This window comes from Bradyrhizobium sp. AZCC 1588, assembly GCF_036924735.1.
Lineage (GTDB): Bacteria > Pseudomonadota > Alphaproteobacteria > Rhizobiales > Xanthobacteraceae > Bradyrhizobium.
In genome coordinates this window covers 6,598,322-6,652,257 of sequence record NZ_JAZHSC010000001.1, presented here as the reverse complement: position 1 = coordinate 6,652,257, position 53,936 = coordinate 6,598,322, and the positions used below count along the sequence as shown (strand labels likewise).

The 53,936-nt window shown below is 61.9% G+C and carries 65 protein-coding genes (2 of these 65 running past the window's edge); 28 read left to right on the top strand and 37 right to left on the bottom strand.

The features are described from left to right. Nucleotides 1–521 carry the 3' portion of a PEP-CTERM sorting domain-containing protein gene (locus V1277_RS31030; RefSeq protein WP_334419525.1) on the top strand. It extends 217 nt beyond the left edge of the window, so only the last 521 of its 738 coding nucleotides appear in the window; the start codon falls outside the window, past its left edge; the stop codon is at nt 519–521. After that, complete coding sequence (locus V1277_RS31025; RefSeq protein WP_334419524.1) at nt 518–793, top strand: hypothetical protein; 276 nt, start codon at nt 518–520, stop codon at nt 791–793. The genes V1277_RS31030 and V1277_RS31025 overlap by 4 nt, the downstream gene beginning before the upstream one ends. Nucleotides 794–841: 48 nt before the next feature. Here the strand turns inward: V1277_RS31025 and V1277_RS31020 are convergent, their stop codons facing one another. The 17 genes from V1277_RS31020 to V1277_RS30945 form a co-directional block, all read right to left on the bottom strand. Next, complete coding sequence (locus V1277_RS31020; protein WP_334419523.1) at nt 842–1,006, bottom strand: hypothetical protein; 165 nt, start codon at nt 1,004–1,006, stop codon at nt 842–844. A 209-nt stretch (nt 1,007–1,215) separates the two neighbouring features. Beyond that, nucleotides 1,216–1,389: a hypothetical protein gene (locus V1277_RS31015; RefSeq protein WP_334419522.1), complete on the bottom strand. Its 174-nt coding sequence runs from the start codon at nt 1,387–1,389 to the stop codon at nt 1,216–1,218. Then, nucleotides 1,386–1,601 (bottom strand): hypothetical protein, encoded by a 216-nt coding sequence (locus V1277_RS31010; RefSeq protein WP_334419521.1) that lies wholly within the window; start codon nt 1,599–1,601, stop codon nt 1,386–1,388. The genes V1277_RS31015 and V1277_RS31010 overlap by 4 nt, the downstream gene beginning before the upstream one ends. Beyond that, complete coding sequence (locus tag V1277_RS31005) at nt 1,573–2,139, bottom strand: hypothetical protein (protein WP_334419520.1); 567 nt, start codon at nt 2,137–2,139, stop codon at nt 1,573–1,575. The genes V1277_RS31010 and V1277_RS31005 overlap by 29 nt, the downstream gene beginning before the upstream one ends. An 11-nt stretch (nt 2,140–2,150) precedes the next feature. After that, a complete protein-coding gene (locus V1277_RS31000; RefSeq protein ID WP_334419519.1) occupies nt 2,151–2,399 on the bottom strand; it encodes a hypothetical protein in 249 nt (82 codons plus the stop codon). Between the two features lies 1 nt (nt 2,400). Continuing rightward, on the bottom strand, nt 2,401–3,588 hold the full coding sequence (locus V1277_RS30995; protein ID WP_334419518.1) for a hypothetical protein: 1,188 nt from the start codon (nt 3,586–3,588) through the stop codon (nt 2,401–2,403). A gap of 3 nt (nt 3,589–3,591) precedes the next feature. After that, nucleotides 3,592–4,596: a phage tail protein gene (locus V1277_RS30990; protein ID WP_334419517.1), complete on the bottom strand. Its 1,005-nt coding sequence runs from the start codon at nt 4,594–4,596 to the stop codon at nt 3,592–3,594. Beyond that, nucleotides 4,596–4,988, bottom strand: coding sequence for a hypothetical protein (locus tag V1277_RS30985; protein ID WP_334419516.1), 393 nt, complete (start codon nt 4,986–4,988; stop codon nt 4,596–4,598). The genes V1277_RS30990 and V1277_RS30985 overlap by 1 nt, the downstream gene beginning before the upstream one ends. Continuing rightward, the gene (locus V1277_RS30980; RefSeq protein ID WP_334419515.1) at nt 4,988–5,203 is read right to left on the bottom strand and encodes a hypothetical protein; all 216 of its coding nucleotides are present in this window, start codon (nt 5,201–5,203) and stop codon (nt 4,988–4,990) included. Before V1277_RS30980 ends, V1277_RS30985 begins: the two co-directional genes overlap by 1 nt. A gap of 316 nt (nt 5,204–5,519) precedes the next feature. After that, a complete protein-coding gene (locus V1277_RS30975) occupies nt 5,520–6,422 on the bottom strand; it encodes a hypothetical protein (RefSeq protein ID WP_334419514.1) in 903 nt (300 codons plus the stop codon). A 47-nt stretch (nt 6,423–6,469) separates the two neighbouring features. Beyond that, nucleotides 6,470–6,787 (bottom strand): hypothetical protein, encoded by a 318-nt coding sequence (locus V1277_RS30970; RefSeq protein ID WP_334419513.1) that lies wholly within the window; start codon nt 6,785–6,787, stop codon nt 6,470–6,472. 46 nt (nt 6,788–6,833) lie between these two features. Beyond that, nucleotides 6,834–7,352 (bottom strand): hypothetical protein, encoded by a 519-nt coding sequence (locus V1277_RS30965; protein WP_334419512.1) that lies wholly within the window; start codon nt 7,350–7,352, stop codon nt 6,834–6,836. Nucleotides 7,353–7,359: 7 nt separating this feature from the next. After that, nucleotides 7,360–7,806, bottom strand: coding sequence for a hypothetical protein (locus V1277_RS30960; protein ID WP_334419510.1), 447 nt, complete (start codon nt 7,804–7,806; stop codon nt 7,360–7,362). Next, entirely contained in the window at nt 7,803–8,129 is a 327-nt protein-coding gene (locus V1277_RS30955; RefSeq protein ID WP_334419509.1) for a hypothetical protein, read from the bottom strand. The genes V1277_RS30960 and V1277_RS30955 overlap by 4 nt, the downstream gene beginning before the upstream one ends. Before the next feature lie 71 nt (nt 8,130–8,200). Then, on the bottom strand, nt 8,201–8,395 hold the full coding sequence (locus tag V1277_RS35115) for a helix-turn-helix domain-containing protein (RefSeq protein ID WP_442894540.1): 195 nt from the start codon (nt 8,393–8,395) through the stop codon (nt 8,201–8,203). Between the two features lie 77 nt (nt 8,396–8,472). Continuing rightward, nucleotides 8,473–9,027, bottom strand: a complete 555-nt coding sequence (locus tag V1277_RS30950) for a hypothetical protein (RefSeq protein ID WP_334419507.1) — start codon at nt 9,025–9,027, stop codon at nt 8,473–8,475. Continuing rightward, nucleotides 9,024–10,295 (bottom strand): tyrosine-type recombinase/integrase, encoded by a 1,272-nt coding sequence (locus tag V1277_RS30945; RefSeq protein WP_334419506.1) that lies wholly within the window; start codon nt 10,293–10,295, stop codon nt 9,024–9,026. The genes V1277_RS30950 and V1277_RS30945 overlap by 4 nt, the downstream gene beginning before the upstream one ends. A 401-nt stretch (nt 10,296–10,696) precedes the next feature. On the opposite strand from V1277_RS30945, the gene V1277_RS30940 reads away from it, so the two are divergent. The 4 genes from V1277_RS30940 (at nt 10,697) to V1277_RS30925 (ending at nt 14,554) form a co-directional block, all read left to right on the top strand. After that, nucleotides 10,697–11,545 (top strand): hypothetical protein, encoded by an 849-nt coding sequence (locus V1277_RS30940; protein WP_334419505.1) that lies wholly within the window; start codon nt 10,697–10,699, stop codon nt 11,543–11,545. 1,013 nt (nt 11,546–12,558) lie between these two features. Continuing rightward, a complete protein-coding gene (locus V1277_RS30935; RefSeq protein WP_334419504.1) occupies nt 12,559–13,446 on the top strand; it encodes a class I SAM-dependent methyltransferase in 888 nt (295 codons plus the stop codon). Next, nucleotides 13,422–14,147: a glycosyltransferase family 2 protein gene (locus V1277_RS30930; protein WP_334419503.1), complete on the top strand. Its 726-nt coding sequence runs from the start codon at nt 13,422–13,424 to the stop codon at nt 14,145–14,147. Before V1277_RS30935 ends, V1277_RS30930 begins: the two co-directional genes overlap by 25 nt. Then, nucleotides 14,144–14,554, top strand: a complete 411-nt coding sequence (locus V1277_RS30925; protein ID WP_334419502.1) for a DUF2304 domain-containing protein — start codon at nt 14,144–14,146, stop codon at nt 14,552–14,554. The genes V1277_RS30930 and V1277_RS30925 overlap by 4 nt, the downstream gene beginning before the upstream one ends. Before the next feature lie 27 nt (nt 14,555–14,581). Here the strand turns inward: V1277_RS30925 and V1277_RS30920 are convergent, their stop codons facing one another. Together V1277_RS30920 and V1277_RS30915 are read right to left on the bottom strand one after the other, a co-directional pair. Next, on the bottom strand, nt 14,582–16,279 hold the full coding sequence (locus V1277_RS30920) for a hypothetical protein (protein WP_334419501.1): 1,698 nt from the start codon (nt 16,277–16,279) through the stop codon (nt 14,582–14,584). After that, the gene (locus V1277_RS30915; RefSeq protein ID WP_334420553.1) at nt 16,261–16,563 is read right to left on the bottom strand and encodes a hypothetical protein; all 303 of its coding nucleotides are present in this window, start codon (nt 16,561–16,563) and stop codon (nt 16,261–16,263) included. Before V1277_RS30915 ends, V1277_RS30920 begins: the two co-directional genes overlap by 19 nt. 148 nt (nt 16,564–16,711) lie before the next feature. Here V1277_RS30915 and galE point away from each other — a divergent pair, with 148 nt between their 5' ends. From galE to V1277_RS30885, 6 genes are all read left to right on the top strand, one after another. Next, nucleotides 16,712–17,839, top strand: a complete 1,128-nt coding sequence (galE, locus tag V1277_RS30910; RefSeq protein ID WP_334419500.1) for a UDP-glucose 4-epimerase GalE — start codon at nt 16,712–16,714, stop codon at nt 17,837–17,839. 124 nt (nt 17,840–17,963) lie between these two features. Further along, nucleotides 17,964–18,155, top strand: a complete 192-nt coding sequence (locus V1277_RS30905; RefSeq protein ID WP_156908450.1) for a hypothetical protein — start codon at nt 17,964–17,966, stop codon at nt 18,153–18,155. 169 nt (nt 18,156–18,324) lie between these two features. After that, nucleotides 18,325–18,561, top strand: a complete 237-nt coding sequence (locus V1277_RS30900; RefSeq protein ID WP_083754501.1) for a DUF3551 domain-containing protein — start codon at nt 18,325–18,327, stop codon at nt 18,559–18,561. Nucleotides 18,562–18,789: 228 nt separating this feature from the next. After that, nucleotides 18,790–18,954, top strand: a complete 165-nt coding sequence (locus tag V1277_RS30895) for a hypothetical protein (protein ID WP_334419498.1) — start codon at nt 18,790–18,792, stop codon at nt 18,952–18,954. A 108-nt stretch (nt 18,955–19,062) separates the two neighbouring features. Then, entirely contained in the window at nt 19,063–19,305 is a 243-nt protein-coding gene (locus V1277_RS30890) for a PilZ domain-containing protein (protein WP_334375282.1), read from the top strand. 558 nt (nt 19,306–19,863) lie between these two features. After that, the gene (locus V1277_RS30885) at nt 19,864–20,205 is read left to right on the top strand and encodes a hypothetical protein (RefSeq protein WP_334419497.1); all 342 of its coding nucleotides are present in this window, start codon (nt 19,864–19,866) and stop codon (nt 20,203–20,205) included. 1,241 nt (nt 20,206–21,446) lie between these two features. On the opposite strand, the gene V1277_RS30880 is transcribed toward V1277_RS30885, so the two are convergent. The 3 genes from V1277_RS30880 to V1277_RS30870 form a co-directional block, all read right to left on the bottom strand. Next, entirely contained in the window at nt 21,447–21,839 is a 393-nt protein-coding gene (locus V1277_RS30880) for a response regulator (RefSeq protein WP_334419496.1), read from the bottom strand. A gap of 101 nt (nt 21,840–21,940) precedes the next feature. Next, nucleotides 21,941–23,041: a sensor histidine kinase gene (locus tag V1277_RS30875; RefSeq protein ID WP_334419495.1), complete on the bottom strand. Its 1,101-nt coding sequence runs from the start codon at nt 23,039–23,041 to the stop codon at nt 21,941–21,943. 203 nt (nt 23,042–23,244) lie between these two features. Next, nucleotides 23,245–23,637, bottom strand: a complete 393-nt coding sequence (locus tag V1277_RS30870) for a hypothetical protein (protein WP_334419494.1) — start codon at nt 23,635–23,637, stop codon at nt 23,245–23,247. A 162-nt stretch (nt 23,638–23,799) separates the two neighbouring features. Here V1277_RS30870 and V1277_RS30865 point away from each other — a divergent pair, with 162 nt between their 5' ends. From V1277_RS30865 to V1277_RS30850, 4 genes are all read left to right on the top strand, one after another. Continuing rightward, nucleotides 23,800–24,045 carry a hypothetical protein gene (locus tag V1277_RS30865; protein ID WP_334419493.1) on the top strand — a complete coding sequence of 82 codons (246 nt, stop codon included), beginning with the start codon at nt 23,800–23,802 and terminating at the stop codon, nt 24,043–24,045. A 248-nt stretch (nt 24,046–24,293) separates the two neighbouring features. Then, nucleotides 24,294–24,893 carry a formyltransferase family protein gene (locus tag V1277_RS30860; RefSeq protein ID WP_334419492.1) on the top strand — a complete coding sequence of 200 codons (600 nt, stop codon included), beginning with the start codon at nt 24,294–24,296 and terminating at the stop codon, nt 24,891–24,893. A 202-nt stretch (nt 24,894–25,095) separates the two neighbouring features. Further along, the gene (locus V1277_RS30855; protein ID WP_334375275.1) at nt 25,096–25,449 is read left to right on the top strand and encodes a hypothetical protein; all 354 of its coding nucleotides are present in this window, start codon (nt 25,096–25,098) and stop codon (nt 25,447–25,449) included. Between the two features lie 67 nt (nt 25,450–25,516). Next, complete coding sequence (locus V1277_RS30850) at nt 25,517–25,951, top strand: hypothetical protein (RefSeq protein ID WP_334419491.1); 435 nt, start codon at nt 25,517–25,519, stop codon at nt 25,949–25,951. Nucleotides 25,952–26,087: 136 nt separating this feature from the next. Here V1277_RS30850 and V1277_RS30845 read toward each other — a convergent pair whose 3' ends face one another. Continuing rightward, the gene (locus V1277_RS30845) at nt 26,088–26,291 is read right to left on the bottom strand and encodes a hypothetical protein (RefSeq protein ID WP_065747310.1); all 204 of its coding nucleotides are present in this window, start codon (nt 26,289–26,291) and stop codon (nt 26,088–26,090) included. Nucleotides 26,292–26,369: 78 nt separating this feature from the next. Beyond that, nucleotides 26,370–26,768: a RidA family protein gene (locus V1277_RS30840; protein WP_334419490.1), complete on the bottom strand. Its 399-nt coding sequence runs from the start codon at nt 26,766–26,768 to the stop codon at nt 26,370–26,372. Between the two features lie 253 nt (nt 26,769–27,021). On the opposite strand from V1277_RS30840, the gene V1277_RS30835 reads away from it, so the two are divergent. After that, nucleotides 27,022–27,897, top strand: a complete 876-nt coding sequence (locus V1277_RS30835; RefSeq protein WP_334419489.1) for a DMT family transporter — start codon at nt 27,022–27,024, stop codon at nt 27,895–27,897. Nucleotides 27,898–28,070: 173 nt separating this feature from the next. Continuing rightward, nucleotides 28,071–29,498, top strand: coding sequence for a caspase family protein (locus V1277_RS30830; protein WP_334419488.1), 1,428 nt, complete (start codon nt 28,071–28,073; stop codon nt 29,496–29,498). A gap of 92 nt (nt 29,499–29,590) precedes the next feature. On the opposite strand, the gene V1277_RS30825 is transcribed toward V1277_RS30830, so the two are convergent. Both V1277_RS30825 and cysK read right to left on the bottom strand, forming a co-directional pair. Beyond that, entirely contained in the window at nt 29,591–29,830 is a 240-nt protein-coding gene (locus tag V1277_RS30825) for a BrnA antitoxin family protein (protein ID WP_334375272.1), read from the bottom strand. Between the two features lie 2 nt (nt 29,831–29,832). Then, nucleotides 29,833–30,810, bottom strand: a complete 978-nt coding sequence (gene cysK / locus V1277_RS30820; RefSeq protein WP_334419487.1) for a cysteine synthase A — start codon at nt 30,808–30,810, stop codon at nt 29,833–29,835. Between the two features lie 232 nt (nt 30,811–31,042). Here cysK and V1277_RS30815 point away from each other — a divergent pair, with 232 nt between their 5' ends. Then, entirely contained in the window at nt 31,043–31,258 is a 216-nt protein-coding gene (locus V1277_RS30815; RefSeq protein ID WP_334375270.1) for a hypothetical protein, read from the top strand. A 70-nt stretch (nt 31,259–31,328) separates the two neighbouring features. Here V1277_RS30815 and tgt read toward each other — a convergent pair whose 3' ends face one another. Further along, nucleotides 31,329–32,462, bottom strand: coding sequence for a tRNA guanosine(34) transglycosylase Tgt (gene tgt / locus V1277_RS30810; RefSeq protein WP_334419486.1), 1,134 nt, complete (start codon nt 32,460–32,462; stop codon nt 31,329–31,331). A gap of 274 nt (nt 32,463–32,736) precedes the next feature. Here tgt and V1277_RS30805 point away from each other — a divergent pair, with 274 nt between their 5' ends. From V1277_RS30805 to V1277_RS30785, 5 genes are all read left to right on the top strand, one after another. Then, nucleotides 32,737–33,207: a DUF805 domain-containing protein gene (locus tag V1277_RS30805; protein WP_334419485.1), complete on the top strand. Its 471-nt coding sequence runs from the start codon at nt 32,737–32,739 to the stop codon at nt 33,205–33,207. Nucleotides 33,208–33,646: 439 nt separating this feature from the next. Continuing rightward, complete coding sequence (locus V1277_RS30800; RefSeq protein WP_334419484.1) at nt 33,647–34,738, top strand: patatin-like phospholipase family protein; 1,092 nt, start codon at nt 33,647–33,649, stop codon at nt 34,736–34,738. A 355-nt stretch (nt 34,739–35,093) separates the two neighbouring features. After that, nucleotides 35,094–35,858, top strand: coding sequence for a TetR/AcrR family transcriptional regulator (locus V1277_RS30795; RefSeq protein ID WP_334420499.1), 765 nt, complete (start codon nt 35,094–35,096; stop codon nt 35,856–35,858). Between the two features lie 274 nt (nt 35,859–36,132). Next, nucleotides 36,133–36,738, top strand: coding sequence for a PepSY domain-containing protein (locus V1277_RS30790; protein WP_334419483.1), 606 nt, complete (start codon nt 36,133–36,135; stop codon nt 36,736–36,738). A gap of 252 nt (nt 36,739–36,990) precedes the next feature. Then, entirely contained in the window at nt 36,991–38,016 is a 1,026-nt protein-coding gene (locus V1277_RS30785) for an aspartate-semialdehyde dehydrogenase (protein WP_334419482.1), read from the top strand. A 76-nt stretch (nt 38,017–38,092) separates the two neighbouring features. Here V1277_RS30785 and V1277_RS30780 read toward each other — a convergent pair whose 3' ends face one another. From V1277_RS30780 to coaD, 8 genes are all read right to left on the bottom strand, one after another. After that, complete coding sequence (locus V1277_RS30780; protein ID WP_334419481.1) at nt 38,093–38,488, bottom strand: type II toxin-antitoxin system VapC family toxin; 396 nt, start codon at nt 38,486–38,488, stop codon at nt 38,093–38,095. Next, the gene (locus V1277_RS30775; RefSeq protein ID WP_334419480.1) at nt 38,488–38,793 is read right to left on the bottom strand and encodes a type II toxin-antitoxin system VapB family antitoxin; all 306 of its coding nucleotides are present in this window, start codon (nt 38,791–38,793) and stop codon (nt 38,488–38,490) included. The genes V1277_RS30780 and V1277_RS30775 overlap by 1 nt, the downstream gene beginning before the upstream one ends. Before the next feature lie 77 nt (nt 38,794–38,870). Further along, a complete protein-coding gene (locus tag V1277_RS30770; RefSeq protein ID WP_334419478.1) occupies nt 38,871–40,181 on the bottom strand; it encodes a PQQ-dependent sugar dehydrogenase in 1,311 nt (436 codons plus the stop codon). Between the two features lie 180 nt (nt 40,182–40,361). Further along, nucleotides 40,362–41,438 carry a tRNA preQ1(34) S-adenosylmethionine ribosyltransferase-isomerase QueA gene (gene queA, locus V1277_RS30765; protein WP_334419477.1) on the bottom strand — a complete coding sequence of 359 codons (1,077 nt, stop codon included), beginning with the start codon at nt 41,436–41,438 and terminating at the stop codon, nt 40,362–40,364. Nucleotides 41,439–41,551: 113 nt separating this feature from the next. Then, nucleotides 41,552–42,016 carry a peptidylprolyl isomerase gene (locus tag V1277_RS30760; protein WP_334375257.1) on the bottom strand — a complete coding sequence of 155 codons (465 nt, stop codon included), beginning with the start codon at nt 42,014–42,016 and terminating at the stop codon, nt 41,552–41,554. Continuing rightward, nucleotides 41,992–42,432 carry a hypothetical protein gene (locus V1277_RS30755; protein WP_334419476.1) on the bottom strand — a complete coding sequence of 147 codons (441 nt, stop codon included), beginning with the start codon at nt 42,430–42,432 and terminating at the stop codon, nt 41,992–41,994. Before V1277_RS30755 ends, V1277_RS30760 begins: the two co-directional genes overlap by 25 nt. A 4-nt stretch (nt 42,433–42,436) precedes the next feature. Next, complete coding sequence (locus tag V1277_RS30750; RefSeq protein ID WP_334419475.1) at nt 42,437–42,979, bottom strand: peptidylprolyl isomerase; 543 nt, start codon at nt 42,977–42,979, stop codon at nt 42,437–42,439. A 44-nt stretch (nt 42,980–43,023) separates the two neighbouring features. Beyond that, the gene (coaD, locus tag V1277_RS30745; RefSeq protein WP_334375253.1) at nt 43,024–43,524 is read right to left on the bottom strand and encodes a pantetheine-phosphate adenylyltransferase; all 501 of its coding nucleotides are present in this window, start codon (nt 43,522–43,524) and stop codon (nt 43,024–43,026) included. Nucleotides 43,525–43,794: 270 nt separating this feature from the next. Here coaD and V1277_RS30740 point away from each other — a divergent pair, with 270 nt between their 5' ends. The 4 genes from V1277_RS30740 to V1277_RS30725 all read left to right on the top strand — a co-directional run bounded on the left by V1277_RS30740 (nt 43,795) and on the right by V1277_RS30725 (nt 52,648). Beyond that, the gene (locus tag V1277_RS30740; RefSeq protein WP_334419474.1) at nt 43,795–44,052 is read left to right on the top strand and encodes a hypothetical protein; all 258 of its coding nucleotides are present in this window, start codon (nt 43,795–43,797) and stop codon (nt 44,050–44,052) included. A 242-nt stretch (nt 44,053–44,294) separates the two neighbouring features. Further along, the gene (locus V1277_RS30735; RefSeq protein WP_334419473.1) at nt 44,295–47,525 is read left to right on the top strand and encodes an alpha/beta fold hydrolase; all 3,231 of its coding nucleotides are present in this window, start codon (nt 44,295–44,297) and stop codon (nt 47,523–47,525) included. A gap of 265 nt (nt 47,526–47,790) precedes the next feature. Beyond that, entirely contained in the window at nt 47,791–49,128 is a 1,338-nt protein-coding gene (pcaB, locus tag V1277_RS30730) for a 3-carboxy-cis,cis-muconate cycloisomerase (RefSeq protein ID WP_334420498.1), read from the top strand. A gap of 175 nt (nt 49,129–49,303) precedes the next feature. Beyond that, on the top strand, nt 49,304–52,648 hold the full coding sequence (locus V1277_RS30725) for an adenylate/guanylate cyclase domain-containing protein (protein ID WP_334419472.1): 3,345 nt from the start codon (nt 49,304–49,306) through the stop codon (nt 52,646–52,648). A gap of 120 nt (nt 52,649–52,768) precedes the next feature. On the opposite strand, the gene V1277_RS30720 is transcribed toward V1277_RS30725, so the two are convergent. Together V1277_RS30720 and gyrA are read right to left on the bottom strand one after the other, a co-directional pair. Then, nucleotides 52,769–53,278, bottom strand: coding sequence for a hypothetical protein (locus tag V1277_RS30720; protein ID WP_051379188.1), 510 nt, complete (start codon nt 53,276–53,278; stop codon nt 52,769–52,771). 264 nt (nt 53,279–53,542) lie between these two features. Continuing rightward, nucleotides 53,543–53,936: the 3' end of a DNA gyrase subunit A gene (gyrA, locus tag V1277_RS30715; RefSeq protein WP_334419471.1), read on the bottom strand. It continues 2,333 nt past the right edge of the window; the window shows 394 of its 2,727 coding nt (coding positions 2,334–2,727); its start codon lies off the right edge, out of view; the stop codon is at nt 53,543–53,545.

Sequence of the window (53,936 nt, the reverse complement as noted above, 5' to 3'; positions counted from 1 at the left end):
TTAGCTATCGAAGCTTCTTTACGTTTGATCTGGATGATCCTGCGCTGCAAGGAAAGATAATAACAGGTGCAGAAATTAGACTTCAGGCCTTTATTGGTACCGGTTTCAACGATGGCGGCCTTATTTCCTTCTTCGATGTCAGCACGCATGCGTTGGTTCTAAATAACACCGTTGGAATAGCGCCCATAGCGATTTGGAACGATCTAGGAAGTGGAAGTCTCTACGGAACCGGACTGGCTATATCGCCGACAGAAATATTCCCTTCTGATCAACTCACGTTCCAACTAAATGATTCGGCTATTGCAGACTTAAACAACGCAGTAGGCGGCGGCTTATTCTCGATTGCCGCAACCAAGGATCTGCGTGAAATTTTCAGCGGCTCGGTAGCGAATGGAAGTCAGCGGCTAGTACTACAAATCTCACCTGCCATCCCCGAACCCTCAACCTGGGCGATGCTGCTGATCGGGTTTGCGGGATTGACATTCGCTGCTCGAAGCCGCGCGTGGAGAAAAACACAATGAAACATGACGCCGAAATCATCGCGCTATCTGCCGAGACACTCGCGATGCAAGCTGTCCTAGCTCACGTTCTTGACCGTGTTGCCCGTGTCGATCCGCGGCTGGCTCACGCCATCAAGACCGGTTTCGACAATGCCGCGAACGAAGTTGAGCACATGGCTATCAAGTTCGGAAAAGCCGCCGATCCCGGTCATACGGTAAAAGCTATCGCTATTGTCGAGGGCCTCAGGGCCGCAACGCTCGGCAACCAAGAGAAGCCTCGCAGCGGCGTTTAACTCACTTGGGTTTAGTTTTTCTTTTCGCATTAGTCCTCTCTGTTCGGCTCAGGCATAGCCGACGCGCTTATAATCAATCCGCCGGTTGAAGTTAGATTCGCCCGTCTCCTTTCGCCACGCCTCCAGCCTCAGGCGGCCGGCAATCCGGTGCGGGTCATCGCCCTGCCCTAGCTGCTGCCGCTGCCCGGTAGGCTTGCCGCTCTCGTCGTGCATCGTCAGAACGCCGTCCGTTACCGAATAGAATCCCGGCTCTGCCGCGCCTGGATAGTCGGGTGGGCGCGCCGGAGCGGTCTGCACCCATACTGTGCGAATGACGGGCTTTGGTTGCAGCTTCGCTGGTTGGCGTGCGGGCGCGGGAGCGACGGACACACCCCCTACCGCTTCGCGCGCTCGTCGCTCCAGTGCATCAAGCCAGCCCACCATCAGTGCAACGCTTGGCTTTCATGGCAAAGGTTGGTCTCGAAGTCATCGAGAGCTTCAATGGCTCGTGCCCTCGTCATGCCCATCAGCTCCACGACGCGCGCAATAATTCGCTGACGCTCGGCAACCCTCGCCATCAATTCAGGATCGGTGATGCCGTCCAGAAGCCCGATCATGCCGCCCGCTCCTCTTCCTGCTGCTTCAATTTGAGATACGCCGCGCACTGGCACCCGCCGGAACCGGATGTTGCCATCTGGCGAAGCATCACGGCTGGCACGCCGGGACAGTCTTTCGCTTCCTTGGCAATGCGCGTATCGATAAAGGCGTCGATGTCGGCGCGAAGTTTTTCGATTCGCTCTTCAAGCGGCGGCGTGCGAGTGATCGCCATGTGTCACCTCTGCTGGTTTCTGAATTGCGGCTAGTTCCTGCCGCGCGGTCGCAGCTTCGTTTAGTGCTCGCCTCACGGTCTTTTCGCGTTGCTTGTCATGAGCAGAGAGATAGCGCCGCAAGATGCAGGGCAACTGCGTGAACCGCCATTTGTGCTCTTTCGGCCACGAGCGCGGCGTTTCAACCTCGCCGCCGATCCGGTCCATCGCTTCCGCAACGATCCAGGTGGCTACTGGATTGGCCAGCCCGGCTGCTTCATGCATATCCGCGATGTGATCTACGACCTCCGAAATCGCATCGATCCCAAGGCCGGCATTCTCAAGAGCGAACTGAGCAACAGCGGCAGGCTGTGCGGGGCACGATCGAACGCCCCTCGCCTCACACCAATTGACGAAGGCGGACAGTGCGGCGACCATTGCCGGCGTCTGCTTCAATGGAGCTTCGCCGAATTGCCGCTTGAGCGCCGCCAGCATCGCGGCCTCGTTACGCTGCCAGTGGCTGTCGCGCTCGGCCAGCTTGGCGTTGTTGAGCGCCTGCAATACCGGATTCGTCATCGGCGAGCCTTGATGAGGGCTTGATGCACAGCCTCCAGCTTCGCCCGCAGAGCAAGATTTCCGCCGGTTTCGCGCTGTGTCTCACCTTCGAAGCTCTCGCTCGCGGCGTCCATATCGTTGAGAATTTGCGCCCGCGTGCGTTGATCGTAGGCCGGAAAAAACTCGGCTAGGTACTGCGGCGTCGTTTCAACGCCGTAGGCATTGCGAACTTGATTGATTGTCTGCTTTAGAGTGTCGTTCGCCATTTTACGCCCTCCTCAATGAGCCGATTAGTGATGCAATGTCTTTGGCGTCGCCGTTGCCGCTATCGATCCTGGACCGCGCCCGTGACGTCCTCGCTTCCAGGGCGCTCGCATGCCTTTCGCCGGACGACACGGCGATACCAGGCCGCTGAACGGCGGGAGCTGGCTTAGCAGCCGCAGTAATCTTGGCCTTCTGGATGTCTCGATATTTTGCCGCCTCCCAGATGGTCCGGCGCGCCTCTGCGGTCGAGAGCACTGGATTGGCCTTGAACACGTCAACCATCTGGCGCCGAGTGAAACCGTGCTCGGACAGGTAGGAGATGGTTGCATCAGTGGCCTCGTCAGCCGCCGCCTTGTCGCCACCAAACAATTCGGTAAGGCGAGCGTCCTCGGCCTGCACACTGGCCTCGAACTGCTGATGTGCTATTTGTGCTTGCTGCTGCCGCGCCTGCTGTTGAGCCTGCGTGATCTGGTGCGCCCGGCCGAGAATATTCATCGCCTTGTCGAAGGCAGGAGGATCGGCCTGGGACAAGAGCGCGAGCCCCTGCTCGAACTGCTGCGGTGGCAGCCCTGCCAGATGCGGCACCACTTCTGCTAGCGTCGCCAACGTCGACACTCGCGCGGTTTCCAGGCCGGCCGAATATTGCTCACGGGCTTTAGTTGCTTCGCTGAATTGTGCCTCGACGGCTTCCCGAACCTGCGGGTGCTGCAGCGCCTTCGCCAGATCCGGCGCCAGTCCGTCAACGGGTTCGGCATCCGTTTGGGGTGCCGTCTCGATCGCCGGCTCTGGTTTGCTTCCCGTTGCGGCCAGCTCTTCAGCATCAACGCCGTTGAGATGAGCGCGGAGAGCATCCGCATACGCAGCGACTTCTGCATTTCCGACGGTCTCAATGAGGCTTTCGTGCGCTCGCCGCTCTTCGCCCAGGTACTCGGCGAACTGTTGCTGAGTGAGCGCCTCTTTGGGCTCGCCGTCATCCTCCTTTGTCAGCCCGAGAACGGGCTCTGGCTCAGGATCATGACCGCGGAGCTCTGCAAATGACTCGCCAAGCTCTTTCGCGTCTTCCGGTCCCTTCTCTGCCGACTCTTCAAGCTTCGGCACATAGCCGGCCTTGTGCATCTCGTAGGCTTCGCCCGTGAGGTTGGCGCCGCTTTCCGTGAATTGGCCGGTAGATTCGTCGCGCGTTTCGCTCATGGATCAGATAATCCTCATGATGTAATTGCAGACGATGGTCGGCTGGACGATGCCAAAGGCCGTGCTTGTGCCGCCCTGCGCCGTGCCGGTGAACGTCGCCGTTCCGCCTGAGAATGGCAGGCCGTTTGTCCGAGTGATCCCGGACGTGCCGGTCGACAATGTGTTAATGTCAGGGCTGCCAACGCCCGTGAAGTCCCGCGTAATTTGATTTATTGATGTAATCGCCACCGACCCGCTCGGGGTGTAAGCAGGAAGATTCGCGGTTGCGAGCGTCTGTGTTTCGCCGCCGCCAGTCGCCCCCAACGTGTCGCCATTCAAACCATCGTCAGCGTTGGTTAGACGGTTTGCAGATGAACCGCCCATGTCATCCTTGCCAGCAGAGACGCGCCCCCGCTTGTCGGGCAGTTTAAAGGTAGTGCTGCCGTCGCCGCCGCCATAGGTCGTTCCCATCGCGGCAAACAGGGTCGCATAAGTCGTGCGGCTGATCTCTTGCCCGAACGGGAAGGCGAACGAACTATTGGGCGCGGTCGGCAGCCAATAATCCATCCCGGCGCCCAACGGCACGTTATACGGATTGCCGTAGAAGCCCCGGAGATACCAAACCGCGTCGCTGTTGTCGTAAAGACAGGTATACGGCGTGCCCTCAATCAGTGTTCCGGCAAGCAGTTCAACGCCGGGAGCCGAGCGCAATGGCTTCGCCCCGAGACCGTCCACATTGAGCGTGACCGTTGCGCCGTTCGTCGTGTGGGGAGTGAAGGCAATCATCTGGCCGCTCATGTGAGCCAAACTGTCAAAGGTGCTATAGCTGGCAACCGTGTAGGCCGTTGAAGTCCCCCCGGTAACGATCGCCCCTGAAATGTCGTCGTCGTGCTTCTTCAGCACCGCCATCATCGAGCGGGCACTGTCGTTCACGCTGCTAGGTGCTTGTCCTTCAGCCCACCCGATCGCGCTGTCAGCCGTGGCGTTGCTGGCAGCCGTCTGGCTCCAAATATAGGTCCCGCTGGGCATCAGATTGCCTCGGCCTTCTCGACAACGGGATAGGTCCGCACGACGCGCGAAGCCTCAACACGCATCCAGGGCGGCGTCCGGTAGTGGATCTCGGGGTCAAATAGTTGGCTGTCGGCATAGACAACGGGCAGCCAGCGCCCGCCCTGCTCGTCAGCCGGCTTGTCATTTGCCTGGTGCAGCGCCTTCACCTCGTCGCCGATCACCAACGCCCATTGCTGGATGCCTGCGCCGCCGTCCGGGGGAATGCCAGTAGGATCTCGCCCAGATGCCCGCAGAGCGGCGTAGAGCGCTTGCCGCGCCCACGTCGAGGATTTGCAGCCGGACTCCTCAGCGGCCTCGGCAACGAGTCCTAGCGCCCGTTCAGGCATCATGATCTGGAACGGCTTGCTCATCACCGCTTCCAGACCGGCTTGCCTTCAGTGGTGTAGGCGTGAGCCTTCTGCCGCTGCGGAGCGCGCTCCAGCCCGGCTGCGGAGTCCGTAAAGGTGATGTAGCCGTTATCGGCTAGCCATCGGAACACCACGCGTTGCTCTGCATGGGAAAGCCGCTGGATTGGCGTATGGGTCGAGGCCCGGTTCATTAGCTCGGCTAGCTGGTCGTCGTTCATTGGTCGTGGTCCTGTTCAAATCAGTCCACGCCAATATAGCGACCCCGTAATACTTAATCACGGGAAAACCACTAGAAATCCCTTGTTTTACCGTAGCTTACCTTACAATGCAGTACAACTGTACACTACGTGTCCACAAGCGAGCTAAAATCCTGCGTTGATCGGTCGCAGTCGCGGTTCTCGATCGGCACCGCAAGATCGTCATTCCTCGCGCGCGCGTAAGCGTCGCTTGTGCCTCGCTGCCTCGCGCCAATAAATGTGCTTTCGGGGAACATTTCTTTCCGCGGTTCGTGCTCGGTACTACGGGAGAACCGAGCTAGGCCGCATTGGCACTGGCGTCTATGTCCACCTCACGGAAGTGGAGCAATAGAGCTTCCTTCATCACTCGGAAGATGGTCTCAGGCGGGCTTGAGTCGTCGCTGGGGATGGTTTGCTTAATCAGGCGCAGTACGTCGCCCATGATCTGCCAATCGCTCTCTGTGAGCCCCCCGGGCAATGGCTCGGGCTGGTACGTGAGCTGTGCCGGCGGCTTGGGCTGCTCATCGAGGTTCAGGTCGATGCCGACGCTGGTTTCCCTCCTGCCGGTCAGGGGGTCTGCGTGGCGCTTCCGGGCCTCGTTTGCCGCTTGCTCGATCGCGGCATCATATTCCGGCGTGTCTTTCGGTATTAGCGTTCCGTCTGGCCTGAGCATTGGATAGACGACAACGCGAACGCTGTCGGCCCATCTGAAGATTGTGGTGCCGTTAACCGCCCCATCTTCCGGCCTTACGCCAATCAACTCAATCTTGTTGATCGGATCTAGCTTGGCTTGCTGATCGCCCGCGCTCGCCAGTAACTCTACTTTGTCGCCATACGTCCGCGGCGCATACTTGCCAACCAGCCACTTCAGGTTATCGGTTAGATGCTTCGCCCAGGCCACGACGTCCCGGTCAACGAATATCTTGCCCTCTGCCTCGATCGACCGTTCCGGGTTCAACGAGATTTGGATAACCCGTTCCGCCCAGTAGTCCGCCCAGGCAAGGCGGGAACGCAAGTAATCGTCCCTCAGGTCATCCCGGCCGCGCATCCATCCGTAGAATGCTGTTCGCGTCGGCATGTTGTCGCCCTTGCAAACCTCGGTGAGCAATTCGCCATTGCAAATGCGCTCCAAAATCTGCTCGGCAATCTCGGGGCTGTAGCCCGAACGCTTTTCCTTTTCGCCAATCAGTTCAACTTCCATTTTATGCCTGCAAATTAAGGGGTTTTGATGACGTTACACCGATCTGTTTACTCGGCGCCGACGCAATCGGGAGATATCAGTTTGCGATATTCGTCGATCGCCAAAAACGCCTTGTGCGCCTTCTGCGGGTCGATGCCATCGCGAACAACGAGCGTTTGAAACTCGATAAACAGGCGAAGCTCGCTTTTCAGTCCGGTCATCTTTCGAACGGCAACCGATGACGCGCCGCCGGTCCTGGAGAAAGGCGGCTTGATCCAATCTCGGCAGCTTTGCAGCGTGCGAACCTCAACCCTGCCCCGCAGCTCGAGCGGGATGCCGTCGACATTGGTTGGCGTCCATACGATCAGTGCATTGCAAGCTTTCATAGCTCTACACCCTGGTTAACTATATGTGTGCCGCTACAGATACCGATCATGCAGCCAAACCCCCGTTGACGGTGCCGCTACAGATACCGTGAGAGGTATCAGAGTCTGGCACGGTGCCGCTGGAGATACCGGTCGGTGCCGCTACAGATACCGAGCGGTGCCGCTGTGGGTACCGTGTTTTGTTTTTGTCGGGCGTCCACGTCATGAAATCCTTGGTCGCCAACTTGTTCGTCACGTCGCAATGAAACTCGGTCAGCCGCCATTCAGTGCTGTTGCGAACCTTCAGACTGAAGGCGCCCTTTTTCATCGGAACGATAAAGCCGCGGTCCTGCAACTCGTCCAAGGCTCGCTTCGCCGTCGACGTGCCAATGTGAAATTCTGCCGCCGCCTCGCGGACTGAATAGCCAATCCGCCCGTTGTTGCTGCCGATGCCAGCGTACCGCTTTGCTATGTGAGGGTAGATCGCCCTCGCAATGGCCCCCAGGCTCTTCCAAGCCTGAGAGTCCATCATGTAATGGCAAAGGCGGACGTGGCGCGGCCCCTTGTCTTTGTGTTTGCCGGCCACGCGCTGGTTACTCCCTCGCCCGCTTCGCAAGGGCTTCCATGAACGTCACGGCGTTGTCGGCGCTGATCACGACGTAGGGGTCGCTTTCCTCGTCCCAGGCTTTTTCCTGCCTGATAACGAGACCGCCAAACTTATTGTGATAGACCGCCGTCGCCTTTTGTTCGTGCAGGATGACGGAATCGTCGGTGGACCAATCGAAGTCATCGAAATCTTTCGGAGGAAGCCCCACCGATGCCAAGATGGAGTTGGCCGTTGACCGAACCTTCGTCTCCACCTCGTTCATTCCCAGGACGGCGCGGGCGGCCTCTTCCTTTTCGATCTTGTCGAGCCCCTTCAAGCTTTCCTTGAATGCGGCACCTTCGAAATCGATATGCGGCGCCGACATTTTCAGAAGGTCTTCCGTGGACTTGCCCGCCGTCAGTTCAAGCTGTTTCGGAGTGACTGCCTTGTTCATGCAGCCCTCCAAAGCACGACGGAACGCCCGCCCTCGTTCTTGGCGCGGTCGTCGGTGCGCTCCACCTTGCCGGCGGCCTGTAGCTCGCTCACGCGAGGCCGGACGCTGTACGGGCTCAGGCCGATCGCGTAGGCGATCTGGTCGGAACTGCGGCCTTCCGGGTAGGCTTCCTTGAGCACCGCCAAGACTTGAGCTCGGTGGTTGCGTGCCATCGGTGCCACCGCTTCCGCGGCCTCCCGGCTGGTTTCGGGCGCATTGTGGCGATAGCCGGGGCTGTCGGGATAGTTGGTTGTTGCGCCCTCGGGCGCGGTGTTGTAGTGCATTTGTGTTTCCAATCTGCTGCTTGATGAAGTTTCAGAAAGCCCCGAGCGCTCGCAACGCCGGGGCTTTCGCTTTACGCGCACGCCGGCACGGGCTGCGACGTTGATTGCCGCTTCCCTGCTTCCTTGAATTTTTCGATTGCTTCGTCGGTGTAGCGAACGGCTGACCCGAGTTTCACAAACTCGGGTCCGCGTCCCTGGACACGCCAGCCGTTCAGCGTGTGCTCTGACACGCTAAGCTTTCTGGCGGCCTCTTTGACAGTGTTCATTGTGAATGCCTCTCATTGGTTGAAGAGGCTTCATAATGTTCTCGCTTAGTTCGCTTCGCCAGCGCGAACGCTGGACGCTATTTCCCCGGCAATTTTCGTCGCGGTGCTTTCTTTGGACGAAAAATCAAAACATTATTCGTCTTGGGCAGGTGCGCCCTTTTCATCTTCTCAATGATGCGCTCAATCCTCTTTACGTGAGCGGCGGTGGTCTTGTTCTTGTCGAGGTCGCAGCCCTTATCTCTGATCCCGGCGTCAATGATGCTCGCCAGCGATTTGCCTGTGCGGTCGCTCAAATACTCGATAATGACAAGCATGTCGGGACCGGCGATGGCGTCTTTCGTTGGGCGCCCACGGCCACGCGCTGGCTTTGCCCGGGCCTGCAACAAGTCGATCAGCGGCGTCAGCTCGGCTTGGATTGTTGCGGCTGATGCAGATCCCGGCAACTCGCGATCTGGCGCGGCAGCGTGCCATCCGCAGTTGAATTGAATCCTGTCGCTCAGGTTCTCCGCCACCGCACGCGCCGCCTTCTGGATGTTTGGCTTCATCGTTGTGGGGCCGTCGAGAAGGCGGCGCATTAAATTTAGCTGCATCAATAGCCGCGTCTGTTCTGTAGGTTCCAATTGTCCGATCATTTGCCCCTCGCGATCTGCACCACATTGTCGGCCGGCGGGTTGAGGATCAGCGCCACAAGCTGCGCCAGCGCCTCGAACGCCTTGCGCTTTTCGTCCAGGTATTCATACCGATCATAGGTGCCACGTACGCCGGGGATAACGTGTCCCTCTGCACGTTCGGCGTGATCGGCCGGGACGCCCGCGCGCGACATCAGCGTGCGCGCGGTGCGCCTCAGGTCGTGCAGGGTCCACCGCGGCATTGCGGGCTTACCAGCGGCCTTCCTAAGCTTCGCAATATGCCTGTTAAGCTCAGCCTTAGCTTTGCTGAAGCCGCTGAATGCCGTCTTGCCCATCGGCCGGTTTGTGGTCGCGGTCGAGAACAGGAAATAGGCGTTGATGCCTTTTGCGGGTGCCGGCGCCGTCTTGAGGTTTTCCAACGCCATCGCGGACAATGGGACCACGTGGTCAAGTTTGTTTTTGTACCGCTCCGCAGGAATTGTCCAAAGATCCCCATCCAGCTCGGTGACGTTCATTTCGGAGGATTCATTCCGGCGCGTCATGGTCAGCAACAGGTTGCGGACGTAGGCCGGATAGCAGGTCGGCTTCTCCATCAGGTCGAGCGCTGCCCATACATCCCTGATCTCGTCGTCTGTCAGGATCCGCTTGCGCGCCCTCTCCTTCGGCTTGGTCTTTGCCATGCCGCGGACGATCGGCGATTTAAACTCGTCGTCCTGCACCATCTGCCAGTTGAGCGCCTTGCGGACGTGGGCCAGTACCCGGTCGGCCATGACAGGGCCGTTCTCGGCCTTGATCTCGTTGAGCATGGTGGTGATGTCACTGCGCTTGAGGTCGTAAATCGACTTATCCCCAAGGCGCGGCCGGACGTGGTTTTTGAATGCGGCCTTCACCTGATCGCCGCTGCGCAGTCCCTCGACGTGGTCCTTCTCGAAGGCGTCAAGGATGGCGTTGACGGTATTGATTTCGGCCCGCTTCTCGCGCTTCGCTTCCGCTCGGGTTTCCTCCTGCTCGCCCTTGGGGTCTTTGCCGTGCGCAACCTCACCCGCCCGCCTCTTCGCGAGGGTGCGAGCCTGTTCCGCGGTAATGGTGCCGTGGATCCCCAGGCTGATAAGCCGCTGTTGGTTGGTTCCCTTGACGCGGTAGCGATAGGCATAGGAAGCCGCGCCACTGTCCAGCCGCCGGACGATAAAACCCCTGATCGCACTATCGGCGATCCGCTCGCCAGGCTGAAGTCGGTCAACCGCTGTCTTCGTGATCTTCCCAACTGCCATAGGAAAAAATCCTTATGTGTACAAAAATCAAAAGGTCGGAGTGTCCACCTTATGTACACATGCGGCGCGCAAATCAAGACAAATCGCCACCAAACTAGACAAGCGCGGAAATGCCGATAGAATCTGCATTTCTCGGTGGTTTCGAGCAAACTGGAGGATTTTCAATGGCTTCGCTTGTGGACATGCCCATAACTTTTAATCATGGGGTCGAGGGTTCGAGTCCCTCCGCGCTCACCAATGAAATCAATCGCTTAGGCCAATTTACGGCAGCGCGCATCGGCGCAATTTTCGACCGGGGCCACTCTTGGGGCCACAACGCGCTCTAAATTCCACCGCTGGCCACAAGAATATCAATTGGCAAGCTGCACTTAGTTAGAAGCAATTTCGAAATCCAATCAACGATGACTGAAAATGATCGAAAAGATTTAGCGAGACGTCATTTGGACGCGGCCGAAAGCTGGCTACGCAGGCTCATCGAATCAAAGCTACCGAAATGGTTCGGGGCAAATTATCTCGGCCCCGACGAGGCTGGCGGTTGTCGGGCAATATCCAAGGATATCCGACGGCAAATAAACGATCGATTTGAGTCCGATCGATCGCGATTTCCTCGTCTCATTGATGCGGCCAACCTGGGTCATGCAATAACCATTGCACTTCACCCTGAGCTGTACCCGGGAAATTTTCGAGACGCTTTGGGCGGTGCGTTTCCGGATGGCGCCGTAGAAGCCAGAACCTTTCTCAGCCGCCTTGAAGAGATTCGAAACAAGCTCGCGCACGGCGGTACATGTAGCGAACGGGATCTAGAGCGCGCAGTTTGCTATTCAAACGACGTCATCGACTCGATCAAGCAACACTTCAAAGAGCAAAACATGGAACGGGAATTCAATGTTCCAACATTCATTCGCGTTGTCGACAATCGTGGAAACGAATTTCATCTAGCTCACGATCCCAACCAACAAATGCATGTTTTTGACTTACGCCAACAAGGAAACGGCGATCTGTACGTCGGTGACGAACTAGTACTTGAGGCTGAGGTCGATCCCAATTTTGCTAGCTATAAGCTCGATTGGCTCACCTTTAATGGAGATTACGGTCAAGGTCTTCCGATGAAATTGCGCATCGGTATGAAGCACGTTGGGGTTCAATTGATCGTTCGTCTAAATGTCCGATCTTCCGAGCCATGGCACAGGCTTCACGATGGAATCGACGACATCATTGAGCTTCGCTACCGCGTTGTTCCGCCGACCTAAATCAACGGAAACGGCATAACCTTCGTAGTGTGCTGCGGTCCGCTTAATTCCGTCAGCGCCCACACAAGCGCGTCGACTCGATCCGGCGAATAACCAATCCGCGCCCTGTCGAAGTCACTCGTGAATGCGCACATCGGAGGTTATCAGCGGCATCGCCGGGTCTACTAAAGTGAACCGCATGGCCGCAGGACCGCTTACGCCATGCTCTTGTCTTGGCATCATATGCGACACTGGGGCCCGGGAAAAAGTGGCAGGCGTGAAGCTAATATGACAGTGATGGGCTTGCCGGGTAGCCTTTGCTGCCAGCCCCGCGAGGGTACCTAAAGCCGTTGGATTAGCGGCCCCGCTGCAGCGTTGCGTATCCGTGCCGGGGCCGCTGGCCGCAATGAGCCCGCCAGCGTCACCGGCGGCAGCTTGGATCCGAGCAGAGCAAAGGAACGGTATTCACGGCACCAATTTAACCTAACCCGTGCTCAAGACAGCGAGGAGCCGCCATGATGATCCGCTTTGCTTATTTTGGGGCCTTCTTTGTAGCTTTTGCTTTTGCCGAACCAGCTTTTGCCGCGGGCGAATGTGGAGTCGGGTGCAGCAGCACGTCTGAAGGGGCTTGTGTCCGCGATGGATGGCAGCAAGGTTTGCCGGTTCGGAACGTGTGCCCGGCCACATCCCAGCCATCTCCCCCTTGCGGCCCATATCACCGATGGAGTCGGCAATCCATGATGTGCATACCGCGTTGAATCGACCGGCTAGCAGCCCGGCAATACGCAACGCACCGGGGCCGCCGCCCCAGGAGATACCCCCGGCTAGGGGCTTTGGGGGCATGTAACCATCTGAGGCATTGTCGAAATAAGACTCTGACCAGGATCACGGTGGACGCCGAAAGGGGTCAATATTCGAAGCCCGGACACAGCAAAGCAACCTGCGACCCCGTGGCCGTTCGCCAAGCGGAACTGTTCGGCATCGGAGGCGTTTTTTGTCGCACTGAAGAAACGCCGTTGGGGACGCATGTGCTGATGCGAAACGACCGAACTGCGTTTACGCTTAAGTGTCCCGCGTGCGGTCGGGCGACGCCACATCGGTTTCTTTACATCAAGAACGGTTGCGACATCTTTCAATGTCGGGACTGTGGACTGGGACGCACCGAGGCATCGAGCTTCGATCCCCTCGCCTATTATGACGATGGTTACTTTTCCGGCCATCAGTCCGACGGCTACGCCGATTATCGCGGCGCCGAACCCGTGCTACGGCGCGAGTTCGCCCGCACGGTCGAGTTCATCCAGCACCGCAAGCCACAGGGCCGCCTGCTCGAGATCGGTTGCGCCTACGGCTTCTTTCTCGATGAAGCCCGCCGCGCGGGATTTGAGGTGAGCGGCATCGAGCCGGCGGGCCAGGCTGCTGCCCATGCTGGCGATCTCGGCTTGAACGTCATCTGCGGGCCGCTGAGCGAAGCTACTCTCAAGTCGCTTGGCACCCTGGATGTTATCGTCCTCCTCGACGTCATCGAGCATCTGCCCGACCCGCAGGAAGCCCTCGCGCTGCTCGCGGACCATCTCCGGCCGGACGGAATCATCGTGCTGACGACCGGCGACTTCGGCTCCTTGGCGGCGCGGTCGACCGGCGTGCACTGGCGCCTGATGACGCCTCCGCAGCACCTGTGGTTCTTCAATCGCGCCAGCATCGCGTCTCTGGCCCAATCGGTCGGCTGTCGCGTCGAGAGTGCTGATTACCCCTGGAAATTCGTGCCGTTCTCGCTGATCGCCTTCCAGGTCGGTCGCATGCTCGGCCGCAAGATCGCGGCCAGCCCGACCGGCAACCGGTTCGCCATTCCGGTGAACCTGTTTGACGCGATGCGCGTGGTCTTGAGCAAGGCGCCACCATGTCCGGATACGAGCCCCCCATGATAGAGCGCCTCAACGTCAGCCGGATTCGCAATCCCTGGATCGTTGTCGCGGCGTACAATGAAGCGCCGGTGGTCGGCAGCGTCGTGTCCGGCATTCGCCGCGCCGGATACACTGTCGTCGTGGTCGATGACGGCTCCAGTGACCGGACCGGCGACGTTGCGTTACTCGCAGGCGCGGTCGTCGTCCGGCATCCGGTCAACCTCGGACAGGGCGCCGCGCTGCAGACCGGCATCGACTACGCCCTCAAGCGGCGTGCGGATGCGCTCGTCACGTTCGACGCCGACGGCCAGCATTCCCCCGTGGCCATCGCGGCGCTGCTCGCGGCGATCGAGCAGCCCGGCATCGATTTCGCGCTCGGCAGCCGCTTTCTCACCGGCGCGACGGCAAATCTGCCGGTGTCGCGCCGCATCCTGCTCAGCACCGCGCTTTGGTTCACGCGCGTGAGCACCGGACTGCCGCTCACCGATACCCACAATGGCCTACGAGCGATGACCGCGCGCGGCGCCCGCGCGATCGCCTTGCGACAGAACCGAATGGCGCACGCGTCCGAGATCCTGCACCAGATCGCGCAGAGCCGCCTGCGCTTTGTCGAGGTGCCGGTGAACATCGAGTACAGCGCCTATTCGCTGGGCAAGGGTCAACGCTTCACCGATGCGCTGGCCATCCTGATCGATCTGTTTGCGCGGAGGCTCTACCGATGATCGCGCAGCTATTGTTGACGGCCTTTCTGGCGTTGGTTCTGGTCTACGCCTGGTCGGAGCATCGGACGGTGCCGATCATCGGCCCGCTCGCGAGCGGCGCTGCGCTCGCCGGCCTCTACTTCGTTTGGGTGCCGGAGCATGCCACCGCGCTTGCGGCCTTCGTGGGAATTGGCCGCGGCTCCGACCTCATCGTCTACACCTGGGTCGTGATCAGCCTGCTCATCATGCTCAACTTGCATCTCAAGTTGCGGCTCCAGCTCGATATGATCACGCGTCTGGCGCGCGCCGTCGCGATCGATCGCGCCAAGGAGAGCCGGCGTGAGGCAGGCCAGCCGCGAAAACGTCGCCCGGTCATGTTGGGCCGAAAGGCCGAGGCGCCCCCGATCGAATTGCAGGCGAAGAAATAGATTGTTAAGTCGCGCCCGAAATTGGCGTCACTCGCCGAGCCCGCGACGATTGACGTAGATCTGGGCGAACGAGCGGCCAAATCGCGTGACCTCATCAACCAGTACGGCCGACGTGCCCTTGGCACAAGGCCAGCGCTCGGTGGCGATCAGGTAGTCGGCCTTCTGCAGATCGGTTTCGGCAATCCAGTTGCGACGGAACATCACGCCGGCCAGTTGCTCGCGCCAGCCCAGGCAGACCAGCACGCGCGGTGGATCTCCCGCGAACCGGCCTTCGGCGTCAATTCGACCCTCGAGGCGGCGCAGCGCCTCGGGAGCCGCCATGCCCCAATAGTCGAGGTCGAATCGGCCGTAAGCGCCGGCGACGCCGCCTGCCAGACTGTTCATCGCGATATATTCGAGCGGATGCAGGATGACGAGCGTCACCACGATGACGGCCGCGTGCGCGGCCCCGAGGGCCGCGGGCACAATCGGGAAGCGTCGCAACAAGGGCAAGAGGCTCGTCAGCCCGCGCGCGGCCACGATGGCGAGCATTGGAATCACGAACAATATGTGGCGGACACCGTCATAGAGCGTCGAGCCCTGCAGGATGAGCACCCCGATAGGTCCGAACGCCGCCACACTGGCGACAAGCACCGCGCGCGATCCCGCGAGCTCGGCCGCGACAGGTCGCAGTCCCACGACGCCGGACCGACGCAGGGCGCCGAGGGCGGCGCGCGTCCACGACCCTGCGGCACCGATCCAGACCGCCATGCCGAGCAACAGCAACGCCAAAAAGCCCTCGGGCAAACGCGCCACGAGCTGTCCGGGAATGTACCAGGCGGGCAGTTTATCCGTGAACGTGCGCCGGCCCCAGTTCTGGAATTCGAACGAGGTGTCGAGTGGAGCAAAGTGCCGATAGGCCTCGAGGAATCGCATGAGCGGATTTCCAGTCTGCAACCACGGCCAGAGCGCAATCGCCGTCAGCCAGGCGACGAGGATGACGAGCAGCATATGCAAGGCGATCTGGCGCAATTGGCCGTAGCCCGCGCGGCCATGGCGCAGCAGCGCCTCGAGCGCGCACAGGCTCATGCCGCCGACGAGGTAGGCGTGCGTGATCACCCCGCCGGTGCGCGTCGCAATGGCGAGGCCAGTGACAAGGCCCGTCGCAAGGGTCAGACGCCAGCTCGGCACCTCCTGCCGCACCATCAGGACGATCGCGAGCGTCGACCAGCTCATGGCGAACAGGAACGGCACGTCGATCGGGGCGAAGAACAGGTTGCCGTACAGGTAGCCGGTCAGCAGGCACAGGGCGAGCGCCGTCAACCCAGCCCAGTACCCGACCGTGAGCCGTGCTATCGGCACGACGGCGGCGAGCCCAGCGAGGCCGAACAGGAAGGTGATGGCGTGACGGACCGTGATCGGGTTCGCGAGCTCAAGCGACTGCACGGCCGCGATGAGCATCTGAAACCACGGTCCATACATCCACAGATACTCTTCGACCGTCTCGAACTGAGACCGGTCGGTAAAGGCGCTCGCGTACCAGGCAAGCGCCTTTGGGCCGTAATCGTCCGTATTGAATTCGTCAGTCGACACCCCGTAATCCGCGGCGGTCGCAAGCCCGATGACCAAGGCCACGCCCAGCACAAGGAGCACGAGCAACGTCTCCGCATGACGAGCAGCAAATGCGAGGCCGAGTTTCGGCCGCGCAAATTCAGAGCCGTCGCCATTCACCCGTTCAAGCGCCATGCATTGTCCTTAACCGGTTGCATGGCGACGCGCTGGTGCCGTCCGGAATGTGGTGGGAATTCGCGCCGCGGAATCGCCGGCCGCTTGAAGCTATCTCTTGAGAGGACAAGGTCACTTGGCTGATCGATGGGCGCGGTGGCGAGCGTTTGCCAGCCATCGACCTTGCGCATGTTGATCTGGCCGGAGGCGAGAGCATCGCTACGTACCACCAATGCGATCGAGCGGCTCCACCAGGAATTCAAGCCACGAATTAGGACGCAGACGGTTCTGCCATCGGCCGACACCGCCGCAGCATCACGTCAGAAATCTCGCTCAACCACCTAATCGGGAACGAACTCCCAGCGCACCTCAAGTGTTGTCCGATGAGCTTCATAACACGCCTGAAGGGAACTTTGTTCCAAAGTTCAAATCAGGTCCCCTAAGGCAGCAGCAATGGCGATCCTTGTCACCGGAGGTGCCGGATACGTTGGGAGCCACATGGTGTACGAACTCGTTGATCGTGGCGAACAGCCCGTCGTGATCGATGATTTTTCGTCGGGGTGCGAATGGGCAATACCATCCGGAGTTCCGGTTTTCGTTGAGGACATCGGGGATCAGCGGCGAGTTGCGGCGCTGATCGCGAAGTATGGGATTTCGGAGATCATTCATTTTGCGGCTTCTGTCGTTGTCCCGGAGTCAGTTGCCGAACCCCTTCTATATTATCGCAACAACACAGAAAATTCCCGAAGCCTGTTCGAGATCGCAATCAGGAGTGGAGTGCAGCGCTTCATCTTCTCATCGACGGCGGCGGTATACGGAAATCCGCCGGCAAATCCTGTCACGGAAGAGACGCCCGTCGCGCCCCTATCACCTTACGGCTTATCCAAATTCATGGCTGAAACAATGCTGCGCGATGCAGCACGCGCTCACGGCCTGCGCTACGTCATCTTGAGATATTTCAATGTAGCAGGCGCCGATCCTGCTCTGCGCACCGGACAGGCAACGCGAGGGGCAACGCATCTTCTCAAGGTTGCAGCGGAAACCGCCGTGGGTCTGCGAGAGAAGATGCAGGTTTTCGGCACCGATTATCCCACGCCTGATGGGACCTGCATTCGCGACTATATCCACGTGAGCGATCTCGTAAACGCTCATTGTCACGCGCTTTCATACCTCCGCGGTGGTGGAGAGTCCCTGACGCTAAATTGCGGCTGCGGCCACGGCTTTTCGGTCTTGCAGGTGATCGAGGCCATGCAGCACGAATCCGGAAACGACTTTCCCGTCGAACTTGCCGCCCGCCGGCCTGGCGATCCGGCGGAGATCGTGGCCTCGGCGCAGCGGATGCGCGATCTGCTGGGCTGGCGGCCCCAATGGGATGATCTTTCCCTGATCGTCCGCCATGCGCTTGCTTGGGAACGCAAACTATTGGCGCAAGGTAACGCGACGCAGCGCTTGGCAACTACGGCTCTGCCTCACCCCGACAGCGGAAATCCGCCACCTAGGACCGTTTGGGTCAGCAGGCCTCGGTCGAGCCGCGCATTCCGCGCCTCGCAGGACGCCTCGGGGACGAGCAAACAGGCGTGACAGGCGGCGCCCTGCAGCGGATATTCGTCGCTTCCCTCGCTGCTGGGATCATTCGAGCGAAGCGTGAGGCGCTTCGTCGTTCGAAAGTCCTCGACCGCTGCCTTTACAACTAGCGGAGAGCGAAATGGCTGAGAGAATAGACGTTGAGGTTACCGGCAAATCGCAGTTTGAAGTCGCCCACGACATGGCGAGGTTCATTCTAATTAATATGGAAGGACGTCAGGTGAAGCGCATAAAGCGGCAAGAGTTCTTGCATTTGGTGGCTGACTGCATCGAGGCCTTGCGCGGCATCAAGGTCAGGGAGATTGTCAGCTAAAAAGTAAGGCGCTCCTGCAGGCTCCAGCCTCCACTTGTCCGTCCAAGCAATCAAGTTGGTGACAAGGTTTGCGAGCGAGGACGCCGCGGAAAAATGGTTCGAGGAGAACGATCCGGAAGCTGTGGCCTTCGAGTATGAGGTCTTGGAGTGAATGCCGAAGGAGGCTCTGATGCGCATTCTGGCTTTAGCGATTTTGGCTATCGGAATAGTCTCAATAGGGCCGGTGGCGGCCCAGACATACGATCCGGCCTATCCGGTTTGCCTGCGGGTATATGGCCCGGCCACCTATTACGAATGCCGCTACACGTCGCTGCCTCAATGCAACGCATCGGCATCGGGCCGCTCGGCACAGTGCGTCATCAATCCATATTTCGGAGGTTATCAGCGGCATCGCCGGGTCTACTAACGTGAACCGCATTGGCCGCAGGACCGCTTACGCCATGCTCTTGGTGCTGGCCATCGTATGGCAGACGCTGGGGTCACTGTAGCCTCGCGGGTCCTCGTTGCCGGAGCCTTCCAACAATGGAAGGCTCTGCGCACGACGTTGCCGGACGACATGCGCAGAGCCGCGCCACGCCAGGGCACTCCCCAAAGGGCACTCCCCAAAGTGGCTCATTCAGGCTGATTTCGATTCTTGGCAGAATTGGGCGCGATGCAGCGCCCGCAGAAAATTACCTTTGGAGAGATGCGCGAATCCGGCGTCTTCGGTGTCGTCGTGTTCTGCGGCGATTATCACCGTAGCCATTCGACTGTCCTCGACGCCGATCGCTGGCATGACCATGTGAGGCCGCTATTTTGAGAAGCCAGGTGTTTGAGAAGCCAGGTGTGCCTGAAACCGGGTTCCATCTTTGGAGCGCTTTAAGGATTTAGTGCTACTAAGGCAGTATTTTAAAGTGGGCATATTGCGATGGTGGAAACCCGGATTGCTCCTCGTGTTCGCGTCATGAAGCCGGCCAAGATCGATTACGGCGGCGACAAGTATCCTTGCACTGTTCGTGACATATCCAGCACGGGCGCGGCGCTGGACTTTTCCGAGCTGATCCGCATTCCCGATGAGTTCACATTGATCTTGCCGGATGACAAGCTAAAGCTCCCTTGTCGCGTTGTGTGGCGCAAAGAGTACAGACTTGGCGTGGTCTTCGACCTGTAGCTCTATGCAGCCGTTCGGCTCCCGATGTCCGGCTGCTCTACCCTCGCCGCCCCAATGGGCATTGGCTTACCGCCTGAAGTAGTTATGACGCTCTTCGCTTTCGGGCTAACAATTCGAAGCGGACAAGAATAGCTGTACAAGCGGCCAGCGCGGTCAAAGCCATCAAGAGAACCGTCGTAAGCATGGCAAATCTCCAGCCCGATGATTCGCAATTTCTTAAAGTCTGAACTATCCCAGCCGAATCCTTAAGAAAAAGTTAACGCCATGGCTTCTAATGGGCCGTTGCTCAGCTCGGGGATCCGGGCTGAGCCTGCCCGGGGAGCACCTCTGATGCGGCGTAAAAATGTGCATTCGCTTCCTTGTTCTCCTCGATCAATGCGAAGATCGGATCGACTTCAGCCGCGGTCGTAGTCCCTGGGACAACCGCGCCACTCAAACTGCACTCACAAACAGAGAGACCGCCCTTCGGGCGGTCATCTTGTTTCTGGCAAGCTCCTTGCTCTCCGCACAACATCGCCACGTATCGCTGCCAGCGATGTGCCATTGCGGAGCAAACAAATGAACCAGCCCCAATTCGAGACAGCGGATCTACGACATCTTGTTCGCGTTCAGGCCAAGGGACAGGCCATGGCAGAGCGCAAGCGGCTCGCAACGGATGACGCGCTCAGGCGGAGGCGTCAACAAACTGGAGCAATGCTGGTCGATATCAAGAACGCCATCCGCTTGCTTGATCAAAGCATTGACGCTGAACTACAGAAAAGTCCGACGAGAGATCCTCATCACTTTGCATTTCCGATGACGGTGAGAGCTTTGATTGCGCGCCGTGAAAATCTTAAATCGACTATTACGTTGCTTTTGCTTGAGCTCACCAAGAGCGATCCCGAACGCGCAGCAGTATGAGTGCGTCACTCGCAGCCCGATCGAACGAAAAGTCGAGAATGCAGGACCGCCTTCGGGCGGTTTTTTGTTCTTAGTTCCCAGAATTAGCCCGCAGCGGAGGCTTTATCCAGAATGCCACCGTCAAAGTAATAGGGCGCGCGGCAGACACCGCGAAGTTTGCCGGAGCGCATGGCAGAGCTTAACAAGTTTAAGCAGCAAATCCGTGTGGCAGAGGCCGCTCTAAGAGAGAAGACATCGCGGTCAGTAAGGTTGACTGATTAGGTTAAACTGCAAGTCCGATTGCCGCCCGCTGCGGCGACGCCTAATGATCAGCCACCGGACAATTCCCCAAGCGTCCGGGCCCACACCAGCAGGCCGTCAGGCGATCATACTCCGCCTGGCGGCTTCGTCTTGAAGGACGATCGGTGCATCATCTATGGCTGAGAGTGAACTACTTTATCGCTGTCGTGATCGCGATGGCTGGCTGGCTGTTCCTCATCGTCTGGATGGTGAGGCAGTTCATTTGATCGGCCGCAACAAGTATGCCGCAAACAGCAAAGGCGGTCCCCACAAAGCCAGCAAGCCGTAAATTACGAGCTCCACAACGTCCATGCTCATCCCCAATGACATGTCGCTGGCCAAGCTTTGCCTAGATTCGCGCCTGGCGAAAGCGAAACAGTTTGTGCGGCGCACTCTGACGGCGGGCGCTGGTCCGGTTGCCAAGCCTTAAATCAAGTCTTAAATTCAGTGAGAGGATTATGGCTGGTTACAAGACTTTGGAGCGATGCCAAATGCATACGCGATCCAAATGATATGTCAGGCGCCAGCGCGGACGACAGAAGGCGGCCGACCGTCGCGCTCACGCCAAGTACGCCCCATCGACCCGATCCGAAAATCGCCTGGCCTTTCAGGTTGCCGCTGGGATGAAGAAGCGCTGGCCGAACGTCCTCCCCTTTTCCATTTAGCCCCGCTGTTCCTCGCCAAAACGTCAAGATTGCTCGACCGCTGCCTGAAACAAACGGCGGCGTACCTGGTTATTAATAAAAACACAGGGACGCCGAACAATGATCGAGCTGTCAGCAGGGATCCTCGCCCTGATTAGCGTAGGGATCTTCGCCGCCCACGCGCTGGACGCATACCGGACCGACTAGCGCCCGCGGAGAAAGTAAAACGTCGCCTCAGCCGCCGCGGCAGCGGCGGCTTCTCTGCAATTGTTTGGGCCGAAAAGTTCCATAGGTCCGGTTCGACTGCCGACGCCTCCGCTACGGCCGGCGCAACTGCGCGAGAGCCTCGACGACCACCGCCACCAGCGATGCCATGGTGTACGGCTTCGGCAGCCATCCGAGCGGGGCGTAAGGCTTGGCGCGCCCGCGCGTGTACACATCGTCGTGCGCGGTCGCAAAGATGCAGCGAATGGCGAAGTCCTGATAGAGTTGGCGTGCGGCGTCGATACCGTCGCGGCTGCTGGCCAGGCGAATATCCATCACGGCAAGCGTCGGTTGGGCCTCGCTGGCGAGCGCAACGGCTTCCTCGGCGGTCATGGCCGGACCGACAACTTCAAAGCCGGCAGCCGTCAGCGCGACTTCGGATTGCATGGCGATCAGGAAATCATCCTCGACGACAAGAACCCGCAGCGGGCCCTGTTTCCCTTCCATGCGCCAGGTCTCTTCAGCAGGTGGCGACGAATTCCGGTCCGGCTCGGATGGCAACGCAATATGCCCTGCGTTCTGATGGGGCGTCGTCATCGATCACCGGCCTAGCTCTTTGCAGCAGGGAAATCGAGGCACGCCCGCGAAGGGTTTTTCGTGACGTGAAGCGTTCCATGGAGCTGGCGTGCGAGGCCGAGTACGAGCTGGAGTCCGGACGAGGTCTTGCGCACTGCCTCCAGGTCGAACCCTTCGCCGTCATCCTCGACGCAGAGCGCCATCCGTCCGTCCTGGCTGGTCAGGCTGACGCGAACGGCCTGCCTCGCATAGTCCCTGATGCCGTGCTTCACGGCGTTTGTCAGCAGCTCGTTCAATATCAATGCCAGCGGCATCGCCATGTCGTTGGAAAGCGCGCTGCGCGCCGCGCCACACTCAATTCGTGCATCCGGCGGCAGCAACTGCCGGATGGTTTGACAAACCGCCGGCAGAAATTCCTCCGCCGCGAAGCAGGTGGCATCGCTTCGGCCGTACAGCACACGCTGCGCCGCCGCCATGGCCGTGATCCGTGCGCTGGCTTCGTTCAGGACTTTGCGCGCCTCCTCGCTGCGTGCGGTCCTTGCCGTGGAGAAAAGCAGCGACTGCAGCATCTGCATGTTGTTCTTGGTGCGATGATTGAGTTCATCGAGCAAAAGTCGTTGCTGGGTTTCGAGTTGCTGCGCACGGTCTTCGGCGGCGCACCGCTCCTGCTCGGCTTGCTTGCGGGCGCTGATGTCATGCTGAGCCCGCACCGCGTAACGGAAATTTCCCGACGCATCGCAAACGCTTGAGGACGTGACCTCCGCCCAGAAGTATGACCCCTCCCTGCGCGCGAGACGCGTTTCGATGGTGTAGCGGTCGATTTCGCCCGCGATCTGTCGTCTGAACTGCGCGAGATCCTGCGCGACGTCCTGTGGCGAGGTCTCGTCAAAGATGGAGCGGCCGAGCAAGTCGGCCGCTTCTCGTCCCACCAGATCGCAGGCCTTCTGGTTGACGCGCAGCATCCGCCCCGCCTCATCGACCTCGACGATGCCGACGCCGACATGTTCGTAGGAGACAGCCAGCCGGTCTTCGTGCGCCTGCCGCCATTCATCGCGAAGCAGATGAGGCACGTCCAGGAAGGCGGAGCGGCCTGGCTGGGAGAAAGTCTTGGCCGTCCGTCGCTGGAAGTTCATTCCCGCCATCCCTGCCGAAGGGCAATTTTGCGTTGCACGATACTCGGTGTCGGCACATGCAGGGACCAGCACGCACGACCGCCGAGCGCTTGACGTTGGACAAATCCGGCAAGAGAAAATTTGTTCCTAAGCCGTGGCCGGGCGCGGAAATGTCAGTCTTCCGGCGCGCTTCGTTTCCCGCAGGATGGATCGCAATTTGATCGCTAGCACCCGCGGCAGATCCCGGTGAACCTGCTCACCTCCGGCCGCCCCCGCGGCCGAACCGGCGACTTGCGCGGGGCCTTGCGCGCACTAATGATCCGCTGCGAGGCGGTTGGATATGGCGGCGTCACGACACGTGCGCGCGGCGCGTCGACTGAGCCGTAGGAGACGGCCGGCGGCGGGGGGTTGGGGCGGAGCGGTGGCACGTTCGCGGCATTGCCGATGCCGCTGGGATCGGAGAGCGCCCTGGGGTTGGCCGGTCCGAACGGCACGCCCGATATCGGTGAATTGCCGGCGCCCGCCGAGCCGGCTGGCGGCGTCAGTTGTGCGAATGCCTTTACGGGAACGATCAGGCTGAACGCCACGAAGAGAACAAGCGCCGGATTGCAGGACATCGAGGTCTCTCCAGGAGGCTCCCACTCAACGAACATGTAGGGCACGCGTTCCCCAGCTTCCAGGCGAGCCCATTTTCGTGCTGTCCGTCCTGTTACGGAGTAGGCGTCGGCGGGAGAATCAGTCCTAATCAAGGCGCGATTACGTTTTGAGATTCCGGCGGCATGAACCAGCCCGAAGTGCTCGATTCCGATATCCGCGCCCTGCAGCAATGGCTGCGCGCTGCGTGGCAGCAGCTTGGCGATCCCACCCTCACCACCTTCGCCCGGCGCGAGTTGCGCAACCAGATGAAGCAGTGCAGCGCCGACTTGCGGGCGTGCCTGCAAAGGGTGGCTGAACAACAGCCCGACCCGGTCCGGTCACCGGCCTCGCCCTATTCCAGGCCAGAACTGCGAATCCTGTCATGGTGACGGAACAGGAGTAGCTAGCCTGATGACTCTTGGTTAGATCGATTTGGCCGCAGACTTGCTTCCCCTCTCCCGCTTGCGGGAGAGGGGCGCAATCCCTTCGCGGTTTCAATCCGACTTAATCTCAGCCGCTCCGCCTGTGCTCAGCCGGCCCGCCCTGTTGATAACCCGCCAGCCTGTTGGCGAGCATCGAAACAGGCCGGCATCGTGTGCTATCGGCATATCGGCCTGATTAACGACGGACAGAACACATGCGGATTACCCTGGTCGGTTCCCGCCATTTTGGCGTGACGACGTTCAATACCCTACGCCAACATGGCGTCGATATCGTTCGCGTCGTCGTTCACGACGGCGAGGACCGGCTTGCCGCCGCGGCGCGGGCCACCGGGATTGACGTCGTGGTGCAGGCCGATCCGAAGCGCGTGATCGCCTCCGAAATCGCGCCAGGGACCGACCTGATCGTCACCGCACACAGCCATGCCCGCGTTACCAGGGAGGCGCTGGCCACAGCCAAACTCGGCGGCATTGGCTATCACCCCTCGCTGCTGCCCCGGCATCGCGGCATCGCCGCGGTCGAATGGACCGTCAAGGAAGGCGATCCAATCGCTGGCGGTACCATCTACCATCTCGCCGACCGGATGGATGCCGGCGCGATCGCCGCGCAGGAATGGGTGTTCGTCAAAAAAGGGGAAACCGCCCGAGAGCTCTGGGAGCGCGCGCTGGCGCCGCTCGGCCAGAAACTGTTGGCCGATGTCATTTACCACGCCAAAGCCCACGGAAGCCTGCCGGCCACGCCCCAGGATGAGGAATTTGCCACCAAGGCTCCGAGCCTGGCCGACGGCAAGCATTGACCGCTACCATCATACCGCAAAACCCCGCAATTTGCCGCAATCGCGACGAAACTGCGAATTTTTCCGTTCCTCCGCCGGAACCAGATTCACCTTGATGTGTTTGAGATCTCGGGAACTTTCCGCAGTGCTGCGGCGCACCCAAGTTTGGACACATTGTGGCCGGATAAGGCGCGTCATCACACACATCTCGAGGATTTGATCCATGCGCTCCAACCGCATCCGCAACCTGTTGTTTGTTTCGTTTCTTGCTTCCGTCGCGACCTTGGCCGCCGCTCCGGCGTCCGCCCAGAACCCCTATGACGGTCTTTGGCAGGTCACGGTTGTCACAAAAGCGGGCAATTGCGATGCGCAGACTACGTCGACCGTGAATGTCACCGGCGGCAAGATTTCGGGCGGTCCGGTTTCCGGCAGCGTCGGCAGCGGGGGACTTGTGCGAGTCTCGATCAATGGTGCATATGCGAACGGTCAACTCAGTGGCAACTCCGGATCGGGGAAATGGAATGGGGCTTCAGCTGGTGTCGCATGTAGCGGTCGATGGGAAGCGTCCCGTCAGTAAGGCAAGCCAGACTTTTGAACCTTCTGCCAAAGCGCGGCGGCTGACATTCGCAGCCGTCGCTTTTTTTATGACGAGCTTGGCCACCAACACTACGAGCCACGCCCAGTCCAGTACGTTCGCCGGCATGGCCGGCACATGGTCCGGTCCCGGCACGGTGACGCTGGATGACGGTTCGAGCGAGCGGATCCGCTGCCGCTCCACCTACAGGGTGATCGGGGCCAGCATGGAAATGGCCCTCACCTGCGCCAGCGACGCCTACAGGTTCAATCTGCAAGCGGCGGTGGTCTCAGCCGGTGGCGAAGTCAGTGGCACCTGGAGCGAAACCAGCCGGAACATCGGCGGCACCATCCAGGGCCGCGGGGCTGGCGGCAGTTTCCAGGTGATCGCCCAGGCGGCCGGATTCGCCGCCAACATCTCGCTGAAGACCACCGGCAACAAGCAGCAGATCGCCCTGAGGGCCGACAGCGTGTTCCGCGCTGCCAATATTTCGCTGTCGAAGTAGGCCCCGGTCGTCCATCCCCGCCACCTGTCGTCGCCCGCGAAGGCGGGCGATCCAGTACGCCGCGGCTTCTCGATCAGTCACCGACGTCTCTGGAATACTGGGTCGCCCGCCTTCGCGGGCGACGACAGTTCATGGCTTAACTCGTCTTCGGCTTCTCGAGCTTCGCCGCGGTCTCCTTGATCGTCTTGGCGATCAACAACGCCTGCTCCTTGTTGAAGGCAAAATCCTGCACGCCGCGGTGCGTGGTCAACGACAGCACCATGATGTCGGGCTGGTGCTCGGGCCAGCCGGTTGCGAAGGCGGTGACGAAATCTGCAGAGGTCGATCGCGTAGTGGTCATTGGCTCACGGTATCCTTTTGTCTTTTCTGGCGCGCCCGATCAAGCGGACAGCGCCCGTGCGGTGATTGTGATGTCTGGTTACGCCTTGGGCACGAAGGCGGTTACTTCGATTTCGACCTTGGCCCTGACGTCGACCAATCCGTCGATGTAGAGCAGCGTCGACGGCGGGAAATTGCGCCCGAGTGTTTCCTTCCAGGCCGCACCGATGCCGGGGCCTGCGGCTTCGTATTCGCTGCGGCTGGTCAGGTACCAGGTCAGGCGCACGATGTGATCTGGGCCGGCGCCTGCTTCCCCAAGCAGCTTGACGATACGCTTGAGCGCCGTGCCGACCTGCGCGGCCATGTCGGGAGCATAGTCGCCCTTCTCGTCGCCGCCGGTCTGGCCGGCCAGCACGATCCATTTGCCAGGGCCGTCGACCTCAACACCATGCGAGAAGCCGCGGGGTTTCGACCACTCGGCCGGTTGCAAGATGCGCATGCGTAGTTTCCTCCTCAATTCCTGTGGTCATTCCGGGATGCGCGAAGCGCAGACCCGGAATCTCGAGATTCCGGGTTCGATGCTTCGCATCGCCCCGGAATGACGCTCAAAGTTGGCAGGTCTTAGCACTGAACCGGGAGCCGCTCCCACAGCGAAATTGCGAAGCCGTGCATCGCTGCCCCCGCGCATTTGCGCGTTGCAAATTGTGGCGCGCTCGCCGATACCGACCTGCCCTCAACCGATCTCCCCGCGAATGGACCGCACACAATCCAAAACCCTGGCCGCGCTGTGGATGGCCGGCTGGCTGACCCTGATGCTGATCATCGCGATCGCCGGACGCGAGGCGGCGCGCGAGATCAACGTGTTCCAGCTCATGGAGATGCGCTCGATCCTCGGCTTTCTGATGCTGTACCCGCTGATCCGCGCCGGGGGCGGCTTTGGCGCGATGAAGACGAAGCGGCTGCCGCAGCACGTTGCGCGCAACCTCATTCACTACGGCGCGCAGCTCGGCTGGTTCTTTGCGCTCACGCTGATCCCGATCGGTCAGGTGGTGGCGATCGAATTCACCATGCCGATCTGGACCGCGATCCTGGCCGCCACATTTCTCGGCGAGCGCATGACATCCTGGAAGATCGTTGCGATCGTGCTCGGAATCGTCGGCGTCGTGGTCATCGTTCGCCCCGCTGCCAGCGAGATCGATCCGGGGCAGTTGATCGCGCTGGCAGCCGCGGTCGGGTTCGGCGTTTCGGTGGCGATGGTGAAGTCACTCACCCGGACCGAGCAGACGCTCTCGATCATGTTCTGGATGCTGGTGATACAATCTGCGGCTGGTCTTCTCCCCGCGCTCTATGTCTGGACGTGGCCGCCAGCCCATCTCTGGGGCTGGGTGGTGGTGATCGCGTTTTGCGGCACGTTTTCCCACTACTGCATGGCGCGCGCGATGCTGCACGCGGAAGCCACCGTGGTGATCCCGATGGATTTTCTGCGGGTTCCGTTGAGCGCCGCCGCAGGCTGGCTGATCTATTCGGAACGGCTGGATGTATTCACCGTGCTCGGCGCAGCGCTGATCCTCACGGGCAATTTGTTGAACCTGAAACCGAATCCTTCGCCTGCGCGCGTGCAAGGCTGAAATTTATTTCCAGGCTGTGATCTAGATCACGCTACGGCGCGTGTCGCGACGGTAACGGATGGCTCCGGATTTGGCCATTCGGCTGCTTTTTTGTGGTGCGAAGCAGGCGATATTTGTAATGTCCAGCCAGCGTTACAGCCAAAGCCTTTGTCGATTCTGCAGGGGGATTTCATATGCGTTACCCAACCCTCATTTTGTCCATCATTTGTATGGTCTTTGCGGCCGGAACCGCCCAAGCCGAAAAGCGCGTCGCTTTCGTTGTCGGCAACGGCACCTACAAGAACGTCGCACCGCTTCCGAATCCTTCCGTGGACGCAAAGGCGATGGCCGCCGCGCTGCGCAATGTCGGATTCGAGGTGGTCGAAGGCTCCAACCTCACGCGCGACAAGATGACCGAACGTCTGCTCGACTTCGGCAAGAAGGCGCAAGGCGCCGACGTCGCGCTGTTCTTCTATGCCGGTCATGGCATTGCCATCTCCGGCACCAACTATCTGTTGCCGATCGACGCCGACATCAAATCCGAAATGGACGTCAAGCTTGGCGCCGCGATCAACATCGACCTCACCCTCGAGCAGACCATGGGCGATGCCAAGGTCAAGCTGGTGTTCCTCGACGCCTGCCGCGACAACCCGTTCGCAGCCAAGATCAAGTCGAACTCCGCCACCCGCAGCGTCAACGTGCAGACCGGTCTCGCCGAAATGAAGTCCGGCGAAGGCACGCTGATCGCGTTTGCGACCGGCCCGGGCCAGACCGCGCTCGACGGCCAGGAAGGCGGCAACAGCCCGTTCACGCGCGCCCTGCTCGCCAACCTCACCCAGCCCGGCGTCGAGATCCAGCAGGCGATGACCAAGGTCCGCGCCCAGGTCAACGAAGAGACCAACAAGGGTCAGCTCCCCTGGGGGCACACCAACCTGATCGGCGCGGTCTACCTGAACGGCGCGCCCGCGCCCGGCGCCGTGGCGGCTGCCGCGCCGGCGTCGGGCCCAAAGCCGGGCTCCGACGTCGAACTGGAGTTCTGGCGCTCGATCAAGGATTCCAACAAGCCGGAGGAGTTCAACGCCTATCTGACCAGCTATCCTAACGGTCAGTTCCGGTCGCTGGCGCTGTCGCGGATTGCGTCGTTGGAGAGTGGTGCAAAGGATGCAACCCGCAACCTGAGCACGGGTATCGATCCCGCGACCTTCAAGGAAGAAGCAAACCAGACCACTGAGGACCAGATCGGCCTCGATAAAGGCCAGCGCCGCGACGTGCAGCGCCGCCTGACCGGACTCGGTTTCGATACCAAGGTCACCGGGCAGTTCGACGCCCCGACCCGCGGCGTGATCACGCGCTGGCAGGCGGCGCGCGGCTATCCGAAGAGCGGCTACCTCAACAAGTTGCAGCATAAGGCGCTGCTGACGGAGATCGTGGCGGCCGCACCGACCGCGAGTTCCGATGAGGAGCGTCCCGCCCCCAAGCGCCGCGCCCCCAGCACCGTTCAGGCGCAGCCTCAACCGCAGCCGCAGCAGCCCCCGCCGCAGCGCCAGTACAGCAACCCCGGCCCCGATCCGGCCGGTGCCGGACGCTTCATCGGCGGCGTCGTCGGCGGCATGCTGCGCTAACGGCAAGCGACCATCTGCCAGAAAAGGCCCGGGATCATCCCGGGCCTTTTTCATTTTGCAGGTCGCAAATCAATAAACTTAAGAAGAGCGTTCTATTTGCCTGCAGCCTTTCGCAGCGCCTCGTTGATGCGATCCTGCCAACCCGGACCACCCTCCTGAAACCATTCCAGCACATCTTGATCGATCCGCAGCGTGACCTGCTCGCGCACGCCGGGAACGGAGGCTTGTTTGGCGGGTGCTTGCGCCACTTTCGCGGTCGCGCGCTTGAATGCGGCCTCGGCTTCGGTGCGCGCATCGTTCAGGGTTCTCGGCCGCCGCGGCTGGTCCGCCATCGCTAAATTCCTTCAAACAAGGCCGTCGACAAATACCGTTCGGAGAATGACGGCACGACAGCCAGAATGGTCTTGCCGGCGCTCTCGGGACGCTTGCCGATCGCAAGTGCCGCCGCGATCGCAGCGCCCGAGGAGATGCCGCCGGGAATGCCCTCCATGCGCGCCAGCGCACGCGAGATTTCGATCGCGGTCGGGCCGTTGACCCTGACGATCTCATCGATCACGGAGCGATCCAGAATGTCCGGAATGAAGCCGGCGCCGATACCCTGGATCTTGTGTGGCGTATGCTGGCCGCCGCCGAGCACCGGGCTTTCCTCCGGCTCGACGGCAACGATCCGCAAAGACGGCTTGCGCGGTTTCAGCACCTGTCCGACGCCGGTGATGGTGCCGCCGGTGCCGACGCCGGCGACGAAGACATCGATGTTGCCGCCGGTGTCGTTCCAGATTTCTTCCGCCGTGGTGCGGCGGTGAATTTCGGGATTGGCGAGGTTCTTGAACTGCTGCGGCATCACGGCGTTGGGCGTGGTCCGCACCAGTTCCTCAGCGGTTGCGATCGAGCCCCTCATGCCCTGCGCGGCCGGCGTCAGGATGATCTCGGCGCCGAGGAACGCCAGCATCTTGCGCCGCTCGATCGACATCGATTCCGGCATCACAAGCTTGAGCCGGTAGCCGCGTGAAGCCGCGACGAACGCCAGCGCGATGCCGGTATTGCCAGAGGTCGGCTCGATCAGAACGGTATCGGCGTTGATCACGCCGGCTTTTTCCATCGCGATCACCATCGCCGCGCCAATGCGGTCTTTAACGCTCGCGGCGGGATTGAAATATTCCAGCTTGGCCAGGATGGTTGCGCTAACGCCATGCGCCTCCGGGAGTCTGCGCAAACGAACGATCGGCGTGTCGCCGATCGCATCGACGATGGAGTCGAAGACCCGTCCCCGGCCCGGACGTTGCACTGCACTCGCGGCTGACGACGCATCCATCTCGACACTCCCAAAGCGATCATGTGCGGGGAAAAGGCGCTCTCCTACTTAGGAGGCGGCCACATCGATGCGCAAGCCGGAATTGCCGGAACGAAGAATTCGCTGCATTGCAAAACAAGAACTTCGCTAAATATCGCGAAATCAACGCATTTGTGTTGCGACATCGTCAAAGATTTCTGCTTATACTTTGGTTGTGAGCTGGGCCTGAGGTTCAGATCGCATGGAGGTCACGATGCCAGCTATTGCTGAAATCCAGTCGACCCTAGCATCTAGGCCCGATCCGCGCGGCTGCGATTTGCCGACCTGCCCGGTGTGTGCCGACACGATGGTGGCAGCGGAGGCCTCCGCCTACCTGCAGGACAACGTGATCAGCTATCTCTGGACCTGTGACACATGCGGTTACGGCTTCGTGACCAAGCATTCGGTCAAGAGGTTCGCCTGTAATTGACGCCATAGCGTTTTCAAGCGAAGTGGCGTCCGGTTCGCGTGAAGAAAACGCGTCAAATTAAAAATAGATTCTATCTCGGAGCAATGTCACCGCGCGCCCATCCAGCGCGCGTTTGCTTTTGGAAACTCTCGAACGTACCGGCGGTGATCGCGTCGCGCATGCCCTGCATCAGATGCTGGTAATAGGCCACGTTGATTTCCGACAGCAGCATCGCGCCGAGCGTCTCTCCCGACCTCACCAGATGATGCAAATAGGCGCGCGAGATGTTGCGCGCCGAGGGCCACTCGCTCTCCTCGTCGAGCGGGCGTGGATCGTCGGCATGACGGGCGTTACGCAGATTGACCTGGCCGAAGCGGGTGAACGCCATGCCGTGACGCCCGTTCCTTGTCGGCATCACGCAATCGAACATGTCGATGCCGCGCGCCACCGCTTCGACCAAATCCTCGGGCGTGCCGACGCCCATCAGATAGCGCGGGCGATCCGCAGGCAGCGCCGGCGCCGTTTCCTCGATCATCGCCAGCATCACCGCCTGCGGCTCACCCACTGCAAGCCCGCCGATCGCGTAGCCGTGGAAGCCAATCCCGACCAGCTCGCGCGCGCTGATGTGGCGCATCGCGGGGATGTCGCCGCCTTGTACGATGCCGAACAGCATGTAGCCATCAGGCGCGGCCTCGAACGCACGCTTGCTGCGCTCGGCCCAGCGCAGCGACAGCCGCATCGCGCGCTCGATGTCGTCGCGCGAGGCCGGCAGCCGCACGCATTCGTCCATCTGCATCGCGATGTCGGCGCCGAGCAGGCGCTGCACCTCGATCGAACGCTCCGGCGACAGCTCGACCTTGGCGCCGTCGATATGCGAGCGAAACGTCACGGCCTTTTCGCTCACCTTGCGCAGGTCAGATAGCGACATCACCTGGAAGCCGCCGGAGTCGGTCAGCATCGGCCCGTTCCAGCCGGTGAAGGCCTGCAAGCCGCCGAGATCAGCGATCCGCTCGGCGCCCGGCCGCAGCATCAGATGATAGGTGTTGCCGAGCACGATATCGGCGCCCGCATCGCGCACCTCGCGCCAATGCATGCCCTTCATCGCGCCCGCGGTGCCGACCGGCATGAAGGCCGGCGTTTGCACCACGCCATGCGGCGTGGTCAGGCGGCCGGTGCGGGCCTGGCCGTTGGTGGCGAGCAATTCGAAATGATTGGGAAGACTCATGGCGCTGCTTATTGCGTGCCGGGAACGGCCAATCAACCGCCCAGTGGATGAAATCTGACGCTTGGTGCCCAACATGGAAGCACTTGGGCTCCCTTGTTGTTGGATAAAGCTCGGCCCTTTGCCTCAGTTGTTGCGGCGCGATTTCCCGTAAGTAGCGGAGAGACTCGAACTTCACGAAGTTGCCCGCCTGCCTGAAGGAACTCCGTTTCGAACGAAATCTGCCGCAGTACCGACCAATCAAAGCACCCGAGAGGACGCCCCTGGCGAGGATGCGATGAAACTGCAGAAGATCCTTCTCAGCTTCGACGGCCGGATCGGCCGCCGCACCTATTGGCTGGCGATCCTCGCCCTGATCGTCGCGGTGCAGGTCTTGACCTTCGCCCCCTTTCTCCTCGAAAGCGAAGAGGCGGCCGTCCTGATGCTCGCCTTGACCTCGCAATTCATATGGCTCTTAAGCCTGTGGCCGATACTGGCCGTCGGCAGCAAGCGATTGCACGACCGCAACAAGAACGGCTGGTGGCTGCTGGTTTTCTGGCTGCTCCCCTTCGCCCTGTTCTCTGTCGGCCTCAGCATCGCCCTCTTTAACGACCCCAGCACCGGCCGGAGCGGGGATCTCTCGACGGCCTCGATCCTGATTTTTGCGAGCCTTCCGCCCGCGCTATGGGGCATCGTCGAACTCGGCATTCTGCCGGGCACCAAGGGGCCGAACCTGTACGGCGCCGACCCGGCGCAACCGCTGGCTTGAAAACCGCTATCCCGCGCCGGAGCCGTCCTGATCGCTCTTGCACCATAGCCGCTACAACCTATGTCCGAAGTTGGGAATGAAACGGACTCCCAGCCAACGGTTGCGATCTGACGATCCAAGCTAAGGTGACGTTCACGTTTGATCGATTTCGCGTGTGGGCGTGGCACCAAGCGTCAGATTCATCCACCAGTGCGCGGAGCAGGCCCCACGCCGGACACAATTGAGCCGCCCAGAGCGCCCTCAGCTTCTCTTGTTAAACAAAACGATACCGTATAGTTTTATGAACAGGGCACGAAACGCCGCTAGCGATGAGGCCGGCGGCGGATAGTGCGTGTACGGTGACTGACGGCGAATGCCCTCCCCCTCTTTCTTGACTGGATCAATCCTCTCCGGCAGCCGGACCAGGAGGACAGGCTCACGCCTGCTCTGGTCAGCCGTCTTGCTGTGCAGCCTCGCGGCTGCCGCCTGCACGTCCCTGCCGCGGACGCCCTACAGCGCTGCGGATGCCTCTAGCTCCCGTGTGCTCGAACTCGACGGCCTGCGGCGCTACACCGACGATCCCGCCACCAAATTCCGTTTCGAGAAAGAGGCCCCCTCCTCGACCAGGACCTATCTCGCGCTCTCCGGCGGCGGCGCCGATGGCGCCTATGGCGTGGGCGTGTTGAACGGCTGGACCGCAGCTGGCACCCGCCCGGCCTTCTCGGTCGTCTCAGGCGTAAGCACCGGCGGCCTGATTGCGCCTTTCGCGTTTCTCGGGTCCCAATACGACGACACGTTGAGGGAGGTCTACACCAGCGGCATAGCGGAGAGCCTGCTCGCTGATCCCAGCATCGTTCGCGTGCTGTTCGGATCTGGCCTGTTCGGCAATACGCGACTGCGCGAGCTGGTGGCCCGCTATGTCGGGCCGGAGATCCTCGCCGCCGTTGCACGCGAAAATGCCAAGGGCCGAAAACTGCTGGTGGTGACGACCGATCTCGACACCCAACGCACGGTCGTTTGGGACATGGGGAAAATCGCAGCCGTCGGTTCGCCCGAGGCGCTGCGCCTGTTTCGCGACGTGATGGCGGCCTCCGCCAGCATTCCCCTGGTCTTCCCGCCGATCCTGATCGAGGCCGAGGGCCAGGGTCGGCGCTTTGAGGAGATGCATGTCGACGGCGGCGTGACCGCTCCGGTCCTGACGCTGCCGGATGCCCTGCTCTTCCAGGGACGGCTGCCCGGGAACAGCCGGATGAACATCTACATCCTCGTCAACAAGAAGCTCGAGCGAACTTTTGAGCTCGTGTCCAACAGCACGATCGATGTCGCCTCACGCAGCCTGTCGTCGATCACCCAGTCCCAGACGCGCTCGGTCATCTTCTCGACGTACGATTTCGCCAAGCGCAATCGGTGGGGCTTTCATCTGTCCTATATTGAGCGCGCCTATCCCGCCTCGCCCTCAGAGGGGTTCGACACCGCCTATATGCGCGCCCTTTATCGGTATGGCTATGAGAAGGCTGCATCGGGCCGCGCCTGGACCTCGACGCTTCCGTGAGCTGCACAGGAGCGCAACGACGACCTGCCGAGACCGTTGACGATATGGCCAATTCGGCGGGAGGGCATGGGCGAGCAGCCGCGTGACATTTCATCCTCCGTGTCCCGGACGCGCCGCGGCACCATCAGCGCGTTCACGCGCGTCTTCGACGCGCTATGGTGACGCGGCGCAGAGCCGGGACCCATCCCAACATAGTGGGCCCCGGATCAGCAGCGCACCACGCCGCCAAGACGCGGCGCGCTGCGCAGCATCCGGGGAACGGAGAGCGGTTTCGGCCCAGATTCGCGATGACGCCCCTGTTACTGCGCGTTATAGAGCAATGACCACTATCACGACCGCGCAGGAATCGATGGGCATGGGATTGACTGCGACCAAGGCCAGACCGGCAAGACGAGACGTCCCGAAGTCGCGCGGCGGCCGGCCGACGAAGAGCGCAGCCATCGAGCGCGATCAGCGCCTGATCGAAGTTGCCACCCGGCTTTTTTTGGACCGGGGCTACGACGCAACCTCGCTTGATGCGGTTGCGGAAGCGGCTCGGGTCAGCAAGCCCACCGTCTATTCGCGCTACGGCGACAAGCGCGGGCTGTTTGCGGAGGTGCTGAGGCGCGAAATTGACCGTTGGCTTGCGCCGCTTGCCGAAGCGGCGGAGGTGCAGCTCACGCGTTCCTCGGACATTTCGGTCGAGCAGCGCCTGATAGAAGTCGGGCGCGAGATGCTGACGTTCACCTGCGGGCCCGATGCCGTTGCGTTCAGCCGCATGATGACGGCGCAGGCCATCAACTTTCCCGACATTGCCAAACTTGGCAAGGAAGAGGGCTGGTTGAAGGCCGTTTCCACGACCGCGCGCTTCTTTGATCATTTGGTCGCACAGGGCGCTATGGACGTCGAGGATACCGGCATCGCGGCTGAGGTCTTTCTCGACGTCGTCGTCGGTCACACCCACCGCATGGCGACGTTCGGAACGCCGCTGGAGATGAAGTCCGCCGAAAAACGCATGCGCTTGGCGATCAGGCTGTTCCTGGCCGGTGCGCTTGGGCCATCGAGCCGCGTTCAGTCCGTCCCCAAGGGAACCACTAAGGGAACCATTAAGGGAACCATTCGGCGGCGCCCTTCCCGCTGACAATTCCGTGAGAACGGCGTTTCACATGCGTTACTCCAGGGCGGCATCGTTGACCAAAAACAAAACGATACGGTATGGTTTTGTTATAAGCGAGTGCGGGTTTCCGCTTTCACTGGTCCCAGCGGGGGCTCGCGCCGCTTCGATCGCCGCAAGTGGCGGCACCTTTGCGGCGTTCCGCGGCCGGCCCGTATGCCTCCAAAGGGTCGGCCGCGCTTTCTTCGAGGATCCGGCCCATCCGCCGGCAAAGACAGGCTCATCGATGGAGACTGCAACAATGCATGCACCGAGATCCTGGAGACAGTTGCTTGCAGCTATTCTTGTGGCGATCATCCTCCCCGCCCCGGTCTATGCCACCGCGTCGTCGACCGACGAGCCAGCCTCGCTTCGCAATGAGGCCGGCGATGACGCCGCGTCCGACCAGCAGGATGTCAGCCGCCAGCTCACGCTTTTCCGCGGGTCGGCAGTCTCGCTGAGCCAGGCGATGGCCATCGCCGAATCCCTGCATGCCGGCGCGACCACCGCTGATGTCAGCTTCGACGGCGCGCCGGATTCACCAGTCTATCGCGTCAAGACCCTTCACAACGACCGCATCTGGCACCACGCCATCGACGCGACGACTGGCAAGATCGTCGGCGGCGAAGCCGCCCTGCCCCTGAAGGAGTTCGATGCCGAGGACCGCAGCAACCTCGTTGCACTCAAGACGATCCGGCAGCGCCTGGCAGATGCCGTCCGCGTGGCCGAGCACGCGGCGTCGGGCAAGGCCATCAGCGGCGGCCTGATCCGCGAACGCGGCCGGCTGAATTTCGCGATCGTTGTCATGAGTGGCAACGACCTGAAAGCGGTGATCCTCGAGCCTCCTGGCGCCGCAAGGCGGCGATGATGCGGGCTCGTCTGCCCCCGTTGCAGCCCGGATGAGGCTAAAAGCCGTTGACGGCGGAGCCCGTCTGCCGCATAAGTCCGCGCCATGACGACTTCGACCAAAGCGACCACGAAAACCAAAGCACCCTCCGGGGGCTCGGGAGCCGTGCGCGCGTAGTCGAACGATCGCATTATCCGAACCGAAGCCCCGCCTGAAAAGGACCGGGGCTTTTTTATTGCCCGAAGCATTGATGCTCAAACAGAGGATAGACCCGTGAGCCACGAACCCGTTGTAGCCATTGCCGGCGTGACCGGCGCGGTCGGCGCCGAATTCATCGCCACGATGGACAGGCGCAACTTTCCCGTCCGCAAGCTCAAGGCGCTGGCGAGCGCCCGCTCGGCCGGCAAGACCATCGACTTCCGCGGCGAGAGGATCGTGATCGAGGAGCTTACCGAAAAGTCGTTCGAGGGCGTCGACATTGCGCTGTTCTCGGCCGGTGCCGGCACCTCCCGGAAGTTCTCGCCCGCGGCCGTCAAGGCCGGTGCGGTCGTGATCGACAATTCCTCGGCCTTCCGCATGGACCCGAACGTGCCGCTGGTGATCCCGGAGATCAACGCGGGCCGCATCCGCGAGCACAAGGGCATCATCGCTGTTCCAAACTGTTCGGCGATCACGGCACTGGTGCCACTGTGGCCGATCCACAAGGCCAACCGCATCAAGCGCGTCATCCTGTCGACCTATCAGGCGGCGAGCGGCGGTGGTGCCGCCGTGATGCACGAGCTGGTGGAATCGACCCGCGCCTATCTCGACGGCCGGCCGTTCGAACCCAAGGTGATCCAGCACCCCTACGCCTTCAACCTGTTCAGCCACAACACGGCAATCGATCCCGAGACCGGCTACAACGACGAAGAGACCAAGGTGATCAAGGAGACCCGCAAGATCTTCGAGGACGATAGAATCGCGATCGGCGTCACCTGCGTGCGCGTGCCGGTGCTGCGCGCCCATTGCGAAGCCATCACCTTCGAATGCGAAAAGCCGATCGCCGAGGATGAAGTGCGCGCGATCCTGTCGAAGGCGCCGGGCGTTAGAATCGTCGACGACCGGGCAAAGAACTATTTCCCGATGCCGATCGATGCCTCCGGCCAGGATGACGTTCTGGTCGGCCGCATCCGCAAGGATCTCAGCGACGCCTCCGGCCACTCGATCTCGATGTTCGTGTCGGCCGATCAGCTCCTGAAGGGTGCAGCGCTGAACGCGATCCAGATCGCGGAATTGCTGCCGCAGCGTGCGATGGCGTAAGCCGAGACCAGTTCTCCCAGCGATCCCTGATCTAAAAGAAGCTCGGCGTGTTACGCCGAGCCACCATCCGGTCGTATCAGAGCGCGGCTGATACGACGTCGGTCCGAGCGAAGTCTCCGCCCTTGAAGAGGAGGGGCTGGGAGCGCGTTTTCGCCAGCGCATAGGCGGCACAATCAACAATGTTCAACTGAGCCGGGTGGCCCTGCCCCTTGCCGAAAAGTCGAAACGCATCGAAGGCAGCTCTTGCCATTTCATCATCGAATGGCACGACGGCGATCCCCGCCTTCTCCAGCAGTTCGTCAAAAAGATCAACGGCCTCCGACCCCAGCCGCGCAAAGAGAACGACCTTGGTCTCCAGAACGGTCACCGCTGAAATCGACAAAGTATCTGCGCGCAGCATCGCCGCCCGATAACGCGGTCCATCCTGTTCATTCGCAATGGCCGCGATGATCGCGGACGTATCCAGAACCATCAGGAAGGTAACCCGAAGCGATCGTAGCCAATGATCTCGTCCGCCGGACGGGAATCAAGAACGCGCAGGCGGGACGCCTTCTCAAAGAAGGAATCTATTGCGGCTCGTCGGTCGGCCGGAGTTGGCGGCGTAACACGGGATAGCCGCTCCTCAATTGCGCGTTCCAACGCCGTCTCAATATCCTCGCCGGTGACGCGAGCAAGGCGCTGGGCGAGTTCATCAACCTTCGCGGAACGGATGTTCATGGGCAGCCCGATATTCATTGCAGGGGCAGCAAAGATACCACTATTGGAGAGCTCGGTCACTCTTGCTGCGCGAAATTGTAGCGCCGTAGAGCGCCCTGTCTCCTCGGTCACGCGCTGACATAGACTATCGCGGCAGCTCAGCCCCGTTGATCGCCCGTCACGCGCCAGATCACGTTGCCGACATCGTCGGCCACCAGCAACGAGCCGTCGGGACCGAGCGTCACGCCGACCGGTCGTCCGTAAGAGACCTTCTCATCGGCTGCGAGAAAGCCCGTCAGAATATCCCGCGGCGGACCGGAGGGGCGGCCGTTTTCGAACGGCACGAACACGACGGCGTAGCCGCTCAGCGTGCTGCGATTCCAGGAGCCGTGCTGGCCGACCACCATGCCGTCCGGAAAGCCAGGCAGCGTGCCTGATGGCATCCAGCACAGGCCGAGCGAGGCGGTGTGGCCGCCAAGCGCATAGTCGGGTTGAATCGCCTTGGCGACCATGGCCGGATCCTGCGGCACGCGGTCGTCCACCGTCTGACCCCAGTAGCAATAGGGCCAGCCGTAGAAGCCGCCGTCGCGGACTGAAGTCAGATAGTCCGGCGGTGTTTCGTCGCCGAGGCCGTCGCGCTCGTTGACGACGGTCCAGAGCACGCCCGTGTTGGGCTCCCAGGCGAGGCCTACGGGGTTGCGCAGGCCGCTGGCGAAGATACGGCTCGCGCCATTAGCCAGATCGAGCTCATAGATCGCCGCGCGGCCTTGCTCGACCTCCATCCCGCTCTCGGCGATGTTGCTGAGCGAGCCGACGCCGGCGTAGAGCTTTTTGCCATCCGCGCTCGGCAGCAGGCTTCGTGTCCAGTGCCCGCCGGGCTTGAACGTCACGAGCTTCCGTCCCTCGGCGGTGATGCGGTCCGCGCCAGCCGCATAGGGAAAGGCCACCACGCCGTCCGTGTTGCCGACATAGAAGGTGTCGCCAACCAGCGCCATGCCGAACGGCTGGCTCAGCCCCTCCATGAAAATTCCGCGCCCTTCGGCAACGCCGTCACCATCGCGATCGTGCAACAGGGTGATGCGGTCGGCGCTGACACCGAGCGCCGCGGCACGCCGCATCGTGGCCTGCATCGCATAGTGGAACACGCTCCTGGGCGGTCCCGCGATCTGGGTGGCTTCTGCGATGAGCACGTCGCCATTGGGCAGCACGTTGATCCAGCGTGGATGGTCCAGGCCGGTCGCAAACGCGTTGACCTTGAGCCCGGGCGCCGCGATCGGCTTCTGCCCGTCGCTCCAGCCTTGGGCCGTCGGCATCTTGAGCGTCGGGATCGCCCCTTGCGGCTGCGCCGCCGGAATTGCCGGCGCGCTGCCCCAGGCCGCTTTGGGCGCGGATCCCTGCAGACGGCGCCACAGCAGCGCCGCGGCGCCGATCAGCGCGACTATTCGCGCGAAAATGCCGGAAAAGTTCATGCAAGGCCCCTGTTGTTCACCGCGCACCGATGTGCCGAGGCGGTAGTTATACGATCTTGGCGGCAACCGCCGAATCAAAGAGACAGGCGTTGGCGCTTTATTGTCAGAGCGCTTCCTCCCTGAACCTTTGCCCGCCCAATTGGCGGGCCTCTTTTTCAAGCGAAGACGCCCGGCTTCGCCTCAATCCGGCGCGCGAAACAGCAAGCAAGCATCGCCATAGGAATAGAACCGGTAGCCGGCTGCGATCGCATGCGCATAGGCGCGCTTCATTGTGTCCAGACCGGAGAACGCCGACACCAGCATGAACAGCGTCGAGCGCGGCAGGTGGAAATTGGTCATGAGGATATCGACCGCGCGAAAGCGGTAGCCCGGCGTGATGAAGATCGAGGTCTCGCCGTCGAACGGCTGAACGGTGCCGTCTTCGCGCGTGGCGCTCTCCAATAGCCGTAGCGACGTGGTGCCGACAGCAATGATGCGCCCGCCCTGCGCGCGCGCGGCATTCAACGCGGCAGCGGTATCAACCGAGATCGATCCCCACTCGGCGTGCATCCTGTGCTCGGAGGTCTCGTCCACCTTCACGGGCAGGAAGGTCCCTGCCCCGACATGCAGTGTTATCCGATGCAATTCGACGCCGTGGCGGCGCAGCGCCGTCTCGAGCTCAGGCGTGAAATGCAGTCCCGCCGTCGGCGCCGCGACCGCCCCTTCATTTGCGGCGAACATCGTCTGATAGTCGGCGGCATCGCGATCGTCGGGCGTGCGTTTTGAGGCGATATAGGGCGGCAGCGGCGGCGTGCCGAGATCGGCGATGGCCTGATCCAGCGCCGGACCGTGAAACGAAAACGACAGCGTGACCTCGCCCTCTTCGCCCTTGGCCTCGACTTCGGCGTCGAGATGGCCGAGCAGGCAGACCTTGCCCTCGTTGCCGAAGCGAACGATGTCGCCGGGCGCGAGCTTCTTCGCCGGCCTAACCAGCGCGCGCCAGCGCGACCCGTCCAGCCGCTTGATCAACGTCGCCTCGATCTTCGGCTCGGTCTCGCGGCCGATGCGCCGGCCCTTGAGTTGGGCGGAGATCACCTTGGTGTCGTTGACGACGAGTTGGTCGCCGGACTCCAGCCATTGCGTCAACTCGGCGACGGTTCGGTCGCGCAGCACCCCATCGGGCTGCACCACCAGCATCCGCGCAGCATCGCGCGGGCTCGCGGGCCGCAGCGCGACGCTGGCGGCGGGCAGTTCGAAGTCGAAGAGATCGGTGCGCATCTTTTTGCAAATCATTCCGGAGGCCGCGCAAAGCGCGGCAATCCGGAATCCAGAGATTGTGAGCTCGAGATTCCGGGTTCACGCTTCGCGCGCCCCGGAATGACGGCATCAGATCAAGCCGCGTCCAGCGCCATGTGCGCTTTCACGATCTTGTCCGGGTTCTGCACCGGCTCGCCGCGCTTGATCTTGTCGACGTTCTCCATGCCGGACGTCACCTTGCCCCAGACCGTGTACTGGCCGTTGAGGAAGGAGGCGTCATCGAAGCAGATGAAGAACTGGCTGTCGCCGGAATCCGGGTTCGCGGCGCGAGCCATCGAGACGGTGCCGCGCACATGCGGTTCCTTGTTGAACTCGGCCTTCAGCTTGTTGCCGGAACCGCCGGTGCCGGTGCCGTGCGGGCAGCCGGTCTGCGCCATGAAGCCCTCGATGACGCGATGGAACACGATGCCGTCGTAAAATCCCTCACGCACCAGCTTCTTGATCTGAGCGACGTGGCCAGGTGCGAGGTCGGGACGCATTTCGATGGTGACGGGGCCCTGGGTGGTTTCAAGGATCAAAGTATTTTCGGTATCAGCCATGCGTTTTTCTCTTCCGGTTTGGGTGGACGTTTGCGGGTTCTAAATTGGACCGCGAAAGGCCGGCCGGCGACCGCACCGCCCAGTCCCTCGGTAAATGGCAACGGCGTGCAGCGTTGCAATGTCTCCATCACGGCAATTCGGTACGCGACCCTGTCGTTATCGCTGGCGCGTTCCGATTCGTAGGTGATCCTGGGTTGACCCAGAATGGCGCCCTCGCGGTTGAAGCTGACGACGACCGTGATGTCCATCGGATTGGCGCGCGAGTAAGGCGGCGGCCGCCAGCAGGAATACAGTTTGGCGAATACGTCCTTGAGGGTGTCGAGCTGCTGCGGTTGAGCCTCCGCATGCGCACCCGATGCAAGCCACAGCAGGACGGCGGCAAACCAGACGTATGGCTTGCTGCGGCCCGCCGTCATGGCCTCACTTAACGTCGGATGCGACTTGCACCTTCACCATCTTGTCGGGATCGACGACCGGTTCGCCGCGCTTGATCTTGTCGACGACGTCCATGCCCGACACCACTTCGCCGATCACGGTGTATTTGCCGTTCAGCGACGCGCCTTCCGCGAACATGATGAAGAACTGCGAATTCGCCGAATTGGGATCGCTCGTTCGCGCCATGCCGACGATGCCGCGCTTGTATGGCACGTTGGAGAACTCGGCCGGCAGGTTCGGGTGTTTCGAGCCGCCGGTGCCGTTGAAATTCTTGCCGTCGCCGGTCTGCGCCATGAAGCCTTCGATCACGCGGTGAAACGGCACGTTGTTGTAGTAGCCCTCGCGCGCGAGCAGCTTGATGCGCTCGGCATGCTGGGGCGCGATGTCGTTGCGCAGCTTGATCACGATGCGGCCCTTGGTGGTGTCGATCACGATCGCATTCGCCTTGTCGAGATTGGCCGGCAGCGGCTGGGCGATTGCGGGAGCCACAAGGAACAGCGCGGCGAGAACGGCGAGAATTCGGATCATGAAAGCTCCGGTCATGTGGAAACAGGAAAGCGCGTACGAACGCGTCAACCCGCGAACTTGGCCTTCAGCCTCGCGGCAATCTGGGGCGGCACGAAGGCGGAGAAGTCGCCGCCCATGCCGGCGATCTGGCGAACCAGCGTGGCGGTGATCGGGCGGACCGCAGGCGACGCCGGGACGAACACGGTGTGCACTTCTGGCGCCATCACCTCGTTCATGCCGGCAAGCTGCATTTCGTAGTCCATATCGGTTCCGTCGCGCAGGCCGCGAATCATAATGGTTGCGCCGACCTGCCGCGCCGCAGCTACAGTGAGGTTGTCGTAGGTGGTGCAGTCGAAAGCGCAGCCGGCCTTTTGCGCAATCGGCTCACATACCGCCCGAACCATCTCGAGCCGCTCCTCGGTCGAAAACAGCGGATTTTTTTTGCCGGAATGGACGCCGATGGCGACAATCAGGCGGTCGCACAGCGTCACGGCGTGCCGCAGGACGTCCAGATGGCCGTTGGTGATGGGATCAAATGAGCCGGGATAGAGCGCGATACGGGACATATTCCCCTCCTACCCCGCCCCGGGCGGCCCGGCAAGCCGGGTTAGGTTCCCTTCGGGTCCGGGTTTCTACTTCGAGTCGGCCAATGAACCAGTCTCGGGACCCTGCGTCTCGGGCGGGCGGCAATGTTTCGTCCGCCACCGGCCGACGAAACAAAACTCGGCCCGGACGAAACCATTTTCCGCGCCCGCGAAGACGGCCGGAAACTTGTGCCCCCTACAAGTCCGGCCAACGAAACGACGGGCCGCGAAGGCCCATGACAGGGGACCGTCATGATCAAGGCTTTTTCCGCCATCGCTGCAGCCGCTTTCATCGCCGCCGCGATGACCGTATTGCCTGGCTTTGCCCCCCAGGTCGAAGCCAGCGTGCCGCATGCGCTTGCCAAGGGTGACCGCCTGGATATCCGCACCGCGGGCAAGGATTGCTCGCAGCAGGCCTGGCCGAACTTTGAAGCGTCCTGCCTCCGCGCCGCCGGCTCCAAGGCCGTGGTGAGGGAAGCCCGCCTGGTGACCGCCGACCGCACCCCGTAACGGCGCAGTTTTCGTTCAGCTTAACCTCCAAGGAACGCTCGAGTGGCGAGTAGGGATGCCCCCCTGCTCGCCATTGTGCTTTCTAGTCACTAATGGAGGTCGCTTGGAATTGCGCTAGCAACTTGAGCTAGCGCCCCCCACGGCTCTTTGTCGGTGGGCGAGGCCAGGGATGGCGTGCTGTTGAAGGCTGCGGTAGACTTCCCATGCGACGAGTGACCATCCCTCTCTTGTGGGAGGTCGATTTGGACATAGCGGATTGGCTGCGCCGCCTCGGATTGCATCAGTACGAGAGCGTGTTTCGCGACAACGACGTAGACGCGGAGACCCTGCCCAGCTTGACGGCAGACGATCTACGCGAACTCGGCATCACATCGGTTGGCCACCGCAAGAAGCTACTCTCGGCAATCGCCGCACTATCCCCAAGACCTGGCAAGAATCCGGAGGACGATCGCGGCCCGCCGCCAGCCGAGGCCAGCGCTTCACGATCGTCGACTAAAGCGCGGCCCGCCGAGCGCCGTCACCTGACGGTGATGCTCGTCGACCTCGTCGGCTCGACCGCCCTGGCGGTGCGGCTTGATCCCGAGGACATGCGAGAGATCCTTACGACCTATCACCAGACGGTTGCAGCGGAGGTGGTCCGCTTCGGGGGATATATCGCAAGATTAATGGGAGACGGAGTCCTCGTCTATTTTGGTTGGCCCCAAGCGTATGAGGACGCGGCCGAACGCGCTGTTCGCGCCGGACTTGCAATCGTGGAAGCTGTGGAGAGCCTCCAGGAGCGAGTAAGCGGCGCCCTTGCCGCGCGCGTCGGAATCGCGACCGGGCTGGTCGTGGTTGGCGACTTCGTCGTGGAAGGAGCCACCCAGGAAGAAGACGTCGTCGGTATAACCCCCAACCTCGCCGCGCGCTTGGAGCAACTGGCTGAACCCGGTGCTGTGGTGATCTCCGAGAGCACGCGGCGCCTTCTTGGCGGCTGGTTCACAATCATTGATCTGGGACCGCAACAGCTCAAAGGGATCGAGGCCCCAGTACAGGCTTTCCGCGTTGTTGGCGAAGCGACGGCCGAGGGTCGGTTCGAGGCCCTGCGGCGGTCCGATATGGGCCCGCTGATCGGTCGCGACAACGAACTCGCCCTGCTTCTCGACCGATGGGAGATGGCGAAAGGCGGCGAAGGTCAGATCGTGCTGCTGTCCGGCGAGGCCGGCATCGGCAAGTCGCGAATTGTGCTCGCGCTTCGTGAACGCCTGCGAACCGAACCTCGCTTCCGGATCGGGTATTATTGTTCGCCGCACCATGTGAACAGCGCGCTCTGGCCAGTTATCGCTCAGCTCCAGCGCGCGGCAGGGCATCTCCACGAGGACACTCCTTCATTGAAGTTCGAGAAGTTGGAGCGGCTTCTCGGCCAGGCCGGCGAGTTTGGCGAGGACGCGGTGCCGCGGCTCGCCGAGGTGATGGGGCTGCCGCTCGATGGAGGCTACGTGGCACCGGCAGGGACGCCGCAGGAGAAGAAGGCGCGGCTGTTCGGCATTCTCCTGGCGCAGATGGAGCGGCTTTCGCGCCAGCGGCCGATGCTGATGGTGCTGGAAGACGCGCATTGGCTCGATCCGACCTCGGAGGAACTCTTCGAACGTATAGTCGACAGGATCCGCGGTCTGCCGATACTTCTCGTCGCAACTTTGCGACCCGACGTGCCTACGCCGTGGACCAACTTCCCGCACGTCACGTTACTGAGCCTCAACCGCCTCGGACGGCCAGCATGCCGAAAGCTCATCCAAATGGCGGCGGGCGAACGATCGCTGCCGCCGGTCGCGATCGAAGCCATTCTTTCCCGCACAGAGGGCGTTCCGCTGTTCGTCGAGGAATTGACGAAAGCCGTCCTTGAAGCAGCGATCTGGAAGACGACAGGCGTCGATGGCGACCTCGAGCTTGACGGCCCCCTTCCGCCACTTGCTATCCCGGCGACGCTGCAGGATTCGCTGATGGCGCGCCTCGATCGCCTAGCTCCAGCACGCGAGGTGGCCCAAATCGCCGCCTGCATCGGTCGGGAGTTCGAGGAGGATGTCGTCGGCGCGATTGCCGGATATCCCCAACCGCAGCTGTCTGCGGCGCTCAGCCAACTTTGCCAGGCTGGACTGATCCAGCGAGGCGGAATGCCGCCGCGGCACGCGTACAACTTCAAACACGCGCTCGTCCGTGACGCGGCCTACGCTACCTTGCTCAAATCATCCCGTCAGCAACTCCATGCGCGCATCGCGCAGGCGATTGAGCGATTGCGGCCAGAGATCGCAGCGGGCCAGCCCGAGATTGTCGCCCATCACTTCATTGAAGGCGGCCTGCCTGACCAGGGGGCAATCTATCTGCTGGCCGCCGGTCGGCTGGCAAAGGAGCGGCACGCCGCCAGAGAGGCGGTCACCCAGCTTGAAACGTGCCTGCGGCTTACGGCCCGCCATCGGGAAAACGCGGCGCCGACCGATCGGCGCACCGAGCGCGAGTGCCTCCTGATGCTGGGTGACTTGGCCGGCGTCGACGATGACCTTGACCGAGCGAACAACTACTACGAGCGCGCCATGGCGCTCGGCGAATCCGACGCCGACCGCGACCGTGCGCGCAACTGCATTCACCGCGCCCGACACGCGGTGCGGAACGGCGCGCGGCTCGTCTTCTACGAGCACGGCAGCGGCGAGCCGTCGATCGTATTCATCAATCCGATCGTATACGGGCTGGCGACCTTTGAACCGATTCTCGAGCGGCTTTGCCAAGAATTCCGTGTCATCACCGTCGACTGCCGGGGCGCCGGACGATCTGACCCTCTGGTGCGGCCATACGGCATTGGCCAACACATGGAGGATCTGCGGACGATCATCCAGGCGGCCGACGCCGCCCCGATCGTTGGCGTGGGCATCTCGCGCGGCTCCAATCTGCTTTTCCAGCTTGCCCATAGGCACCCGGAACTCGTCGGAAAGATCATGACGGTAGGCACGCCGTTGACCGGAGCGAACGGCTTTAATCCGGATTACATGGCGCTTTTTGAGGTGGCGCTTCGCGAGATGGCGCTGCGTGAGGACGGATATAGTCGCGGCGCCATTGAGGAATTGGTCAGCTTGCACAATCGCTACGTCTACACCGAGCCAAATACCGAAGAGTTGCGGCGGATGGCTGCGGAGCGCGTCTGCCGATTGCCAATCGAAACGATCCTCAGCTTTTACGATCCGGATCCGGACATGGACATCGTACCACTGCTTGAATCGATCGCCGTGCCAACGCTCGTCGCCCACGGTCGAGAAGACCAATTGATTCCCCACACCGCGAGCGAATTCATCGCCTCCCGCATTCCGGGTGCGCAGCTTTATATGTTTGAGGGCAAGGGCCATAACCCGATGTTCTCGGCCACGAACGAGTTTTGCGATGTGCTTCGCAATTTCGTTCGCACGGGACGCGCGGAAAGAACGTCTCGAGGAGCGCTGGCGGCGTGAAGGCGAAGCCCGGTTAGTGGCGAATAGCGATGCCAGCGCGGGCGATCCGCCCTCTGCTCCCAGCGCCCTGGCAAACTCGTTCGGAACCACGGTCGCCGCAACGGTTTGATGCACTTCGGAAGCGATCACGCCGTAACTGTCTCGCGGCCAGCGCGCCCCCATAGCACGGCTTCAAAAGTCCCGCGGCCGCGCTTGACGGATTTGTGCATATCAATCAGATGGCCGGGCATATTGACAGGAAGGAAACAAGCGCGTGGCCAGCACGATGTTCGACAGCGCCCTCTATCGCGACGTTTTCTCGACGCCTTCCATGCGAGCGGTGTTTTCCGACGAGGCGCTGCTCGAGGCCTATGTGCGGGCGGAAGTAGCGCTTGCCACCGCGCAGGGCGAAGCCGGCGTGATTCCGCGCGATGCGGCCGAGGCAATCGCGCGGCAGGCGCCAGCGATCGCGCTCGATATCGAGCAGTTGAAGCGCGATACCGAGAACGTCGGCTACCCGATCGTCGGTCTAGTCCGCCAGCTATCGGAGCGACTCGGCGAAGCCGGCCGCTATCTGCATTGGGGGGCGACCACCCAGGACGTCATGGATACCGCGACCGTGCTGCAACTGCGCGAAGCGGTCGCGCTGATCGAAGCGCAGCTCGGCGAGGTCATGGCAACTCTTGCCAATCTCGCCCGCCTCCACCGCGATACCCCGATGGCCGGCCGAACCCATCTTCAGCAGGCCCTGCCGATCACGTTCGGGCACAAGGCTGCGATCTGGCTCTCGGCGCTGCAGCGCTCGGCCGATCGGCTCGAACAGGTCAAGCCTCGCGCCCTTCAGGCGCAGCTCGGCGGCGCGGCGGGAACGCTGGCGTCGCTCGGCGATCGCGGACTGGATGTACGTGCCGCCTATGCCCGCGTGCTCGGCCTGGGAGAGCCCGACATCACCTGGCACGTCGCCCGCGACGGACTTGTCGAACTGGTGCAGACGCTCGCCGTGATCTGCGGCGCACTCGGCAAGATCGGCTACGACGTCATGATCCTGATGGCGACCGAGATCGGCGAGGTGTTCGAGCCGTTCTCCTCGCATCGCGGCGCATCCTCGACCATGCCGCAGAAGCGCAACCCGATCTCCTCGGAAATCCTGCTGGCGAACGCGAAGGCGTCGCGCGACGCCGCTTCGCTGATGCTGGACGCCATGGTGCAGGATCTCGAGCGCGCCACCGGGCCCTGGCATTGCGAGTGGCTCGCTTTGCCCCAGGTCTGTCTTCTCACCGCTGGCTCACTGGCGCAGGCGCAATTCATGCTGTCCGGCCTGATCGTCGATCCCCTGGCGATGAAGCGAAACCTGCAATCCACGCGCGGGCTGATCGTCGCCGAAGCTGTGATGATGGGACTCGCGCCCGCGCTCGGGCGCCAGCTTGCCCATGACGAGGTCTATGCTGCCTGCCGCGACGCGTTCGACCGTGGCGACGCGCTGCTCGATGCCCTGCTGCGACGCCCGGCCATCGCATCCGCGCTACCGCGCGATCGGCTCGCCGCCTTGTGCGAGCCGTCAAATTATCTCGGCACAGCAGGAGCGATGGTGGACCGCGTGCTCGCACGTCACAGCAAGCGATAAGCACGATCGATAAACATCGACGCGTTAGCGCACGGCAGCGTATTGACGCGAATGGCCAGGAGCCGACTATCGGATCGGAACCGAGCTCGCCTCTTTCGGAACTCCTGCAGGCGGCAAAGATCCCTTTGGAGCGCGCACCCGATCTGGTAGAATGCGCAGGAGCGAGGAGGAAGCCGTGGACGAGCTGGAGCGCTGGCTGGCGCCGCTTGGCCTGGTGCAGCTCGCACCCGCGTTGCGGGCGAACGATGTCGATCTCAATATCCTGCCTGAGCTGAGCGAGGCGGACCTGGAGAAGCTCGGCCTCTCGCTTGGCCAGCGCAAGAAGCTATTGAAAGCGGCCGCATGCCTGCCACAGCCCTCGAAATTGGCAGGCCCGAGCGCCGCGTCGGCGCCAAGCCTCAGTGCCGTCTCCTCTGCCGAACGTCGGCAGCTTACGGTGATGTTCTGCGACCTCGTCGGTTCGACCGCGCTATCGGCTGGTCTTGACCCCGAGGACCTACGCGAGGTGATTGGCGCCTATCACCGCTGCGTAGCTGAGACGGTCGCCCGCTTCGACGGCTTCGTCGCCAAGTACATGGGCGACGGCGTACTGCTTTATTTCGGCTATCCGCATGCGCACGAGGACGACGCCGAGCGAGCGGTGCGCGCCGGTTTGGCCCTTATCGACGCCGTCAACCAACTGCAAACACCCGAGCGTCTTCGGGTCCGGATCGGCATCGGCACAGGGCTTGTCGTGGTCGGCGACCTCATTGGCTCGGGCGAAGCACAGGAACGCGTCGTGGTAGGCGAGACGCCCAACCTCGCGGCGCGCCTGCAAGCTCTTGGCGAGCCGAACACCATTGTCGTCGGCCCCACGACGCGCCACCTGCTGGGTGATCTTTTCGAGTACCGTGATCTCGGCACGGTTGCGATGAAGGGCTTCCCGCAGCCGGTCCGAGCCTATCAGGTGCTGCGGTCGAGCGCCGTCGAGAGCCGGTTTGAAGCTTTCCATTCGGCCGGTTTGACCCCGCTGGTCGGTCGCGAGGAGGAGATCGAACTGCTGCTGCGCCGGTGGCAGCGCGTGACCTCTGGGGAGGGCCAGGTGGTGCTGCTCTCAGCGGAGGCCGGGGTCGGGAAATCGCGGCTCGTGGCGGCCCTCCAGGAGAAGCTCCAGGCCGAACCATACTCGCGCCTGCGCTGTTTCTGCTCGCCGCACCACCAGGGCAGCGCTCTTTACCCCGTCATCAAGCAACTGGAGCGGGCGGCTGGGTTCACCAGGGATGACCCACCGGCGGTCAGGCTCGACAAAATCGAGGCGCTGTTAACTGGCACAGCGAGTGCCGCCGAAGACATGCCGCTATTGGCCGAGCTGCTGTCGTTGCCCTGCGACCGCTATTGCCCGGTGTCGCTCAGTCCGCCAGCGAAGAAGGAGCGCACGCTTCAGGCGCTGGTCCGGCAAATGGAGGACCTGTCTCGGCGCAACTCCGTGCTGTGGGTCTTCGAAGATGTGCACTGGATCGACCCGACCTCGCTTGAGCTCCTGCAGGTGACGGTCGACCGCGTGCAGCAGCTGCCGGCGCTGTTGCTCCTCACCTTCCGACCGGAGTTCCCGCCGCCATGGGTTGGCCAGCCGCATGTCACGATGCTGACGCTTGGTCGCTTGAACCGCCGCGACACCGCAACCCTCGTGGAGCGGGTAGTCGGCGAGAAGGTGCTGCCCCGCGCGATCGTCCACGAAATCGTCGACCGCACGGACGGCGTGCCGCTGTTCGTGGAGGAACTGACCAAGGCTGTGCTAGAAGCGGGAGCCGAGGGGGAAGGCAAGGCCGTGCTTTCGCGAACCTCGCCAGGTGCACTCGCTGTCCCGGCTACCCTGCACGCCTCGCTCCTGGCCCGTCTCGACCGTCTCAGTCCGGAAGCCAAAGAAATCGCCCAGACCGGCGCCGCCATTGGCCGGGAATTCTCCGACGATCTGATACGGACCGTGTCGCCACTGCCGGACGCGCCTTTGCAGTCGGCCCTCGACCAGCTCGCCGCGTCACAGTTGATTTTTCGTCGTGGCTCATCGGTGTACAGCTTCAAGCACGCCCTCGTTCAGGACACCGCCTACGGCACACTGCTGCGCGGCAAGCGGCAACCGCTGCACGCGCGCATCGCACGGGCCCTCGAGGATAGCTTTCCGGACATCGCGGCTACCCAGCCGGAGGTGCTTGCGCACCACTTTACCGAGGCTGACCTCACGGAAATTGCTGTGGCCTACTGGCGCAAGGCTGGCCAGCGCGCTGCCGAGCGCTCGGCACACGCGGAGGCGATCGCGCATCTCCGCAAGGGGCTGATGCTCGTCGATCGGGTCGCCGAGCCTGCGGAACGCGCCCGCCGCGAACTCGACCTGCAGCTCGTGCTTGCGCCGGTGCTGATCGGCACCAAGAGCTGGTCGGCACCGGAGGTGGAGCAAGCATACCTGCGTGCCCGTGACCTATGCCGGCAAGCCGGCGATGCGGCGCAGCTCTTTACCGTGAGCTGGGGGTTGTGGCTCGTTTACCAGCAACGCTGCGAGTTCAAGACGGCTCGCGATCTGCTGGGCGAGCTGTTCGCACTCGCCCGAGAGAGCGCAGATCCGGCGCTCCTCCTGCAGGCGCATCACGCTGCATGGACAACCCTTCTCAATCTCCCGGAGCTGACCACGTGCCGTGCGCATCTCGAGGCGGGATTGGCGCTCTATCGGTCGGACGCGTACGCTGCCCATAAGTTCCTCTATGGCAGCCACGACGCGGCTGTCTGCAACCGATACACCGCCGCCGCCACGCTGTGGCCGCTTGGTTTCCCCGAGCAGGCGCTTGCCACGGCGCGCGAAGCGGTGAGGATGGCGCGGGAGCTTTCGCATCCCTTTAGCCTTGTTCTCGCCCTGGTGTTCGCGGCGATGATCTACCAGCATCGGAGGGAAGCTGAGCCGGCCCGCGAGCACGCGGAGGCCGCAATCGCGGTGTGCGCCGAGCATGGCATAGCACCGCATCTGGCGGCGGCGGCAAGCGTCTTGCGGGGCTGGGCGATCGCGGTACGCGGACAGGCAGTGGAAGGGATCGCGGAGATTCGCGACGGCCTCGCGGCCGTCCAGCCGACGGGCGTGCGCATCCGTAGGCCCTTCTATCTTGCGCTATTGGCTGAAGCTTCGGCGCGGGCCGGAGAGATCGAGCAAGGATTGACTGCGCTGGCCGAAGCTGTGGCCGCTGTCGAAGAGACGGGCGAGCGGAGATGGGAGGCGGAAATTTATCGCTTGATTGGAGAGCTGACGGTGGCGAGGCCAGGTGGCGACAGGACCGAAGCGGAAGCGTACTTTCGGCGAGCGCTTGACGTGGCCGGTCGCCAGAGCGCGAAGGCCCTGGAGCTGCGCGCCACCACGAGCTTGGCCCGGCTCTGGCGTGATCAGGGCAAGCAGCAGCAGGCCAGTGATCTTCTCGCGCCGGTCTATGGCTGGTTCACCGAAGGTTTCGACACACCTGATCTGCGGGACGCTAAGGCGCTGCTTGATGCGCTCCAGTGACGCTCCTGTATGTCAATCGGCGCCGAGGTTGAACCTAGATCGGCAACGCTCCGGAAATGTCCGGCGTGATCTGAAGTTTGTGCCAATCGCGGCAAAGCACCGGCACGTTGGCAGGCCGGTTCAATTCTGTGACTGGGCTACGGGGCCGGCGCTCTCGCGGGGGTTGGAGGCGACTTGCGGCAGGGCAAGGGTGAAAGCATCGACCAGCCGGCGTCGCCAGGGTTGCGTCAGCATCGACAGCTTGCCTTCGAGCAGAGCTGCCCTCTCCCGGGCTCCTACGCTTTCCGTGCTGACTTTAAGCAATTCAGCCAAGAGCTTGTTGGTGCGTTCGCATTCTCTCTCAAAGTCGGCCCGGTGGCCGCTGGCAATCACCTTCATCTCTGCCAGCTCAGTCTGCAGCGTCTCGATTCGTTGCTTTAAGGCGGTGACCACCTGGTGACCGGCCTGCGTTTGCGGCTGACGGGGTATTGGGGAATGGCTGAATTCGCTGAGATCGACCTGGACAAGCGTCTTGCCGTCGTTGGAGCGGGAGCGCGGCCAACGGTGTCGCTTCACCAGAGCGCGGGCAGCCTCTGGGGAAATCTTGAGCCTTTCGCCCAGATCGGCATACGTCAGCATTTCGACGGGCATGATATCCGCTCCCGTTTGGCCGGACGGTCACCACCCGGACACAGCAAATGTGTAGCAATCTATAGTTAATGGCTGGTTTACCGTGGGCTGGAGCCCTGACGCGGCGCGTTGGGCTGAGCATCCAGCTCATCCGGCCTAGGCACCTCGTCATTCCGGGATGTGTGCGCAGCACGCAGGGCCGGAATCCCACGCCGCAAACGCAAATGGCGGGATGGATTCCGGGCTCATCGCATTCGCGATGCCCCGGAATGGCGGTGGACGGCGCTAGCCGCCGTTCCCGTTCACGCCGTTCTCGTCTTCCGAAATATGCTCGACCGATACGACGTGCTCATCCTCCGCCGTATCGAACACGATGACGCCTTGCGTCGAGCGGCCGGCGATGCGGATGTCCTCGACCGGGCAGCGGATGAGCTGGCCCTTGTCGGTGACCAGCATGATCTGGTCGCTGTGCTCCACCGGGAATGAGGCCACCAGCTTGCCGTTGCGGTTGTTGACGCTCATCGCGACGATGCCTTTGCCGCCGCGGCCGGTGGTGCGGTACTCGTAGGACGAGGTGCGCTTGCCGTAGCCGTTGACGGAGACCGTCAGCACCACCTGCTCCTGCGCCGACATTTCGGCGTAGCGCTCCTGCGAGAGCTGGAGCGAACCCGACGTCTCC

Excerpts from the sequence above, each read along its gene's own strand:
- V1277_RS31025 (WP_334419524.1), top strand. The coding sequence starts at position 518 with ATGAAACATGACGCCGAAATCATCGCGCTATCTGCCGAGACACTCGCG.
- V1277_RS31020 (WP_334419523.1), bottom strand. The coding sequence starts at position 1,006 with ATGCACGACGAGAGCGGCAAGCCTACCGGGCAGCGGCAGCAGCTAGGG.
- V1277_RS31015 (WP_334419522.1), bottom strand. The coding sequence starts at position 1,389 with ATGATCGGGCTTCTGGACGGCATCACCGATCCTGAATTGATGGCGAGG.
- V1277_RS31010 (WP_334419521.1), bottom strand. The coding sequence starts at position 1,601 with ATGGCGATCACTCGCACGCCGCCGCTTGAAGAGCGAATCGAAAAACTT.
- V1277_RS31000 (WP_334419519.1), bottom strand. The coding sequence starts at position 2,399 with ATGGCGAACGACACTCTAAAGCAGACAATCAATCAAGTTCGCAATGCC.
- V1277_RS30995 (WP_334419518.1), bottom strand. The coding sequence starts at position 3,588 with ATGAGCGAAACGCGCGACGAATCTACCGGCCAATTCACGGAAAGCGGC.
- V1277_RS30990 (WP_334419517.1), bottom strand. The coding sequence starts at position 4,596 with ATGCCCAGCGGGACCTATATTTGGAGCCAGACGGCTGCCAGCAACGCC.
- V1277_RS30985 (WP_334419516.1), bottom strand. The coding sequence starts at position 4,988 with ATGAGCAAGCCGTTCCAGATCATGATGCCTGAACGGGCGCTAGGACTC.
- V1277_RS30980 (WP_334419515.1), bottom strand. The coding sequence starts at position 5,203 with ATGAACGACGACCAGCTAGCCGAGCTAATGAACCGGGCCTCGACCCAT.
- V1277_RS30975 (WP_334419514.1), bottom strand. The coding sequence starts at position 6,422 with ATGGAAGTTGAACTGATTGGCGAAAAGGAAAAGCGTTCGGGCTACAGC.
- V1277_RS30970 (WP_334419513.1), bottom strand. The coding sequence starts at position 6,787 with ATGAAAGCTTGCAATGCACTGATCGTATGGACGCCAACCAATGTCGAC.
- V1277_RS30960 (WP_334419510.1), bottom strand. The coding sequence starts at position 7,806 with ATGAACAAGGCAGTCACTCCGAAACAGCTTGAACTGACGGCGGGCAAG.
- V1277_RS30955 (WP_334419509.1), bottom strand. The coding sequence starts at position 8,129 with ATGCACTACAACACCGCGCCCGAGGGCGCAACAACCAACTATCCCGAC.
- V1277_RS35115 (WP_442894540.1), bottom strand. The coding sequence starts at position 8,395 with ATGAACACTGTCAAAGAGGCCGCCAGAAAGCTTAGCGTGTCAGAGCAC.
- V1277_RS30950 (WP_334419507.1), bottom strand. The coding sequence starts at position 9,027 with ATGATCGGACAATTGGAACCTACAGAACAGACGCGGCTATTGATGCAG.
- V1277_RS30945 (WP_334419506.1), bottom strand. The coding sequence starts at position 10,295 with ATGGCAGTTGGGAAGATCACGAAGACAGCGGTTGACCGACTTCAGCCT.
- V1277_RS30940 (WP_334419505.1), top strand. The coding sequence starts at position 10,697 with ATGACTGAAAATGATCGAAAAGATTTAGCGAGACGTCATTTGGACGCG.
- V1277_RS30935 (WP_334419504.1), top strand. The coding sequence starts at position 12,559 with ATGCGAAACGACCGAACTGCGTTTACGCTTAAGTGTCCCGCGTGCGGT.
- V1277_RS30930 (WP_334419503.1), top strand. The coding sequence starts at position 13,422 with ATGTCCGGATACGAGCCCCCCATGATAGAGCGCCTCAACGTCAGCCGG.
- V1277_RS30925 (WP_334419502.1), top strand. The coding sequence starts at position 14,144 with ATGATCGCGCAGCTATTGTTGACGGCCTTTCTGGCGTTGGTTCTGGTC.
- V1277_RS30920 (WP_334419501.1), bottom strand. The coding sequence starts at position 16,279 with ATGGCGCTTGAACGGGTGAATGGCGACGGCTCTGAATTTGCGCGGCCG.
- galE (WP_334419500.1), top strand. The coding sequence starts at position 16,712 with ATGGCGATCCTTGTCACCGGAGGTGCCGGATACGTTGGGAGCCACATG.
- V1277_RS30905 (WP_156908450.1), top strand. The coding sequence starts at position 17,964 with ATGGCTGAGAGAATAGACGTTGAGGTTACCGGCAAATCGCAGTTTGAA.
- V1277_RS30900 (WP_083754501.1), top strand. The coding sequence starts at position 18,325 with ATGCGCATTCTGGCTTTAGCGATTTTGGCTATCGGAATAGTCTCAATA.
- V1277_RS30890 (WP_334375282.1), top strand. The coding sequence starts at position 19,063 with ATGGTGGAAACCCGGATTGCTCCTCGTGTTCGCGTCATGAAGCCGGCC.
- V1277_RS30885 (WP_334419497.1), top strand. The coding sequence starts at position 19,864 with ATGAACCAGCCCCAATTCGAGACAGCGGATCTACGACATCTTGTTCGC.
- V1277_RS30880 (WP_334419496.1), bottom strand. The coding sequence starts at position 21,839 with ATGGAAGGGAAACAGGGCCCGCTGCGGGTTCTTGTCGTCGAGGATGAT.
- V1277_RS30875 (WP_334419495.1), bottom strand. The coding sequence starts at position 23,041 with ATGAACTTCCAGCGACGGACGGCCAAGACTTTCTCCCAGCCAGGCCGC.
- V1277_RS30870 (WP_334419494.1), bottom strand. The coding sequence starts at position 23,637 with ATGTCCTGCAATCCGGCGCTTGTTCTCTTCGTGGCGTTCAGCCTGATC.
- V1277_RS30865 (WP_334419493.1), top strand. The coding sequence starts at position 23,800 with ATGAACCAGCCCGAAGTGCTCGATTCCGATATCCGCGCCCTGCAGCAA.
- V1277_RS30860 (WP_334419492.1), top strand. The coding sequence starts at position 24,294 with ATGCGGATTACCCTGGTCGGTTCCCGCCATTTTGGCGTGACGACGTTC.
- V1277_RS30855 (WP_334375275.1), top strand. The coding sequence starts at position 25,096 with ATGCGCTCCAACCGCATCCGCAACCTGTTGTTTGTTTCGTTTCTTGCT.
- V1277_RS30850 (WP_334419491.1), top strand. The coding sequence starts at position 25,517 with ATGACGAGCTTGGCCACCAACACTACGAGCCACGCCCAGTCCAGTACG.
- V1277_RS30845 (WP_065747310.1), bottom strand. The coding sequence starts at position 26,291 with ATGACCACTACGCGATCGACCTCTGCAGATTTCGTCACCGCCTTCGCA.
- V1277_RS30840 (WP_334419490.1), bottom strand. The coding sequence starts at position 26,768 with ATGCGCATCTTGCAACCGGCCGAGTGGTCGAAACCCCGCGGCTTCTCG.
- V1277_RS30835 (WP_334419489.1), top strand. The coding sequence starts at position 27,022 with ATGGACCGCACACAATCCAAAACCCTGGCCGCGCTGTGGATGGCCGGC.
- V1277_RS30830 (WP_334419488.1), top strand. The coding sequence starts at position 28,071 with ATGCGTTACCCAACCCTCATTTTGTCCATCATTTGTATGGTCTTTGCG.
- V1277_RS30825 (WP_334375272.1), bottom strand. The coding sequence starts at position 29,830 with ATGGCGGACCAGCCGCGGCGGCCGAGAACCCTGAACGATGCGCGCACC.
- cysK (WP_334419487.1), bottom strand. The coding sequence starts at position 30,810 with ATGGATGCGTCGTCAGCCGCGAGTGCAGTGCAACGTCCGGGCCGGGGA.
- V1277_RS30815 (WP_334375270.1), top strand. The coding sequence starts at position 31,043 with ATGCCAGCTATTGCTGAAATCCAGTCGACCCTAGCATCTAGGCCCGAT.
- tgt (WP_334419486.1), bottom strand. The coding sequence starts at position 32,462 with ATGAGTCTTCCCAATCATTTCGAATTGCTCGCCACCAACGGCCAGGCC.
- V1277_RS30805 (WP_334419485.1), top strand. The coding sequence starts at position 32,737 with ATGAAACTGCAGAAGATCCTTCTCAGCTTCGACGGCCGGATCGGCCGC.
- V1277_RS30795 (WP_334420499.1), top strand. The coding sequence starts at position 35,094 with ATGGGATTGACTGCGACCAAGGCCAGACCGGCAAGACGAGACGTCCCG.
- V1277_RS30790 (WP_334419483.1), top strand. The coding sequence starts at position 36,133 with ATGCATGCACCGAGATCCTGGAGACAGTTGCTTGCAGCTATTCTTGTG.
- V1277_RS30780 (WP_334419481.1), bottom strand. The coding sequence starts at position 38,488 with ATGGTTCTGGATACGTCCGCGATCATCGCGGCCATTGCGAATGAACAG.
- V1277_RS30770 (WP_334419478.1), bottom strand. The coding sequence starts at position 40,181 with ATGAACTTTTCCGGCATTTTCGCGCGAATAGTCGCGCTGATCGGCGCC.
- queA (WP_334419477.1), bottom strand. The coding sequence starts at position 41,438 with ATGCGCACCGATCTCTTCGACTTCGAACTGCCCGCCGCCAGCGTCGCG.
- V1277_RS30760 (WP_334375257.1), bottom strand. The coding sequence starts at position 42,016 with ATGGCTGATACCGAAAATACTTTGATCCTTGAAACCACCCAGGGCCCC.
- V1277_RS30755 (WP_334419476.1), bottom strand. The coding sequence starts at position 42,432 with ATGACGGCGGGCCGCAGCAAGCCATACGTCTGGTTTGCCGCCGTCCTG.
- V1277_RS30750 (WP_334419475.1), bottom strand. The coding sequence starts at position 42,979 with ATGATCCGAATTCTCGCCGTTCTCGCCGCGCTGTTCCTTGTGGCTCCC.
- coaD (WP_334375253.1), bottom strand. The coding sequence starts at position 43,524 with ATGTCCCGTATCGCGCTCTATCCCGGCTCATTTGATCCCATCACCAAC.
- V1277_RS30740 (WP_334419474.1), top strand. The coding sequence starts at position 43,795 with ATGATCAAGGCTTTTTCCGCCATCGCTGCAGCCGCTTTCATCGCCGCC.
- pcaB (WP_334420498.1), top strand. The coding sequence starts at position 47,791 with ATGTTCGACAGCGCCCTCTATCGCGACGTTTTCTCGACGCCTTCCATG.
- V1277_RS30720 (WP_051379188.1), bottom strand. The coding sequence starts at position 53,278 with ATGCCCGTCGAAATGCTGACGTATGCCGATCTGGGCGAAAGGCTCAAG.